The sequence below is a fragment of the Pseudarthrobacter sp. 01T43 genome (assembly GCF_056398665.1).
Genome location: NZ_JBFTPV010000005.1, coordinates 1 through 56,297 on the forward strand (window position 1 = coordinate 1; position 56,297 = coordinate 56,297).

54 protein-coding genes and 2 pseudogenes (1 of these 56 running past the window's edge) are annotated in these 56,297 nt (G+C 63.9%); 26 read left to right on the top strand and 30 right to left on the bottom strand.

Annotated elements, in window-relative coordinates; all coding sequences use genetic code 11:
• On the top strand, positions 1–329 hold a 329-nt coding region (locus AC1DIM_RS07120; RefSeq protein ID WP_477709800.1), incomplete at its 5' end, for a hypothetical protein.
• A 565-nt stretch (positions 330–894) separates the two neighbouring features.
• Here the strand turns inward: AC1DIM_RS07120 and AC1DIM_RS07125 are convergent.
• Positions 895–1,398 (bottom strand): META domain-containing protein, encoded by a 504-nt coding sequence (locus AC1DIM_RS07125; protein ID WP_477709801.1) that lies wholly within the window; start codon positions 1,396–1,398, stop codon positions 895–897.
• A gap of 19 nt (positions 1,399–1,417) precedes the next feature.
• Positions 1,418–2,110 carry a trypsin-like serine peptidase gene (locus tag AC1DIM_RS07130; protein ID WP_477709802.1) on the bottom strand — a complete coding sequence of 231 codons (693 nt, stop codon included), beginning with the start codon at positions 2,108–2,110 and terminating at the stop codon, positions 1,418–1,420.
• 929 nt (positions 2,111–3,039) lie between these two features.
• Here AC1DIM_RS07130 and AC1DIM_RS07135 point away from each other — a divergent pair.
• The 3 genes from AC1DIM_RS07135 (at position 3,040) to AC1DIM_RS07145 (ending at position 5,290) form a co-directional block, all read left to right on the top strand.
• Positions 3,040–3,822, top strand: a complete 783-nt coding sequence (locus AC1DIM_RS07135; protein WP_477709803.1) for a C1 family peptidase — start codon at positions 3,040–3,042, stop codon at positions 3,820–3,822.
• A gap of 102 nt (positions 3,823–3,924) precedes the next feature.
• A complete protein-coding gene (locus AC1DIM_RS07140; protein WP_477709926.1) occupies positions 3,925–4,206 on the top strand; it encodes a protease inhibitor I42 family protein in 282 nt (93 codons plus the stop codon).
• 505 nt (positions 4,207–4,711) lie between these two features.
• Positions 4,712–5,290 carry a hypothetical protein gene (locus AC1DIM_RS07145; protein ID WP_477709804.1) on the top strand — a complete coding sequence of 193 codons (579 nt, stop codon included), beginning with the start codon at positions 4,712–4,714 and terminating at the stop codon, positions 5,288–5,290.
• A 487-nt stretch (positions 5,291–5,777) separates the two neighbouring features.
• Here AC1DIM_RS07145 and AC1DIM_RS07150 read toward each other — a convergent pair whose 3' ends face one another.
• Together AC1DIM_RS07150 and AC1DIM_RS07155 are read right to left on the bottom strand one after the other, a co-directional pair.
• Positions 5,778–6,365, bottom strand: a complete 588-nt coding sequence (locus AC1DIM_RS07150) for a DUF6036 family nucleotidyltransferase (protein WP_477709805.1) — start codon at positions 6,363–6,365, stop codon at positions 5,778–5,780.
• Positions 6,362–6,982, bottom strand: a complete 621-nt coding sequence (locus AC1DIM_RS07155; protein ID WP_477709806.1) for a helix-turn-helix domain-containing protein — start codon at positions 6,980–6,982, stop codon at positions 6,362–6,364. The genes AC1DIM_RS07150 and AC1DIM_RS07155 overlap by 4 nt, the downstream gene beginning before the upstream one ends.
• 315 nt (positions 6,983–7,297) lie before the next feature.
• Here AC1DIM_RS07155 and AC1DIM_RS07160 point away from each other — a divergent pair, with 315 nt between their 5' ends.
• On the top strand, positions 7,298–7,459 hold the full coding sequence (locus AC1DIM_RS07160) for a hypothetical protein (RefSeq protein ID WP_477709807.1): 162 nt from the start codon (positions 7,298–7,300) through the stop codon (positions 7,457–7,459).
• A gap of 20 nt (positions 7,460–7,479) precedes the next feature.
• Here the strand turns inward: AC1DIM_RS07160 and AC1DIM_RS07165 are convergent.
• Positions 7,480–7,758, bottom strand: a pseudogene (locus tag AC1DIM_RS07165) (transposase); the annotation flags it as partial.
• A gap of 720 nt (positions 7,759–8,478) precedes the next feature.
• Between AC1DIM_RS07165 and AC1DIM_RS07170 the strand changes: the two are divergent.
• From AC1DIM_RS07170 to AC1DIM_RS07205, 8 genes and pseudogenes are all read left to right on the top strand, one after another.
• On the top strand, positions 8,479–9,519 hold the full coding sequence (locus AC1DIM_RS07170; protein WP_477709808.1) for an ABC transporter substrate-binding protein: 1,041 nt from the start codon (positions 8,479–8,481) through the stop codon (positions 9,517–9,519).
• Positions 9,516–10,418 (top strand): ABC transporter ATP-binding protein, encoded by a 903-nt coding sequence (locus AC1DIM_RS07175; RefSeq protein ID WP_477709809.1) that lies wholly within the window; start codon positions 9,516–9,518, stop codon positions 10,416–10,418. The genes AC1DIM_RS07170 and AC1DIM_RS07175 overlap by 4 nt, the downstream gene beginning before the upstream one ends.
• On the top strand, positions 10,418–11,329 hold the full coding sequence (locus tag AC1DIM_RS07180; RefSeq protein ID WP_477709810.1) for an ABC transporter permease: 912 nt from the start codon (positions 10,418–10,420) through the stop codon (positions 11,327–11,329). Before AC1DIM_RS07175 ends, AC1DIM_RS07180 begins: the two co-directional genes overlap by 1 nt.
• Positions 11,330–11,404: 75 nt before the next feature.
• Positions 11,405–12,354: pseudogene (locus tag AC1DIM_RS07185) on the top strand (TauD/TfdA dioxygenase family protein).
• A complete protein-coding gene (locus AC1DIM_RS07190) occupies positions 12,351–13,691 on the top strand; it encodes an LLM class flavin-dependent oxidoreductase (protein WP_477709811.1) in 1,341 nt (446 codons plus the stop codon). Before AC1DIM_RS07185 ends, AC1DIM_RS07190 begins: the two are co-directional and overlap by 4 nt.
• A 571-nt stretch (positions 13,692–14,262) precedes the next feature.
• Positions 14,263–15,252 (top strand): S1C family serine protease, encoded by a 990-nt coding sequence (locus AC1DIM_RS07195; protein WP_477709812.1) that lies wholly within the window; start codon positions 14,263–14,265, stop codon positions 15,250–15,252.
• A 231-nt stretch (positions 15,253–15,483) separates the two neighbouring features.
• The gene (locus AC1DIM_RS07200) at positions 15,484–16,959 is read left to right on the top strand and encodes an MFS transporter (RefSeq protein WP_477709813.1); all 1,476 of its coding nucleotides are present in this window, start codon (positions 15,484–15,486) and stop codon (positions 16,957–16,959) included.
• Between the two features lie 123 nt (positions 16,960–17,082).
• The gene (locus AC1DIM_RS07205) at positions 17,083–17,286 is read left to right on the top strand and encodes a hypothetical protein (RefSeq protein ID WP_477709814.1); all 204 of its coding nucleotides are present in this window, start codon (positions 17,083–17,085) and stop codon (positions 17,284–17,286) included.
• 147 nt (positions 17,287–17,433) lie between these two features.
• Here AC1DIM_RS07205 and AC1DIM_RS07210 read toward each other — a convergent pair whose 3' ends face one another.
• Both AC1DIM_RS07210 and AC1DIM_RS07215 read right to left on the bottom strand, forming a co-directional pair.
• The gene (locus AC1DIM_RS07210) at positions 17,434–18,894 is read right to left on the bottom strand and encodes a GntT/GntP/DsdX family permease (RefSeq protein ID WP_477709927.1); all 1,461 of its coding nucleotides are present in this window, start codon (positions 18,892–18,894) and stop codon (positions 17,434–17,436) included.
• Between the two features lie 62 nt (positions 18,895–18,956).
• Positions 18,957–19,520, bottom strand: a complete 564-nt coding sequence (locus AC1DIM_RS07215) for a gluconokinase (protein ID WP_477709815.1) — start codon at positions 19,518–19,520, stop codon at positions 18,957–18,959.
• 176 nt (positions 19,521–19,696) lie between these two features.
• Here AC1DIM_RS07215 and AC1DIM_RS07220 point away from each other — a divergent pair, with 176 nt between their 5' ends.
• The 6 genes from AC1DIM_RS07220 to AC1DIM_RS07245 all read left to right on the top strand — a co-directional run bounded on the left by AC1DIM_RS07220 (position 19,697) and on the right by AC1DIM_RS07245 (position 26,838).
• Positions 19,697–21,580 (top strand): alpha-amylase family glycosyl hydrolase, encoded by a 1,884-nt coding sequence (locus AC1DIM_RS07220; protein ID WP_477709816.1) that lies wholly within the window; start codon positions 19,697–19,699, stop codon positions 21,578–21,580.
• A gap of 126 nt (positions 21,581–21,706) precedes the next feature.
• Positions 21,707–22,312 carry a DUF1326 domain-containing protein gene (locus tag AC1DIM_RS07225; RefSeq protein WP_477709817.1) on the top strand — a complete coding sequence of 202 codons (606 nt, stop codon included), beginning with the start codon at positions 21,707–21,709 and terminating at the stop codon, positions 22,310–22,312.
• Positions 22,313–23,080: a DUF2182 domain-containing protein gene (locus AC1DIM_RS07230; RefSeq protein WP_477709818.1), complete on the top strand. Its 768-nt coding sequence runs from the start codon at positions 22,313–22,315 to the stop codon at positions 23,078–23,080.
• A gap of 66 nt (positions 23,081–23,146) precedes the next feature.
• Complete coding sequence (locus AC1DIM_RS07235) at positions 23,147–23,689, top strand: PadR family transcriptional regulator (protein ID WP_477709928.1); 543 nt, start codon at positions 23,147–23,149, stop codon at positions 23,687–23,689.
• Positions 23,690–23,694: 5 nt separating this feature from the next.
• The gene (locus AC1DIM_RS07240) at positions 23,695–25,401 is read left to right on the top strand and encodes an ABC1 kinase family protein (RefSeq protein WP_477709819.1); all 1,707 of its coding nucleotides are present in this window, start codon (positions 23,695–23,697) and stop codon (positions 25,399–25,401) included.
• A gap of 231 nt (positions 25,402–25,632) precedes the next feature.
• The gene (locus AC1DIM_RS07245) at positions 25,633–26,838 is read left to right on the top strand and encodes an MFS transporter (RefSeq protein ID WP_477709820.1); all 1,206 of its coding nucleotides are present in this window, start codon (positions 25,633–25,635) and stop codon (positions 26,836–26,838) included.
• A 19-nt stretch (positions 26,839–26,857) separates the two neighbouring features.
• On the opposite strand, the gene AC1DIM_RS07250 is transcribed toward AC1DIM_RS07245, so the two are convergent.
• From AC1DIM_RS07250 to ligD, 16 genes are all read right to left on the bottom strand, one after another.
• Positions 26,858–27,727: an anti-sigma factor gene (locus AC1DIM_RS07250; protein WP_477709821.1), complete on the bottom strand. Its 870-nt coding sequence runs from the start codon at positions 27,725–27,727 to the stop codon at positions 26,858–26,860.
• Positions 27,714–28,286, bottom strand: a complete 573-nt coding sequence (locus AC1DIM_RS07255) for an RNA polymerase sigma factor (protein WP_477709822.1) — start codon at positions 28,284–28,286, stop codon at positions 27,714–27,716. Before AC1DIM_RS07255 ends, AC1DIM_RS07250 begins: the two co-directional genes overlap by 14 nt.
• A 171-nt stretch (positions 28,287–28,457) precedes the next feature.
• Positions 28,458–29,168, bottom strand: coding sequence for a DUF4397 domain-containing protein (locus AC1DIM_RS07260; protein WP_477709823.1), 711 nt, complete (start codon positions 29,166–29,168; stop codon positions 28,458–28,460).
• A gap of 250 nt (positions 29,169–29,418) precedes the next feature.
• Positions 29,419–31,020, bottom strand: coding sequence for a S53 family peptidase (locus AC1DIM_RS07265; RefSeq protein WP_477709824.1), 1,602 nt, complete (start codon positions 31,018–31,020; stop codon positions 29,419–29,421).
• 29 nt (positions 31,021–31,049) lie between these two features.
• The gene (locus AC1DIM_RS07270; protein ID WP_477709825.1) at positions 31,050–33,761 is read right to left on the bottom strand and encodes a PEP/pyruvate-binding domain-containing protein; all 2,712 of its coding nucleotides are present in this window, start codon (positions 33,759–33,761) and stop codon (positions 31,050–31,052) included.
• 27 nt (positions 33,762–33,788) lie between these two features.
• Positions 33,789–34,430, bottom strand: coding sequence for an NADPH-dependent F420 reductase (locus AC1DIM_RS07275; protein ID WP_477709826.1), 642 nt, complete (start codon positions 34,428–34,430; stop codon positions 33,789–33,791).
• Positions 34,431–34,597: 167 nt separating this feature from the next.
• Positions 34,598–35,023, bottom strand: coding sequence for a hypothetical protein (locus AC1DIM_RS07280; RefSeq protein ID WP_477709827.1), 426 nt, complete (start codon positions 35,021–35,023; stop codon positions 34,598–34,600).
• Between the two features lie 7 nt (positions 35,024–35,030).
• Complete coding sequence (locus AC1DIM_RS07285; RefSeq protein WP_477709828.1) at positions 35,031–36,272, bottom strand: ABC transporter permease; 1,242 nt, start codon at positions 36,270–36,272, stop codon at positions 35,031–35,033.
• Positions 36,269–36,988 (bottom strand): ABC transporter ATP-binding protein, encoded by a 720-nt coding sequence (locus AC1DIM_RS07290; RefSeq protein ID WP_477709829.1) that lies wholly within the window; start codon positions 36,986–36,988, stop codon positions 36,269–36,271. The genes AC1DIM_RS07285 and AC1DIM_RS07290 overlap by 4 nt, the downstream gene beginning before the upstream one ends.
• A gap of 3 nt (positions 36,989–36,991) precedes the next feature.
• A complete protein-coding gene (locus AC1DIM_RS07295; protein ID WP_477709830.1) occupies positions 36,992–38,518 on the bottom strand; it encodes an efflux RND transporter periplasmic adaptor subunit in 1,527 nt (508 codons plus the stop codon).
• A gap of 94 nt (positions 38,519–38,612) precedes the next feature.
• On the bottom strand, positions 38,613–38,855 hold the full coding sequence (locus AC1DIM_RS07300; RefSeq protein WP_477709831.1) for a hypothetical protein: 243 nt from the start codon (positions 38,853–38,855) through the stop codon (positions 38,613–38,615).
• Between the two features lie 10 nt (positions 38,856–38,865).
• The gene (locus AC1DIM_RS07305; RefSeq protein ID WP_477709832.1) at positions 38,866–40,299 is read right to left on the bottom strand and encodes a flotillin family protein; all 1,434 of its coding nucleotides are present in this window, start codon (positions 40,297–40,299) and stop codon (positions 38,866–38,868) included.
• Between the two features lie 273 nt (positions 40,300–40,572).
• Positions 40,573–41,457, bottom strand: a complete 885-nt coding sequence (locus AC1DIM_RS07310) for an oxygenase MpaB family protein (protein ID WP_477709833.1) — start codon at positions 41,455–41,457, stop codon at positions 40,573–40,575.
• Between the two features lie 31 nt (positions 41,458–41,488).
• Positions 41,489–42,052 (bottom strand): DoxX family membrane protein, encoded by a 564-nt coding sequence (locus AC1DIM_RS07315; RefSeq protein WP_477709834.1) that lies wholly within the window; start codon positions 42,050–42,052, stop codon positions 41,489–41,491.
• A gap of 75 nt (positions 42,053–42,127) precedes the next feature.
• Positions 42,128–42,919, bottom strand: coding sequence for a PIG-L deacetylase family protein (locus AC1DIM_RS07320; RefSeq protein ID WP_477709835.1), 792 nt, complete (start codon positions 42,917–42,919; stop codon positions 42,128–42,130).
• Between the two features lie 50 nt (positions 42,920–42,969).
• Positions 42,970–44,211: a non-homologous end-joining DNA ligase gene (gene ligD / locus AC1DIM_RS07325; protein WP_477709836.1), complete on the bottom strand. Its 1,242-nt coding sequence runs from the start codon at positions 44,209–44,211 to the stop codon at positions 42,970–42,972.
• A 208-nt stretch (positions 44,212–44,419) separates the two neighbouring features.
• Between ligD and AC1DIM_RS07330 the strand changes: the two genes are divergently transcribed.
• On the top strand, positions 44,420–44,863 hold the full coding sequence (locus tag AC1DIM_RS07330; protein ID WP_477709837.1) for an SRPBCC family protein: 444 nt from the start codon (positions 44,420–44,422) through the stop codon (positions 44,861–44,863).
• Positions 44,864–44,893: 30 nt separating this feature from the next.
• Here AC1DIM_RS07330 and AC1DIM_RS07335 read toward each other — a convergent pair whose 3' ends face one another.
• Positions 44,894–45,925: a LacI family DNA-binding transcriptional regulator gene (locus AC1DIM_RS07335; protein ID WP_477709838.1), complete on the bottom strand. Its 1,032-nt coding sequence runs from the start codon at positions 45,923–45,925 to the stop codon at positions 44,894–44,896.
• Between the two features lie 108 nt (positions 45,926–46,033).
• Here AC1DIM_RS07335 and AC1DIM_RS07340 point away from each other — a divergent pair, with 108 nt between their 5' ends.
• A complete protein-coding gene (locus tag AC1DIM_RS07340) occupies positions 46,034–46,651 on the top strand; it encodes a dihydrofolate reductase family protein (RefSeq protein ID WP_477709839.1) in 618 nt (205 codons plus the stop codon).
• Between the two features lie 61 nt (positions 46,652–46,712).
• Here the strand turns inward: AC1DIM_RS07340 and ilvD are convergent, their stop codons facing one another.
• Positions 46,713–48,578, bottom strand: a complete 1,866-nt coding sequence (gene ilvD, locus AC1DIM_RS07345; protein WP_477709840.1) for a dihydroxy-acid dehydratase — start codon at positions 48,576–48,578, stop codon at positions 46,713–46,715.
• A 76-nt stretch (positions 48,579–48,654) separates the two neighbouring features.
• Between ilvD and AC1DIM_RS07350 the strand changes: the two genes are divergently transcribed.
• A complete protein-coding gene (locus AC1DIM_RS07350) occupies positions 48,655–49,446 on the top strand; it encodes a helix-turn-helix transcriptional regulator (protein WP_477709841.1) in 792 nt (263 codons plus the stop codon).
• 188 nt (positions 49,447–49,634) lie between these two features.
• Positions 49,635–50,339 carry an AfsR/SARP family transcriptional regulator gene (locus AC1DIM_RS07355; RefSeq protein ID WP_477709842.1) on the top strand — a complete coding sequence of 235 codons (705 nt, stop codon included), beginning with the start codon at positions 49,635–49,637 and terminating at the stop codon, positions 50,337–50,339.
• A gap of 20 nt (positions 50,340–50,359) precedes the next feature.
• On the opposite strand, the gene AC1DIM_RS07360 is transcribed toward AC1DIM_RS07355, so the two are convergent.
• A complete protein-coding gene (locus AC1DIM_RS07360; RefSeq protein WP_477709843.1) occupies positions 50,360–50,611 on the bottom strand; it encodes a hypothetical protein in 252 nt (83 codons plus the stop codon).
• A 266-nt stretch (positions 50,612–50,877) separates the two neighbouring features.
• Between AC1DIM_RS07360 and AC1DIM_RS07365 the strand changes: the two genes are divergently transcribed.
• Positions 50,878–52,257, top strand: a complete 1,380-nt coding sequence (locus AC1DIM_RS07365; protein ID WP_477709844.1) for an MFS transporter — start codon at positions 50,878–50,880, stop codon at positions 52,255–52,257.
• Positions 52,258–52,353: 96 nt separating this feature from the next.
• Here the strand turns inward: AC1DIM_RS07365 and AC1DIM_RS07370 are convergent, their stop codons facing one another.
• Positions 52,354–52,677: a helix-turn-helix domain-containing protein gene (locus tag AC1DIM_RS07370; protein WP_477709845.1), complete on the bottom strand. Its 324-nt coding sequence runs from the start codon at positions 52,675–52,677 to the stop codon at positions 52,354–52,356.
• A 104-nt stretch (positions 52,678–52,781) separates the two neighbouring features.
• Here AC1DIM_RS07370 and AC1DIM_RS07375 point away from each other — a divergent pair, with 104 nt between their 5' ends.
• Entirely contained in the window at positions 52,782–53,696 is a 915-nt protein-coding gene (locus tag AC1DIM_RS07375) for a LysR substrate-binding domain-containing protein (RefSeq protein ID WP_477709846.1), read from the top strand.
• An 8-nt stretch (positions 53,697–53,704) separates the two neighbouring features.
• Here AC1DIM_RS07375 and arfB read toward each other — a convergent pair whose 3' ends face one another.
• Positions 53,705–54,127, bottom strand: a complete 423-nt coding sequence (gene arfB / locus AC1DIM_RS07380) for an alternative ribosome rescue aminoacyl-tRNA hydrolase ArfB (RefSeq protein ID WP_477709847.1) — start codon at positions 54,125–54,127, stop codon at positions 53,705–53,707.
• Positions 54,128–54,199: 72 nt separating this feature from the next.
• Between arfB and AC1DIM_RS07385 the strand changes: the two genes are divergently transcribed.
• Positions 54,200–54,859, top strand: coding sequence for a cyclodeaminase/cyclohydrolase family protein (locus tag AC1DIM_RS07385; protein ID WP_477709848.1), 660 nt, complete (start codon positions 54,200–54,202; stop codon positions 54,857–54,859).
• Between the two features lie 34 nt (positions 54,860–54,893).
• On the opposite strand, the gene AC1DIM_RS07390 is transcribed toward AC1DIM_RS07385, so the two are convergent.
• Together AC1DIM_RS07390 and AC1DIM_RS07395 are read right to left on the bottom strand one after the other, a co-directional pair.
• The gene (locus tag AC1DIM_RS07390) at positions 54,894–55,595 is read right to left on the bottom strand and encodes an SCO1664 family protein (RefSeq protein ID WP_477709849.1); all 702 of its coding nucleotides are present in this window, start codon (positions 55,593–55,595) and stop codon (positions 54,894–54,896) included.
• A gap of 31 nt (positions 55,596–55,626) precedes the next feature.
• Positions 55,627–56,297: the 3' portion of an MSMEG_4193 family putative phosphomutase gene (locus AC1DIM_RS07395; protein WP_477709850.1), read on the bottom strand. 1 nt of this gene lie beyond the right edge of the window; only the last 671 of its 672 coding nucleotides appear in the window; its start codon straddles the right edge of the window (only 2 of its three bases are visible, at positions 56,296–56,297); it ends in the stop codon at positions 55,627–55,629.

Consider the following 56,297-nt stretch of genomic DNA (forward strand, 5'->3'; position numbering starts at 1 on the left):
ACGCCAATGAGCTAAACCCACACCCCAACATGGCCAACGCCGCCGAATACCCGGTGGGCAGATCTGGTGGCCATGAGTGGGCAGTATTCATGGCCACCAGCGGGCATTTTTGCTGGCCGCCTATGGGCACAAACTATTGGCCATTGACATCTAGTTGCGGCCGCGTGAACGAGGCCTCGAACCCGGCCGCCTTTATCTGGATGTCTTTGTCCCCATTGATCAGTTTCCGAAGCTGCGGTTCGAGCCTGGTGAACACAAAAATCAGGACGGCCGGCCAGATTAAGACGCCAATCAAGCCGCCGATGGCCGATAGGAGACTGCTGGTCTGATCAGCCGACATCATTCCTCCCGAAACCGGTGCGCAGTTTTCTCTTCAAGAATCCAGACCGCACTGTGTTAATCGAATCCGCCTGCCCGTCGGCCATGCGAGCCCGGCCGGGATACTGTGACACTGATCGGCACCTAATGTGAGCGCCAACGGATATCGGCGTCCTTGTCGCTTGGGGTGTGTCCACCAGGGAGGGGGGCAATGTGGGCCACTCGTCGCTCACACAATCCCGCAGCTGGCGCTGGGCCTGGCGCCAATACCTCGCACCTTCATCGGAACCTGGCTGACAATATCCTCGAGGATAAGGCCCCACAGACATCGCCGGATTGCGCCGCTATATCCGGTTCTGAGTGCCACGATAGGTTATGGACGAGATCATCCCATCGAGCCCGTCCAGGTGACCCTGGCACAACACAACCTGCGCTCGACGCTGAGCCAACACACTGAACGCGGTCTTTACACCGGGTCCGGCTGTACACATCCCAGACGGTCGTCCCAACAGACCCACGCCCTGCCCGCGTGGCTGCCCCAACGGCGCTCCTCGGTGATCCTTGTGATCACTGATCTTATGGGGTGGCCCCGTGGGTTCCCGTGATCAGGATGCCCTGCCCGGCTATGGTGAGGGTGTTGCCGGTTACCGTCACTTTTGCATCGGTGTTGATTGCTTTGGTTAGGAGATAGTCCTGTGCGGTTATTGCCGGCGGGCAGCCTCGGAGGGTGGTGTCTGCGCCGGTGATCGTGTAGCCGTCCGGGTTCCCGGTGTAGGTTCCGTGGATGGTGTTGCAGCCGGTGTCGGCTGAGAACGTGCTCGCAGTGAAGGAAATGGTTGGGTGGCTGTCGGACATGATGGGCTGTCCGGAGCCGTTTTCCGCTATTTCCGTTATCTGGAAGGTTTGGCCCTCAAGCTGGTGTGTAGACGGTGATCCACCGCCTCGTGAACATGCACCCAGAAGCATGGCCGTTGCGAGGAGGACCGACGTAAGGATTACAAGTGTCCGTCCATGTCCCTGTTTGCCCGTTACCTTCGGCCGAAGCGGGAGCACGCGGCTGTTGGGGGAGTGAACCCCCATCCAACCTGTGCTCCGACGTTCAGGCGGGCCAGTTGTTTTGCGCCCATATGGCAAGGTCGACCATGGACTTTCCCCCGGCCTCAATGTTGTTGTCCTCGTCCCAGAGTCCGAACGGGGTGCCGCTGATCGATTCGCCACCGCTGGTGGTTCCAATGGCGTACGGAGACGAGCCCCACCACCCGAAGAACGGGCCTCCCGAGTCACCGCCAGTGGCGTCTCCGTGATGCTCAAGCTCCTTTGCGTCTCCGTCGTTGTCGTCGTCAAGCACCGGGATGCCCGGCTGGTAGGAGGGGCGTTCGCCGCCGGCGACCGCTGCAGGATACCCCGCCAAGGTCCAGTATGCGCCCCCTTGCCAGTTCGAGGTATATGTTTTGGTTCCCATCCAGCCCAGCGATGAACCGACGGGGTTGTACAGCCGCAGCACCGCCACGTCATGGGCGGCCACGGTGTCATTTGTGTTCCAGCCCCGGAAGTCCGACACGTAAGACTCAGCCCCTGCGCCGTTCACGGAAGCACCGTTCCAGTATCCGGGCACGAATCTCATGGCCCAGCTGGCGGCGCCCCAGGGGCACACGTGACCGGCCGTCAGGACGTGCCGCGGGCCGATGAGCACACCCGAGCCCCACCAGGTCCAGCTCCCGCCCCCGGCCCAGTTCGTCCAGGTGAAGATGCGGCCAACGCAGCTCCATGGGTAGGAACCGGGATAGTACACAGCCCGGTCGTCCGGTCCATAGACGCCGTAGTAGGGCTCTACTTGGGAGCCGTTTATCCGCCGTAACGGAGGTCGGGCTGTTATCTGTCCCGCCAGGTGAGGTTGGGCGGACTGGGGCGCCCATGGAGGGCGCATGGGTTCAGTGGCTGCCTGTACGGGAACATGGTGCTCAGAGCGGTTGAGCCTCTCGCCACTTTGACCCGGGCGGCCCAGGAGTGTCGTTGCAGGAAGGACCAGTTCCAACGCGTCCTGTTCTCCGTCGGCTGGACTAACCAGCTGACTTATGGCATCAGATCCGCCAGGGATTCCCTGCACGTATAGGCGTTGTTGGGACATGCTGGAGGAAATTTCCGCCGGCACATCCTCGGTCGAGGAAAGATCCGGCATTTTCGCTATATCGTCAGGCAGAAGCGGTGGATTCTCGGACGATGCGGCGCGTGTATCAGTCATGACTATTTTCCCTATTCTGCTTGGACCCGCGCGGACCATGCGGGTGTTTGGTCGGCTTTGAATCTGGCGTAATCCACGCCGGGGAATCGCGCAATGGCGCAGCCGGCCATGAGGGGGTTGGGTCGGATGGTGCCCACGGCTGGAGCGTCGACGGTTGCGGTGACCCATGGCGTGGCACCGGTAGGGGCGATGCGGTGATGCGGACATTTTTGTGGGTGCTCCACGGGCGTCGCCTCATATTGGCCCAGATCTTTGAGCATGTCCTCACTAAACGAGGCCTATCGTTACTCGCGCGTTACAGCAAAGCAGGGGGGAGAGGTGGCCCCTGTTCATTCGAGGGAAACATGGGATCACCGCCCTTCATCGCAACGCTCCGTTTGCTGCTAACAAGAGGACAGTAACGTGCCCGTAACGCCCGCCTACCTATGCTTGCGGCTTGCGGCCAAAGAGGTCAGCAGATCTTCTGGAGGTAAGCAGTTATGGCAAAAGTAGCAGCGCAATCCGAGATCGTGAGAGGTTACGGATGGAAGCCGGACCCGCCCGACCAGCGGGATCGATTGTATGCGGCGCCTCCCCCCGTTCAAGAAATCCTTCCGGCACGAATGGATCTGAAGTCGCTGTGCCCTCCCATTTACGATCAGGGTCATTTGGGTAGCTGCACCGCAAATGGCATTGCGGGCGCCATGGAGTTTGATGCCCTTAAACAGGGCATCGCAGGTTACTCGACGCCTTCGCGATTGTTCATCTACTACAACGAGCGAGAGCTGGAGGGCACCCTTAATACCGATTCCGGCGCTTATATACGCGACGGCGTGAAGAGCGTCACGAAACAAGGCGCCTGCTTCGAAACGGCGTGGCCGTACGACATCAAGAAATTTGCTGTCAAACCTTCTGATGACTGCTACCAGAAGGCACTGGATCATCAAAGCCTCGAGTACTCCAGGGTGGCCAGGGATCTGACCCAAATGAAGGGGTGCCTCGCTGAGGGCTACCCGTTTGTATTCGGCTTCACGGTCTATGAGAGCTTTGAAAGCCCCGCTGTGGATGCTTCGGGAACGGTCCCGATGCCGCTCCACACCGAGAAGGTTCTCGGTGGGCACTGCGTTATCGCCGTCGGATATGACGACGCCACGGCCCGTTTCGAGATCCGCAATTCGTGGAGTACGGGGTGGGGGGATCAGGGATACGGCACGATGCCGTACGCGTATCTGCTCTCGCGTGGTTTGGCCAGCGATTTTTGGACCATTCGGCGGGTCGAATGAACCGTCGATAGGAAACCCTTCCGTCGATCCAGCCTACAAGGGACCGGAGTGGCCATGGGCGACGTAGTGATAAGGAACCCCGTCGACGGGCAGGTGTGTAGCATGACAGCGAGTGACCGGCTCGTTGTCATGCTACCCGTCCACCCATCAACCGGCTTCCGATGGTCTGCGGAGGCACGCGGTGACTTGATCAGCGCCGGCACGTTGGAGGATTCCGAGCGGATCCAGGGTCCCCCAGGTAGCGGAAGTTCACGGGGCTTCGTCTTTCGGCCCCTGCGGAAGGGAACCGCTGAAATCGCCTTCAAGTTACGGCGCCCATGGGAAGGGGACGCGTCAACGATCCAACAGATAGGGATTACCGTCACGATCACGCCGCAACAGTAGGCCGCCCATGCGACCCGCGCTCTAATCGTGCGGGAGGTTACCGGGCAGCCAGACTTTGTTCTCCACGTAAAATCAACCGGACCCGGCCTGAAGTGGAGGGTTTCACACAGCCGCCGCGGCCGTGTCAACGCTGGTCCCCATGCTTTAGGGCAGCCTGATGTAGTGACTGTCTGACCGGGGAGTCGCCTGCCCATTGGATGTGGAGAATGGGCCTCATTGTCGATAATGGAGCGCACCGGCAGCGTCGGGAGCGAACCAAGACGAAGTTGGGGTAACACACTTTCAGGGCGCGACTTCGGTTCGTTCTCGCGATCAACGGAAGGCCGCGCGGAGCCACGCACCCTGTCGACCTGCAACGGAGCCCGTGATATCCACCCGACCCTTACCCTGTCGAAGAGTTTCGTCCGGGTGTGAGGAACGTGAGGGAGCTCGCTCAACCCTCTCTGCACGTGGTCTAGACAGGTGCAAGAAATCATTCGAGTCTGAGCCAAAAAAGGATAGGACCTTGACGTCTTCAGATGAAATCGCCATTCTCGCCACCGTCATATCGTTGTTTTCCGCACTTGCCGTTTGGCTCACGTATAGGCGAGGCATTGTCGCCGAACGGCGTGCGCGAATGCCCGCCCTGGTGTTCAGATACAACGAAGCCAATGAGCTGTGTGCCGTCAATGTCGGCAAGGGGCCGGCGATGAACATCGTCTACGCACAAGGACGTCGTCCCAACGCCCTGGCATCTGAGCCCATAGTCCTCAAAGCTGGACGTCACGAGCCCTGGTTCAGCCCGATTCACCTGAGGCCGATCGAGCCTGGGGGGGTCCGTGGTGATCGTACGAATGGTCAAGAATGCGGGGCTTGGGCTAAAGACGCTTTTGGCAGCCACTATGTCGTCAAGACCGGCCCGCAGGGGATGCGCGTGTTCGAGGGTCGTCGCCACCTTCCGGCCTGGAAACTGGCCGGAATGTGCTACCCGGAGGAGGTGGCCGCGCTGGATCCAGAGGCAACGCGATGGGGAGAGTGCGCGCCTTGGCGGTTCCCGAAGTCGAACCGACCCCAAGGCTCCCCAACGCATCGGTCCTCAATGTAGCGGGTTTCGACCGTAGGCAGCGCTTTGCGAACGGTGGGACCCGAGATCGAACGGATCGCCCCTACGCAGTGTACGTAGTCACGTTTGATGGAAGCCAAGCGAAGCCTTACATCGATGCTTGACTTTTCGATGAACGCGTACGAAGTGGATGATCAGATGCTCGCATCAGTTCGAGGAACCAGGGGAACGATGGATGTTGGCGAGGAGCAGATCTATCGGCCGTCCACGTACTCCTCGTGGCAGGCCCATGAAGCAGATGAAGGCCGCCGTACGGGTGAAGCGTGTTCCTGCCGGCATGCTTCCCCAGCGGAACGGAGTTGCGGCTTCGCACACGCGACGGAAGGCCTGTTTCGGTCGTCTGAGGTGGCACCCGGCGCGTCATCCCCTGGTGCTGTACAACGAAATTTCCTCATGCGCTTGGGTATTCTGCCGTTGCCATGTTCTGCTCGCGAACCGCGATTGATCCAGTGCTAGCTACGCCGATCACCTAGGAGATCCGCTGTCCGTTTGGTCTATTCGCCGGCTTCGGGTTCGAGGGTCGTTGTTGCGTCGAGGGCGTCGTCGACGACAATAAGGTAGTTGTCCCGACCCGCAGCGAGTRGGATGGAGTGGTCGCCGTATTTGGTGTAGGCGAGGTCGACGGCGTCGTTGGCGTTTTGGTGATGTTGAGCCTGCGCAGGAGACGGGCGATATCGAGGGTGTCTTTGTCGCGTTCGGCGGCGATCTTCATGGCCAGGAGCGTTTCGGCGTCTGCGGCTTGGATGGTGAGTCCGTCGAGGTGTTCGAGTTCGACCCAGGTGGCGTTGTCGGGGACGAAGGCTGCGGCGTTGGAGTTGAGCCAGTCGGGCGCGAGGTCGTCGGCAGCGGCCATTTCTGTCACGACGGCGTTGACGGCAGCGTTGTCGGCGTAGCTGGCGTCGATGTCGGCGGTGGGGCGGTTTCCGATTCCTTGCAGGATGAGCGCGGCGCCGCCTACGAGTTTGATGTCGCCGTGGAAGCCGCGGGCCTTGAGGCGTCGGGCGAGTTCCTGGAGGAGGGCGTGGATTTGTCTGGCGTTGAGTTCTCCGCCGGTCATGCTGTGGCCAGGCTGCGTTCGCGGATGAAGACGTTCATGGCGGCGAGTTCCGGCGGTGTTTCAGATATGGTGAGTTGCTTCATGGGTTCGCGGATGCTCCGGTAGGACTCGGCGGGCATCCATGCTGCGTTGAGGGGTTTGATGCGTCTGGTCCAGGGCGGCGCGGGCTGGTGGAGCCGGTGTGCAGTGTAGTTGGTGATGCCGGCCAGGGCTGCGGACCAGTGTGGTTCTTTGAGGCGGGGGCTGCGCTGGAGTAGCGGTCGTCCGGCTTTGAGGGATGCGGAGGCGTAGTCGGCGAGCATCTTGATGGCGAACTCATAGTCGCCTGAGTTGATCAGTTGGGTGAAGGTTTGGGCGTAGTCTCGCCGTGCCGGGTCGTGGTCGCTGCCGCGGGGGATGGCGTCGGTGGCTTCCAGCGACAGGCCGAGGGCTGCCAGGATGGCCAGGGTCTTGCCGAGTTCGGCGCGTTCGTGGCCGGCTTCGAGATCTATGAGGAACTTCCGTGACACGCCGGTGGCCTCCGCGAGGGATTGTTGTGACAGGCCCCGTTCCTGGCGTCGGGTACGGATCATCGCGCCGACTGCCGCGGGCGTGTCGATGCTGGTTCCGGATCTCATGGCGTCCTCCCTTGTTGTCAACTATTATGTCACCGAACGGTGACAAATGCTTTTTTGTGGCCAGGTACTTTGGCCTCTTTAGTTGGTCATGTCCTCCGCCGTCGGACACGCGATGAACGGCGAGAGAGATCGCCGGCGAAGGGAAAGAGGAGGGAAGGTGTACGTGGGTCCCACACTTGAGCTCGAGTGTCACGTCCGGACGAAATCGTCACCAGCATCTCCTGGCGAGGGTGGCGCCAGTCCGGGGTCGTACATCTCAGCCATTTCTGGCGTATTCGGATGGTCGCCGCAAGGCAAGAAAGAGGTGTGCACAATGTGCACACCCTACTCCGCACCCGCATGAGCTTCGACACCGCAACCAAGGACTACGTGACCCGCAGCCGGGCAACAGGGAAATCAAACCGCGAGATCCGCCGGAACCTCAAACGGTACGTCTGCCGCTCCATCTTCCGCCAACTCCAAACCATCATGGCTTGACAGAACCCATAGAAGAGTCATTTTGGGTTGATGTCCCTGGCCAGATAGGCAGCCGCCCGGCGCAGAATCTCGTTCTCCTGCTCCAACAGACGGTTGCGCTTCTTCAGCTCCCGCATCTCGGCCGACTCCGACGCTGCCGGGCCGGCCCCGGATTCTTTACGTTCAGCGATAGCAATCCAGCGCTTTAACGTCGTGACCGACAGCCCGAAATCCTTAGCGATCTGCGCGAGCGGCGCCTCGCCCTTGCGGGCCACATCAATAACATCCTGGCGGAACTCCGCCCCATAAGCCGTGGGCATGGTCAACATCCTTCCACGAGCACAAGCTCGCTAGGTCAAGCAGTCAACAAAACCGGGGGCAGTCCCCTGCCGGAAACACCATCCGCATTTGCGTATGTAGAGTCAAAGATCTTCGGAGCGCCGGCATGTTCGAGCCAGACGAACCGATGAATATCTAAATTGTCTGCGGATCCGGTCCCTCCCGAATCCCTTAACGGTGGCTTAGGCCGGAGTGTCTCTGTCCGAAACAGGGCCGCTGGCAGGCCTCTCCTGGTTAGCTGCACCGAGGTCAGGATGGTAGCCGCACACCGGGAGCGCTGTGACAATCCGGGCATGCACTGGGAAATTTTTCCGGCCCCGCACAAGACCCCAACCCAAGTGTGACGTCGCGGAGCGCGTCCCACCCGGCCCCCGCTTCACATTTTTGGCTGGCGGGGGCGGGCGCGCGTCGGATCCGGAGTTGCCGAGGGCAAGATTTGACGGCGCGTGACCGTGTACCTGTGGGTAGGTTTCGTTGCGTTGCCCTGCATTGCGCTGAATTTCGCTCCTTTCCGCAGCGTTGCCTTGAGCGTCGGGATTGCTCAGTGCGACGCCGTGTGGAGGCCCCGTTACCCCCGGTTTCCCCGCATGAACGCCGGTCTTCTGCGGCACTTTCATTTCTGTTCTCATGGTTGAGACACAGGCCGTTCTGGCCAGCACCTCCCCCCAAATCCACCCCGTACAAGCACAGAAGGTCCCTCCATGAATAACCCGCACATAGCCCGAGGAACCTTTTCCTTCCTTAGTGTGGCCGCGGCCATGACCGCCTCTTTGGTGGTCTCCGGCTGTGGGGGCCCGGCTACCGCCCAGGCAGGATCCGGGGGCGCCGAGGTGACCGAACTGCGCTACGAAGGATCAGCCAACAGTGTCAGCCTGCCCGAGCTCGCCGAGGACCTGGGATACCTGGGTAACGTCAAGCTGAACTGGGTGGGAAACACCATCAGCGGCCCGGCCAGCATCCAGTCCGCCGCCACCGGCGCCACCGATTTTGGCGGAGCCTTTGCCGGCGCCGTCGTCAAGCTCATCGAGGCAGGCGCCCCGGTCACCGCCGTCGTCAACTATTACGGGGAGGACGAGAAGACCTTCAACGGCTTCTACGTCAAGGACGACAGTCCGATCCGCACCCCACGTGATCTCATCGGCAAAAAAGTGGCCGTCAACACCTTGGGCGCCCACTCGGACGCGGTGTTGAACAGTTACCTGAAGAAAAACGGGCTGAGCCAGGACGACATCAAGCAGGTCCAGCTGGTCGTCGTTCCACCGAACGACACCGAGGAAGCGATTCGCCGCGGGCAGGTCGACGTCGGCGTCCTGGGCGGGGTGCTGCAGGACAACGCGGTCGCCAAGGGCGGCCTGCGTTCCCTGTTCAACGACTTCGAGCTGTTCGGAACATTCGCTGGAGGCCAGTACGTCCTGCGCAGAGACTTCATCCAGCAGAACCCGGAGACCACGAAAATCTTCACCACCGGCGTCGCCAAGGCCATCGAATGGGAACGCAACACCCCCCGCGAAGAGGTCATCGCCCGTTTCACAAGCATCATCGACAAGCGCCAGCGCAATGAAAGCACTGCGACCCTGAAGTACTGGAAGAGCGTCGGTGTACCCGCCAAGGGAGCCATCACAGACCAGGATTTCAGCCGCTGGTCCGATTGGCTGAAGGATACCGGCATCGTGACCGGGGACGTCACGCCGTCCAAGTACTACACCAACGAATACAACGGATTACTCAAGGCTTCGTCATGACAACCGGCTCTGCACCCAAGATCAGCCTCCAGAACGTGGGGAAATCCTTCACCGTCAGGCCCACCAGGGACGCCCCGCTCGGCTCCACCTTGACTGCGCTGGACGGGATCAGCCTCGATGTCGCCGCCGGGGAATTTATCACCCTGGTTGGTCCCAGCGGTTCGGGCAAGACCACCCTCCTTGACGTCCTGGCCGGACTCACCCGGCCCGACACCGGAAAGGTTCTGGTCGATGGCAAGGAGGTGACCGGACCGGGCAGGGACCGGGCCGTCGTCTTCCAGCAGTACGCACTCTTCCCCTGGCGCACGGCCGCGGCCAACGTCTCCTTCGGGCTGGAAGGCCCGGGAAAGGACGGCAAACGGTTCAGCCGCAGGGAACGCACGGAAAAAGCACGCACCTACCTGGAACTCGTGGGCCTGGCCGGTTTCGAAGACCGCTACCCGCACGAACTCTCCGGCGGTATGAAGCAGCGCGTGGCGATCGCCAGAAGCCTCGCCTATGAGCCGGACGTCCTGCTGATGGACGAGCCTTTCGCAGCCTTGGATGCCCAGACGCGTGAACAGTTGCAGGAGGAACTGCTGCGGATCTGGCGGACCACCGGGAAAACCATCATCTTCATCACCCACGGCATTGAAGAAGCCGTGTACCTGGGCCAGCGGGTCGCCGTACTCAGCTCGCGCCCGGGCCGGCTCAAGGAAATCGTTCCCATCGAACTCGGTGACCGGACAGGTGAGGGTGACGTTCGGGCCAACCCGGCATTCGTGGAGCACAGGCACAAAGTCTGGGCGCTCCTTCACGACGAAGTCCTCAAAGCCCAGCACGCCGGTCATGCAAAGATCCTCCCGGACGGCACCGCCCCCGATGCAGCGCCCAAGCCCATCCCCGGAAAGGCAGCCTGATGAGCGCACCCACCCTGACAACAGAAAACCACCCCACCACGCCGGCTCCCGCCACCCCGGACAAGGCCGGCGACTCAGCTTTGCAGAGACCCAACGCTCCCGCCACGGGTGTTTCCTGGGTGCAGCGCGGGGTACTGAATACCGGCAGGGCCCTGTGGAGGGCCGGTGCGGTCCTGCTGTTCCTCCTTCTCTGGGAACTCGGACCTCTCTACCTCGCTCCCGACTCCACCAGGGTGTTCCTGCCGCCGCTGCACGATGTCCTGGGCGCACTCGGCGCGCTGATCGCCAAAGGCCAACTGCAGAACCACCTCGCGGCGAGCCTCAGCCGGTCCGCGAGCGGATTCGGCATCGCGGTGGTATCGGCCGTCGTGCTGGGCCTCCTGGTTGCCTGGTACGGAGCCCTTGACCGTTTCCTGAACCCCCTCCTGGAAGTCTTCCGGAACACAGCCGCGCTGGCCCTTCTTCCGGTCTTTACCCTCCTGCTGGGAATCGGCGAAACCTCCAAGATCAGCATCGTGGCATACGCCGCGTTCTTCCCGGTGCTGCTCAACACCATTGCCGGGGTACGGACCGTGGATCCACTGCTGATCCGGGCGGCCCGCTCGCTCGGCCTGTCGAACTTCACGCTGTTCCAGAAAGTCATCCTGCCATCGGCGGTACCCACCATCTTCACCGGCATCCGCATGGCGGGCACCTCATCGATCCTGGTACTCATCGCCGCCGAGATGGTCGGGGCAAAGGCCGGCCTCGGCTACCTCATCGTCAACTCGCAAATGAGCTTCCTTATCCCTGACATGTACGCCGGCATCCTGACTGTGTCGCTGCTCGGCCTGCTGGTCAACTACCTGCTCGTCCGCGTCGAACGCCACTTCTCCCGCTGGCGCACCGCCGTCGGCGCCGGGAACGGCTAGCAACTGTCAGCAAGCATCTTCCCCTGAACTGCAACTTACTGAACTGCAACTTACTGATCTGCAAAGGAAAACACCATGTCCGTCATTACTGAAACAAGGCTCCAATTCACCAAACTGGGATCCCGCATCGGCGCTGAAATCCGCGGGCCGGATCTTAGCGCGGATCTCAGCGACGCCACCATCGCCCAGGTCCGTGAGGCGCTGAACGTGCACAAGGCCCTCGTGTTCCGGGACGCAAACGGGCTCGACGACGACACGCAGGCCGCTTCGCCAAGCGCTTCGGCCCGCTCACCAACGCCCATCCCACGGTGGCGTCGGTGGACGGCAAACCGGCGGTTCTGCCGGTGGACAGCGAAAACGGCAGCGCCAACAACTGGCACACCGATGTCACGTTTGTGGTCAACCCGCCCCAGGCCTCCACCCTGCGCAGCATCACCCTCCCCACCTACGGCGGGGAAACCCTCATTGCTTCATCAGCCGGCGCGTACCAGGACCTACCGGAGGAGCTGCGCAATTTCGCGGACACGCTCTGGGCGATCCACACCAACGACTACGACTATTCGGTGCCCAAGAACTTGGAACACGCCAACGCCGAGGAACGCCGCAGGGAGTTCACCCGCATCCACTTCGAAACGGCCCACCCGGTGGTCCGCGTGCATCCGCTCACCGGTGAAAGGGGCCTGTTTATCGGCGGGTTCGCCCAACGGCTGAGGATCGTCGGGCTGTCCAACACCGAATCCAAAGACATCCTCCGGCTACTCCAGGCGTACATCACCCGCCCCGAAAATGTGGCCCGGGTGAACTGGGAACCGAACCAGCTGGTCCTATTCGACAACCGCATCACCCAGCACTACGCGCCCGACAACTTCGACCGCCAGCCCCGCAAACTGAACCGGGTGACCATCGCCGGCGACATCCCCGTGGGGGTGGATGGCCGCAGCAGCACGTCCATCAAGGGGGATTCGTCCTCCTACTCCGAAACGGTTGTCCTTGACGGGCCCGCTTCTGCAGGGGTTCAGCGATGACCGGGCCGAGGCAGCTCCACCTCAACGCCTTCCTGATGAGCACCGGCCACCATGAAGCATCGTGGCGGCTTCCGGAGAGCGACAGCCATGCCGGTACCGATGTGGCCCATTTCCAGCGGCTGGCGCAGACAGCAGAGCGCGGGAAACTGGATTCGATCTTCTTCGCCGACTCCCCAGTCCTGCACGGAGACGTCACCCAACGGCCCTACGGGGGCCTGGAACCCACCGTGCTGCTGGCCGCGATAGCGGCCGTCACAGAGCGGATCGGGCTCATCGCCACGGCATCGACGACGTACAACGAACCGTATAACCTCGCCCGGCGCTTCGCTTCGGTGGACCAGATCAGCGGCGGCAGGGCAGGCTGGAACGTTGTAACCACCGCAGGGGATGCCGCGGCAAAGAACTTCTCCCTTGCCGGCCAGCCTGCCCACTCCCAGCGCTACGAGCGCGCCGCGGAGTTCCTCGATGTGGCCAAAAAGCTCTGGAACAGCTGGGAGGATAATGCGATCGTCGCGGACAAGGCTGCCGGCATCTGGGCGGACAATACCCAGGTGCACCAGGCCAACCACGACGGTAAGCATTTCCAGGTCGAGGGCGCCCTGGACGTCCCGCGGTCCGCCCAGGGACACCCTGTGATCGTGCAGGCCGGCTCGTCAGAGAACGGCAAGGACTTCGCCGCACGGTATGCAGAAGCGGTCTTCACCGCGCATCAAACCCTGGGCGATGCCCAGGCTTTCTATGCTGATCTGAAGCAACGCACGGCCGCTGCCGGCCGTGATCCGGAAACGATCAAGATCCTGCCGGGCATCGTTCCGGTCATCGCCTCAACCCAGGAGGAGGCGCGCCGGCTCGAGCAGGAACTCGATGACCTCATCCTGCCCGAGCACGCCCGCAACCAGCTTGCCGGGGTATTGCGTGTCCATGCGGAATCCCTGAAGCTGGACGCCCAGCTGACGGCCGACCTCCCCTCGGAGGTCCACATTGAAGGGGCCAAGAGCAGGTACACACTGATCGTGAACCTCGCGCGACGGGAACGCCTTACCGTGCGGCAGCTCATTGGTCGACTCGGCGGGGGGCGCGGGCACCGAACGTTCGCCGGGACGCCGGAGCAGGTTGCTGACGCCATCCAGGGCTGGTTCGAGGCCGGCGCGGCGGATGGTTTCAACATCATGCCGCCCGTACTGCCCTCCGGGCTGGAGATCTTCGTGGACCACGTCGTTCCCATCCTGCAGGAACGGGGACTCTTCCGGCGCGAGTACTCGGGACGAACCCTTCGGGAGCACTTCGGACTGGCCAAACCCGCCAATTCGTTCAGCGCCGTGCCGCTATCGGTCTAGAACGGACTGGACGAAAGGACAGCGTCCAATGACGAGTCGCGCGGCATCACACACATTCGAAATTTGGCGCACCGATCCGGAAAGTCTGATTTTTCCGGTGCTACTATGTCATCGCTGGGGTATCTAAGTAACGAAAAACGGCCGGTGCTTGAATCACGGAGGAATCTCCTATTTTGCCTCCATGGCTCGAAGTTGTATTTTCATCGCGCCGCTTTCACGACTTGAGCATGGCCTTGCGGGGCAGCAGACAGGAGTGGTTCACAACCATGTACTGAGGCTGTTGTCCCGTTCCTTCAGCACCGGGAGGCAATTGATGAGCACTAAGCGAAGCCCCATGATTTGTGCGATTGCGGCGGTTGTGAGCTTATGTATTTGGACAACGGGCTGCACAAATGGGTCTGGTCCTTCGCCTGATTCCTCAGCCAGTTTGTCTGCACCGCCCACAACACAAACGTCTGTGCCACGCGAGAGCACACCTGCCCCCGGCCAGAGTCCATCCCAGAGCCCGAGTCCAAGCAGGGAGGCCGGTCCTAGCAGTTGGCCGGAGGTTGTGGCCCAGGCGCAGTCGGGTGTGGGGCAGTTCAGCGTCACGACGTGTGAGAGCAGTTTCACGGGCACGGGGTTCCTCGTTGGTCCTGATCTGGTCGTCACCGCTGCGCACATGGTAAGGGACGCGTCCGCGATAAGCATTTCGTTTGGTCGGACAACGGTAAATGCAACAACTCTCGGCACGAACGAACTCGCTGATTTGGCGCTCGTAAAAACCGCGACCCCGGTTCAAGGTCATCAGTTTCAATTCAGAACATCTGAACCGCCAATTGGATCTGACGTCGCTGCTCTCGGATTTCCCTTAGGCCGGCCTTTTACGTTGACCAGGGGGACAGTAAGCGCTCTGAACGCGGAACAGAAAATTGGTAACCGAGTTCTTGGCAACCTGATTCAAACCGATGCCGCTATCAACCATGGAAACAGCGGGGGACCCCTGATTACCCAGGATGGTCAGGTTTCAGGCGTTATTGTCACCATCGAATTCGACGAAAATGTCCGGGCCGAAGGCATCGCCTATGCGGTGACTGCGCCGCGGGCTGCTGCCGCCGTTCAGGAATGGCAGAAACGATCGGTGCCGGTACCGCTCAAAGACTGCGGCAACGCCCCGGCACCGGGCTCAGGATCCTTCCCGCTAACCGTCTCGGCCAGCCACGATCAAGCCCGCAACATCGGGCAGAGCCTCTTGCTCCATGGTCAAGGCATCAACCAAGGGGCCTACGCCGCAGCCTTCAAACAATTCACTCCCGAACTTCAGGCAACTTTCGGTGACGCAAGTGCATGGAGCGCTGACCTTGGATCCTCATACTGGCAAAAGGTCGAAATCGTAGACGTCACCGGCAGCGGCGATGCCCTCTCCGCTGATGTGAACCTTCAAACACGCCAGGATGCAGCGCACGGCAGAAACGGCCAAACGTGTTCAAACTGGAAGCTCCGGTATGCAATGCATTGGGACGGCAGCGCCTGGCTCATAGCAGGCACGTCATTGCCCTTCGGTGAACCCACTGCCTGCTGATGATGAGTAGCCTTGCGCGGTTGCCGACGCTGTCGGCGAGGTAGTGGGTCACTGGCGCCGCGGGGTCTTCCCCGGCCTATTGCCCGCAACGGTGGGTAGGGGTTTGCCGCCACCTTTGCCGTTGAATTCCTGGCGGGTCCGGGACTATTTCCTTGATTCAAGCAGTTATGCATCTGCAGCTGGAGTGGGTCTGCGCGCAGCGCTCGTGGATGACGACGGGAATGAGATCACGTGACGACAACGCCTGCAGAGGGAGTCGGCTTCCGCTCGAAGCGCGGTCCCATCCTGATTTCCTTGATGCTCTCGACGGGCTTGGTGGCGATAGACTCGACGGTTGTCGCAACAGCGGTGCCGTCGATCGTGCATGACATTGGTGGGTTCACGTCGTTTCCCTGGCTCTTTTCTGCCTACCTGTTGGCGCAGGCCGTGTCCGTGCCCGTCTACGCGAAGCTCTCCGACGTCGTCGGCCGTAAACCGATCATCCTGATCGGTATCGGGCTATTCCTACTCGGTTCGATCTTCTGCGGACTGGCATGGAGCATGCCTGCCCTCATCGCATTCCGAGTGCTGCAGGGCCTGGGCGCGGGAGCGGTCCAGCCGATGGCGATCACTATCGCTGGCGATATCTATTCGCTGACTGAGCGGGCGAAGGTGCAAGGCTACCTTGCGAGCGTTTGGGCGGCGTCCTCCGTGGTCGGCCCGACGCTCGGTGGCGTGTTTTCAGCGCTGGGCATTTGGCGTGGAATCTTCCTCGTGAACATCCCGCTGTGCCTGATGGCAGGGTGGATGCTGAGCCGAACGTTCCACGAGAACGTCGAGCGCGCCAGGCACCGGGTGGACTATCTGGGGGCGGGCCTGCTGACCGGCTCGCTGACGCTGATCATTCTTGGGGCCCTCGAAGGCGGCCAGGCGTGGGGCTGGACCTCCGCCATCAGCGTTGCGGTGTTCGTCGGCGGAGCACTCTTGTTCGCCGTGTTCATCCTTGTCGAGCGCAGGGCCGCCGAGCCGGTCCTGCCGCCATGGGTTGTCTCTCGGCGGCTGCTGGCGACGACGGCATTGATCTCCTTTGGCGTTGGAGCGGTCATGCTTGGCCTCACCTCCTACGTTCCCACGTTCCTCGAAGGAGCCCTTTCGACCTCGCCGATCCTGGCCGGGCTCGCGCTGGCAGCATTGACGATCGGCTGGCCGATCAGTGCTTCCCAATCGGGCCGGATTTATCTCCGGATGGGGTTCCGCAAGACCGCGATGATCGGCATCACTATTACGGTCATGGGTACGGCAGTACTTGCCCTCACTGCCTCCGCGCCCAGCGTTCTCCTGGTGGCGGGGAGTTGCTTCATCGTAGGGCTCGGACTCGGGCTGGTTGCCACCCCGAGTCTCATCGCGGCCCAGTCCAGCGTCGATTGGAATGAACGCGGAGTTGTCACCGGTACCAACCTTTTCGCACGGTCGATCGGTAGTTCCATCGGTGTCGCGGTTTTTGGGGCGGTTTCGAATGCGATCTACGCAGGCACTCCGGACGGCAGCACGGATCCGCACACAGTCGTCTTGGCCTCCGGGGCTGTCTTCCTAGCCGTACTGGCCGCCGCCGTATTCACCGTCGTCGCCGTAATCGCGATGCCCGCCACAGACAACAAGACCACCGTCCGCTCGGCCATTGACCCTGCGCTGGCCGCCGAGCCTAAGTCGGCATCTTCACCGGATTAGGACCGCCCCACCCCACAAACCCAGCTCGTGTTTCGAGGGGATCCTTGAAGAACTGAACGCCCTGCGGGGTTCTGGGCATTCGTCTCAGGAGTAGGGTTTGCCATAGTCGACGAAGGAGTCAACGTGAGCTACAAATATCGAACCGTCCGGGTTCGCGGTACCGAGCTTGTTGGAACGGTTGCCCGGAAGCACGGAAGCGCGCCTGAGATCTACGAGACAGCCAAAGACCCGAGTACTTCAGTGGTTCCGGTGTTCTTCCAAGCCACAGGCGAGATTCGTTTTTTCGACAGGTCGGTGCTGGAAGACGTCGTGGCACCTGCGGGTTAGCCTGCGGAGGTGGTCAACCTGGTGATCCGCATCCCGGCCACGACGGTCATGGGTGAGCAAGCATATCCGCATTGGCGTTGAAAGAGGCCGCGGAAAAACCGGCGTCACCAAGGCCAACGACGAAGCCCACGCCCTGCGGTGTTTCGATTAGACCACCACAGATAACAGCAATGCGAGTCCGAATCCAACGACGGAAATTAGCGTTTCCATGACGGACCAAGTCTTGATCGTTTGGCCAACTGTCAGCCCGAAGTATTCCTTGACCAGCCAAAATCCTGCATCGTTGACATGGGAAAAGAACAGCGACCCGGCACCGATGGCGAGCACAACCAGCGCTAACTGGGCCGGCGCCAGACCGGTTGCCACAGGTGCGATGATGCCCGCTGCCGTTACGGTAGCCACCGTCGCCGAGCCTGTGGCCAGACGAATCAGCACGGCGATAATCCACCCCAGCACCAGCGCCGACAGACTGGCAGCTACGGCGATCTTGGCAATGGCGGTTCCGGTGCCGCCGTCGACCAGAACCTGCTTGAAACCCCCACCTGCGCCGACGATGAGCATAACCCCGACAATCGGCAGCAGGCTCTGGCCGATCTTCTTGGTCAGAATCGACGCCGAGAAGCCCACTCGTGTCCCGAAAGTGACCATGGCCAGCAGCACCGCCACGAGCAGCGCGAAGACCGGATCGCCGATGAAGTCCAGCAACGGCCGTAGCGTGTCGCCTTTGTCCATCCAGATGTCGGCCCCGGCTTTAATCAGCATGAGCACCAGCGGGGAAAGCAGAGTGACCAGGGTCCACGTGAAGGACGGGCTGCGTGTGGCTTCCGGATCCTGTGCCTTACCCAAGGGCGCGTCACCCAAAGGCGCGTCGGCGCGCGGACTCGCCCCTTGTGCACCCGAGTCCTGAGCCTGAGTGGCTTGTGCGTTCCCGCCGGATCCGACAGTCACGGCCAGGCCGGCGCCAGCGGCGCCAATGGGCACCATCCGTGCGGCGAGACGGCCAAACAAGGGACCGGCGATAATGACGGTTGGAACCGCAATAAGGAGGCCGAAGGCAAGCGTCACACCGACATTGGCGTGCAGGATGCCGATCGCCGCCAGGGGGCCCGGGTGTGGCGGGATGAATCCGTGGAGCACCGACAGGCCTGCCAGGGCCGGAATGCCCAGCAGCATTGCAGGACCCTTGGAACGATGTACGGCGAGCATAACAACGGGTATGAGCAGCACGAGCCCGATCTCGAAAAACATGGGGATGCCAATGATGCCGGCGATGAGTGCCATCTTCCAGGGCAGCGTTGCCGGCCGGCCATGGAGCAGCGTGTCCACGATCTTGTCCGCACCGCCGGAATCGGCCAACAGCTTACCCAACATCGCTCCGAGGGCGATGAGGACTCCGACGTAGCCCAGCACACCGCCGACGCCGCTTTCGTAGGAGGCGGTCACCTTGTCCAAAGCAATACCGGAGGCGATGCCGACGAAGAGAGCACCGATAGTAAGAGCCAGAAAAGCATGCATCTTCGCCCAGACGATCAGCAGGACCACAATGGCTATGCCGATGGCTGCAACGACAAGTACTTGGGTGTCATGGCCGTTCCATGGTTGATTCATGAGGTCTGTGGTGCTGTCGGTGGCGACCCCGGTAAAAGGCCCATTAAGGCTGGCGATTCCGTTCATGGTGCTCCTCCTGTTCCGCTCAGCCGCAGGCCGAACTGGTCCATGATTCGTTGGGCAATAACGCCGGGATCCGGGCCGATATCGACCCGGATCCCGGGCTCATCCGGGGATAGTTCCTCAAGGTCTGCGAACTGACTCGCCAGAAGGCTCGCGGGCATAAAATGACCGTGGCGTTCGGCCAGTCGCGAGCTAATGGTCTCCGGGGACCCAGAGAGAAAAATAAAGACGACGCCGGAACGCCGTCGGTTGATAATGTTCCGGTAAGACCGCTTGAGCGCCGAACAGGTGATGACCCCGTTCTCTCCGTGATCCAGCCGCCGGTCGACCCACCCGGCAACTTTCTCCAGCCAGGGATATCTGTCCTCATCCGTCAGCGGATGTCCTGCGGCCATCTTGTCGATATTTGCTTGGGGGTGCAGGGCATCGCCTTCCTCGAAGGCCCAGCCCAGCCGACCCGCAAGCAGGGCGGCAATGGTTGATTTGCCGGACCCGGAGACGCCCATGACGACCAGTACCGCCGGTTCGGTCAGAGCAGGTGTCACCAGGTCCAGCGGGTCCATGGTGCCATCTTGGCAGCACACGCGTCTCAGTGCCATAGTAAATCGCAGCTGATTCGATGGGGCGGGTTGCGCGGTTTGGCTCGGGCCTGACTGATTCGTCCCGAGCTGTTTCAAACGCCGGCCCGGCGAGGTTGCCTGGACCGACTTTTCAATCCCGCAATTCTGATGGTGAGGCAATGATGCTTTCAGTCAAAGACATCCAGTGGGCACAAATCCTGAAACAAAACCACTACCACCCGTCACCCCGGGACTGGTCGGACCAGGTCATCTACTTCCTCTTGACCGACCGGTTCTCCAACGAAAAAGAGGACGGCTACAAAGATGTAGCCGGCAACGTCGTCCAAGGGACCACCCAAATATTCACTCCGGCTGACGCCGGCAACGCCGTCCGGACTCAGGCTGACATCCAGGCGTGGGAGTCGGCCGGCACCCAATGGCTCGGCGGAACCCTCCAAGGAATCACCTCCAAGGTCGGCTACCTGAAACGGCTTGGGGTAACCACACTGTGGATCAGCCCGGTGTTGCGGCAGCGGCCGGGAGTGGACGATTACCATGGCTACGGGATACAGAACTTCCTTCACGTCGACCCGCACTTTGGCACGCGCCAGGACTTTAAGGGTCTCGTCACCGCCGCACACGACGCCGGTCTTTACGTCATCCTGGACGTGATCCTGAACCATTCCGCCGACGTCTTCCAATACAACACAGCCGATCCGTCCGGCACGTTTTTCGAGCCGTCATGGAGCGGTGCCGCCTATCCGGTGCGGGGGTGGCGCGATTCCACCGGGGCCGCCACGTTGCCCTTCCCCGGCAGGATCAACCCTCCCGACACGGAGAGCGCCGTCTGGCCGCAGGAGCTTCAGGATGACGGTGTTTTCACCTGCAAGGGGAAGATCAAGAACTGGGACGCCGTGCCGGAGAGTACGGAAGGGGACTTCGAAGGACTGAAAGACATCCATCAGGGGAGCGGGGAAGTGTCCGAGTACGCTCCATCCGAGGCGATGCGTGTCCTCACGGAAGCCTACGAATACTGGATTGCGTACGCCGATCTGGACGGATTTCGCGTCGATACTGTAAAGCACATGGATCATGGGGCAACACGATTCTTCACGTCGGAAATCCATGAATTCGCCCAGACCATCGGAAAGGACTCCTTCTTCCTGGTTGGAGAGATCACCGGCGACCGCAGCTACGCCATTAGCACGCGGGACGAAACGGGGCTGGATGCGGCCCTGGGTCTCGCCGATGTCCAAGGTCTCCTGGCGGATACGGCGAAAGGCTGGACGAGTCCTCGCGGGTACTTCGATCTGTTCCGGAACTCGGCTCAGGTGGACAAGGCGACCCATACGTGGTTTCGCAGCCATGTGGTGACCAATTTCGACGATCATGACCTGGTCCGCATGGGCGCGAACCACAAGGCGCGCTTCGCGGCCGACGATGTGGGGCGTGCGCTGGAGCTCGCCGTTCTGGCCATGAATGCGACGACACTGGGTATCCCGTGTATCTATTACGGCAGCGAGCAGCTTTTCAACGGAAGCTTCCCGACGTCGGTCAACACGAACACCAGTGACAACTTCAAGGCCGACCGCTACATCCGGGAGACCATGTTCGGGAGCGGCTTCGGCTCGTTCCAGAGCCGGGACAGGCACTTCTTCGATGAATTGGCGGAGACGTACAAGCAGCTTGCCGCTATTCTGGACGTCCGAAAGAACGAGCTCGCACTGCGGCGTGGCCGGCAGTTCCTGAGGCCTATCTCCGAGGACGGGGTCGCGTTCTGGTATCCGGACCGGATCGGCCAGGGTCGGATGACGTCCATCATCGCCTGGAGCCGGATTCTGGCGACTCGCGAGGTGGTCTGTGCCATCAACACAGACCTGGCAGCGCCACGGACTGCTTGGGTCACCATCGATTCGCGCCTGCACGGGGTCGGCAACAAATTCCAGTACACCTACTCAACCGATGCTGCCCAGGTGGGGTTGGAGGTGGCGGCCGAGGGGCGGAACGGACTGGCGATCAGTGTCACCGTCCCGCCGGCGGGCTTCGTCATCATGACGCCATGAGGCGTGAACCCGAAGCGCACGGCCGCTCAGGAGAGCCTTTTGCATAGGTCGCCGCCGACCGTTGACACTGCTCAGGGCCGCGAGGAGACTTTATTTTGGGGGGTGCCTCGTCGAAAGGAGCCTCAAATGCCGTGGCATGTCGAGGGTACCTATTTTGAGAATTGCAACTGCGACATGATCTGCCCGTGTTCGACGTCAGGGCTGACCGCTCCGGCGGATAACGAACGCTGCAACGTGGCCTTGGCCTTCCACGTGGAAACCGGCGAAGTGAACGGTGTCGACGTCGGCGGCCTGACAGTCTGCGTCGTCGCCGATACCCCCGCCGTGATGGGTGACGGGGGCTGGAAGGTTGGAGTGCTGATGGATGCCGCTGCCTCGGCTGAGCAGGCCGAAGCGCTCGGTGGAGTCTTCGGCGGCCAGCTCGGCGGACCGATGGCGGGCCTCGCCCCCTTGATCGGCGAAATGGCGGGTATGGAATCCCTGGAAATGGCCTACGCCGACGACGGGCACAACCATCAGGTCCGCATTGGGAGCGCCGTGGACATGGTGGTCGAGGACTTCGTGTCCCGCCTGGATCCCACAGGACAAGGAGTCAAAGTCAGCGGGGTCGGATTCCCGGCCGACACTCTGGCAGCGGGCACATCCAGCACCGCCCGCGTCGATGTGTTTGGGATGACCTGGGATAACGTCGGGAAGAACTCCTTCTCAGCCCCCTTTGCCTGGTCCGCTTAAGTGCCGGGCAGGAGTGGTCTGACAGTCAGCCACCATGCCGCAGAGTTGGCGTTGATCGGGTGCGCCGCACTCGCCTGGTATTTCACGTTCGCAGGCTTCGCCAACATGTCCCCGGACGCGGGAACCATGGGACTGGAGATCTGGGGTTTCCTGGGGGTGTGGACACTGATGATGGCGGCCATGATGCTGCCGGCGTTGGCGCCGCTCACGTCCATGTACCTCAGGTCCATCCGTGCCGTCCGCAGCCGCCGAATCCAGGCCATCCGGACAACTGGCCTGGTGGGCGGCTATCTTCTAACGTGGATCTTCTTCGGAGTCGGCGCATACGCGGCGGCGGCTCTTTCTGCGCAGCTGGCTGAGGACGCGGCCGATATCGCGCCCTGGGTGGGTGCTGGAGTGCTCGCGGCGGCCGGCGCCTACCAGCTAACCCCGCTCAAGGATTTCTGCCTCAGGCACTGCCGGTCGCCCGTAGCATTCCTGTTGCACGTATCCGGGTTTAAGGGCCGCCTGCGGGATGTCCGCGTCGGCATGTACCACGGGGCGTATTGCGTGGGCTGCTGTTGGGGGCTGATGGTGGTGCTGATTGTTGTTGGCGTGATGAACCTGGCGTGGATGGCGGCGCTCACGGTCGTTATCTTCCTGGAGAAGACGTGGAAGTACGGGCATGCGCTCAGTCGGATCACGGGCATCTCACTGATCGTCTTCGCACTCTTCGTCCCGGCTCACCCGGAGCTTCTGCCCGGGCTCCACATGGCCTCGCCGATTTAGGGCAACGTAACGGCCACCTTCGGATCTATCGTTGAATATCGTTCGTGATTCGAAGAGGAGAGCATGATGCGTAATTCGTACCCGGCCGGCGGATTTGGCGGCCCCAACATTGATAGCATGTGGCAGGCCGTTGAGGAGCTGCGTTCAAGGTTTGAGAAGCGCCCCGACACCCGCGCGAGTCGGGGCGAAGTGCGGCCGGCGGTACTGGCCCTGCTCGCGGAACGGCCGATGCACGGCTACGAGATCATCGGTGAGATCGAGCAGCGCAGCGGTGGCAGCTGGAAGCCCAGCGCCGGCTCGGTCTACCCAACCCTTCAGTTGCTGGCCGATGAAGGGGTCATCAGCTCCGCGGAATCAAACGGCCGCAAGACTTATTCGCTGACCGAAGCAGGCCGGGAAGAGGCTGCGGGTGTCGATGCCTCAGCGCTCTGGGAGTCAGCTGGTCCGGCCGCAGGCACCGGGTTTGCGGCCCTGCCCAAGGCCGGCGTCGAGCTCGCACAGGCTGCGGCGCAGGTGGGCCGCAGCGGCACGCCGAAGCAGGTGCAGGAGGCTGTGGCCGTGCTCGACGAGGCCCGTCGTCGGCTGTACTCGATCCTCGCCCAGGACTGACGCGGGTGGCGTCGGTTCGCCGGGCAGATCCGGCCCCCGGCGCCGGGAACACCCGCGCCCGTTACCGTCGCATCCTGCGCTTCGCAGCGTGGCATCTCGCGGTGACGTGGTGGTTCGAACTGTTCCTCCCGCGCGTCGGGCTGGTCAGGATTGCCGAACGCACCAGGACCGAGAGGATGCGGCACTTCGCGCAGCGCTTCCACGCACTCGCGGTGGACCTGGGCGGTCTGATGATTAAAGTTGGTCAGTTCCTGTCGTCCAGGCTCGACGTGCTCCCGCCGGAGATCACTTCTGAATTGGAAGGGCTGCAGGACGAGGCACCTCCCGTCCCGTTCCCCGCGATCCGTGCCTTGGCCGAGGCGGAGCTGGGTGCGCCGCTGGACCGGGTGTTCGCCTCAGTCGAGGAGACGCCAATCGCCGCCGCATCCCTCGGGCAGGCGCACCGGGCCCGGCTTCTTCACACCGATGCCGCCGACACCGGTCTCCTTAACGTGGTGATAAAGGTGCAGCGGCCGGGCATCGATGCGATTGTCGACGTCGATCTGGCCGCGCTACGCAAAGTTGGCGGCTGGCTCAGTCACGTGCGCCTCGTGTCCCATCGTGCTGACATGCCCGCACTGGTCGAGGAATTTGCCCAGACCAGTCGCCAGGAAATCGACTACCTCCATGAAGCGTCGAATTTAGAGCGCTTTGCCACTGATTTCGACCACGACGACCGGGTGATCGTGCCTGGCGTCGTCTGGGAGCGGAGCACCCGCCGCGTGCTCACCCTTGAAGATGTAACAGCGATCAAAATCACGGACTTGGCAGCCCTGCTTGCGGCGGGCATTGATCCGGCGAAGGTCGCCCCGGTCTTCGCTGCGGTGATGTTCGACCAGCTGTTCGTGAACGGCTTTTTCCACGCCGATCCGCACCCCGGCAATATGTTTGTCACCCCGCGTGCCGATTCATTCGCCGAGCGCCCCTGGAAGCTGACATTCATCGATTTCGGCATGATGGGCGAGGTTCCGCCCAGTACCCGCAGCGGTCTGCGGAAGCTGCTGATCGCGGCTGCCTCGCGTGACGGCAAAGGCTTGGTGGCCGCAATCAGCGATATTGGCGTACTGGTGCCGTCTGCTGACACGGCCGAGCTTGAGCGGGCGATGACGCACCTGTTCGCCAGGTTCGGCGGGATGGGCTTCGCCGAGCTCCGCGAGGTGGACCCGCGGGAGTTCCGCGACTTTGCGGTGGAGTTCGGCGACCTCGTGCGCTCGTTGCCGTTCCAGGTGCCGGAGAACTTCCTGCTCATCATCCGCGCGATGTCACTGACGTCGGGAGTGTGCAGCTCGTTGGACGCGCGATTCAATCTATGGGACTCGGTTGAACCCTACGCGGCACAGCTGCTCCGCGACGAGCGCCGCAACATCGTGCAGGATGTGGCACAACAAGCGCTCGACGCTGCCGGCGTCGCCCTCCGTCTGCCGAAACGGTTGGATGGTCTTGTCACCCGAATCGAGGACGGATCACTATCGGTAGCCAACCCGCGCCTGGAACGTCAGGTCGCCCGGCTAAACCGCACAGTGGAGCGATCGGCATCGGCACTGGTGTTCGGCGCCCTTCTCATCTCAGGTTCCGTGGTCCGAGCGGACGACGCGCTGCTCGGCAGCATTCTGATGATCGCGTCTGTCGTTCCGCTGCTGCATGGGCTGTGGATCGGGCGCCGCGGCCTCTAGACGAGCTGGCGACGGCGGGGGAGCTGTGGCGCCGGAATCGCCTACATTGTCGGGAGGGTGAACGCGATCGGAGTGAGCGTCGCTGCCATACCGATTATCAAGCGATGACGTTTACGAGGTAAGTTGTCGGCAAATTGAAATGCCTGGTCAGAGGCTACTGTGAGCTGACCGGGCGGATTCGGATGGGCGCGACAGACGCTCCTAACCTCCCAGAGGATGGAAGAACGAACCATGCCCGCTGCAACCCGAAATGCTTCGGACCGCTCTGTCAGGTTCGGCTTCGCCTTCATCGGCCTCCTTCTCCTTGCGGTAAACCTTCGGGTGTCGTTTGTCAGCGTGGGGCCGGTACTTGCGAACATCAGCGGCGACCTCGGGTTGTCCGGCGCTGCGGCAGGGTTCCTCACGGGTCTCCCGCTCATTGCCTTTGCAGTGTTCTCACCCGTGGCGCCCGCCTTCGCTTCCCGTCTGGGTCTCGACCGGGCCCTGTGGATGTCCCTGCTGTTCCTCGCCTCGGGCATCGTGCTGCGTTCCTTACCGGTGCCCGGCTTCATCTGGGTCGGCACCGGACTGATCGGCCTCGCTATCGCGTTTCTCAATGTCCTGGTGCCGTCCCTCGTCAAGCGGGACTTCCCGATGCGGGTCAGCCAGGTTACCGGAAGCTACACCGCCACACAGGCCGCCTTCGCCGCGATCGGGGCCGCCGTCGTCGTTCCCGTGGCACAAACGTCCCCGGCGGGATGGCGGCTTGCCCTCGGAATCTGGGTGGGACTGGCTCTCATCGCCATGGCGGTGCTCCTGCCGTGGCTGCGCCGGCACACGTCAGGCACTGCGCATGCCGTCAGGGCGGAGGTCTCTTACCGGTCGCCCTGGGCCTCAGCCTTGGGCTGGCAGGTGACGATGTTCATGGGACTGCAATCGATCGCCTTCTACGTCCTCATGGCGTGGCTTCCCACCATCGAACAAAGCCGCGGGGTCCCCGCCACTACCGCAGGTATCCACCTGTCCGTCTTCCTGCTCATCAGCGTGTTCGCCAGCCTCGCCGCAGGGGGAATCCTTCACCGGGGCTCTGACCAACGGCTCGTGTCCTTCGCGAGCGGCGCCCTCACGTGCGTGACGTTTCTCGGGCTCGCACTTGCGCCGGACTTCACATTGCTGTGGGTCCTTCTCGGGGCAATCGGATGCGGTAGCCTCATCGTCATCGCCCTGTCGCTGTTCAGCCTCCGAACCGTGAATTACCCGCAGGCAGCGTCATTGTCCGGCATGGCACAGTCTGTTGGCTACGGTCTGGCAGCGGTGGGCCCGGTGATGTTCGGTGGTCTTCGCGACGCGAGCGGAAGCTGGACCCTTCCGCTCCTCGGCACCGCGGCCCTCATGGCAGTGCTTGCCGTGACGGGCGTTCTTGCCGGACGGGACCGGGTAATCAGCGGTTCGACCTGACATGACCCGGATGGCCCTGTCAGTTTTCCGGGTTCAGTGTTCCCCGGGCTATGCTGTCGGCTGAGTGAGCCGGATCCCCGTTGTAGGGCTGGTTGGAAATGTCGACGACGGGATATTGGGACAGGTCGACGCCGTCTGGGATGGTGAATATACCGGATTCATTGTCGAGGACGCCTAGGCTGACCATTCTGGTGAGGTCGGTGGAGCCGACCCATACTCCCCTGAATCCATTGATGCGGTCATTGGAGAGCCGGATCATCAGTTGCCGGGTTCCATCTGGGAGTCGCTTGACCTGTGCTTCTCCGCCGCCGGTGTGCGTGGGCAGCGGAGTCAGGGACGCTTGGGCGAGGACGACCTCTGAGGAAGCCGTTTGGGTGGATGAGGGGGAGGGAGCGCCCGTGGGTCCAAGTACTCCGGCGGCGGTCCATCCGGCAGCGGAACCGACAACCATACCGGCCGCAGCGACGGCAATCCAAGGCCAGGGACGGGCCCGCCGGGTGCTGTGGCCGGCCTGTTCCGGCGACTTCGCGGCCGCTGTTTGCCTGCCGCGCTTCTGGGGTGCTTCATCCCCGTCCGGCCTGATCCGTGGCGTCACCAGCGGGGTGGCGGGATAGGCGGTACGCAGGCTGAGAGGGCCTGACGCGAGGGGATCTGTCGCCAGCGCCGATGAGAGCCCGAGGGCGTTATGGATGGCGGTCCAGTTCTGGCTTCCGGGTTCTTCAAGTTCGATGCCTGCGAGGTCGAGGGTGGCTACGCGCACGGCGTGTTGAAAGCCTCGGAGGGTTTCGCTGCACGTCACGCAGCCGGCCACGTGGACTGCTTCAGGTGCCGTACCCACCGGCTCTCCGAGTGCCATCAGGCTGAGAAGATCGGGATCAAGATGTTCCATGTTCCACCTCCAAGCGGGTGCGCAACCGGGTGAGGCTGCGCCGGATGTGGCTTTTGACGGTGCCCAGCGGGAGGTTCAGGCGGGATGAAATCTGGTCGTGTGTCAGGTCCTCGTAGAATGCCAGCCGCATTATTGCCTGCTGTGGATCCCCTAAATGTTGCAATTCCTCGTCCAGGGTTAGGCGCTCCGCTACCTCATCGACTAGTCCCGTATCCCGTCCGCCGGTGGGGTCCGTGACCAGATGTATGGCCGCTTGCTCGAGATGGCGCTGGCGGGACCGCGCGGACAACGCGTCAGAGATGGCGTTACGCGTGATCCCAATCAGCCACGCTGGCACCCGTGCAGCCTCGGGACGATATGTGGTCCTTGATTTCCAAGCCCGAATGAACACCTCCTGGGTCACGTCGTCGGCCGCGGTGCGCTCTCCCAAGGATCTCAGTGCCAGCGTGTAAACCAAGGGGCTCAACCGCCGGTACGCTTCCGCGAGGACACGCTCATCGCCGCTGGCAAACGCGTGATCGAGGACGGGGTCCCAATCATTCGCGGTGCCCGCTTCCATAGGTTCTCCTTTGGGCGGCAACGGCCGCTGATGAACCACATTATGCCGCTGCCTTGCGGACTCCGCCATGGTCCGGCGGCACCTGCTTTCCGATTGCACCCGCGCGTGCCGGTGGGGCCGCGGTCGACACGGCCCCACCGGGTGATGGAATGGCTGCGGAGCTGGAGAGGGCTAGCCCTCCTGGCCGCACGATGAGGAATCCACTACCTGGACGGCTATACCAAGATTATTCTTGGCGAGGCTTCCCCAGGCGTAGACGATGGTGTTCTTGCCCGCGGTGATCTTGACGTCCGCGGGGCCGATCACCGGGACAGTGGTACCCGCGGCTGCGACCGAGGCTGACACAGTTCCGGCCTTGAGGATGAGTGTCTCCTGATCCGGGTTGGTGAGTCCCTCAATGACGGCGGTCCCGCCAGCCAGCACATCGACGGCGGGAGCCGCAGCGACGTGCCGGACGGTCAGCTTGCCCTGCCCCTCCGGGCTGGGCGCGGTGTCATTGGTGAAGAGAGTGGCAGTGGGGGTGCCGTCAGCGGCCAGGTGCGCAACCGCTGTATAGTCCTGGCCTTCTTCCAGGTTTACGGTGACGGGTCCGATCACCGCGTTGTCGGCGCTCGTGGCGTCGGCTCCGGTGATGGCGATCTGGTGGTCCCCATCAGGGACATTCAACGGGCCCGCTAAAGTACCCGGCTTGAAGTTGTCCAAGGTGAGCTTGCCGTCGACCCAGACATCCACGGTCAGTCCAGGCACGCCGTGGAGGACGGACAGTTTGGCTGTGCCCTCGTCGTCTCGACTATGCCCATTGCCGGCCTGGGCCGGGGCGGCGAGGGCGAGTGCTGCCAGCAGCGTCATTGCTCCGGCGGCGGCAAAGATTTTCTTGCGCATTTCCAACTCCTCTGAGAGGCCCACTGTGGGGCGGTGGTTGTGCTTACACCCTTACTACCGACCCGAGGCTGTACTTGGATGCACCCCTAGAGAATATTCCGACGGAAACCGCCCGAGTGGCCGCACTGAGAAGCTGAAGTTGTGTGGATCCGCCGTGAGCGGCCTCCCTTCTAAATTTCGTCCTCGATGCTGATGTCCGGCTTCTTGGAGCGGGCAATGTGGCTTCGGCTGCCGGTGACTCGGGACAAGATCAGAGGCCGGATGTGATCGCTGCGAGCAGGGCTGTCCCGTCCGGGCTGCCGAGGCCGGTGCAGGGGTCCCATCCGGTCGCGGCCTGGTAGGTTCCGTTGTTTCCCGTGGTGACATCGTGGAAGCCGGACTTCAGGGTGTAAAGCAGGGGCTGGATCTGACCGAACCGGCGATTGGTCGTCTGGGCAAAGAGGGCGATCAGCGCCGCCCAGAGGGGTGCGACGGCGCTGGTGCCGCCGATGACCATGTCCTTGCCGTCAACCCTGACCTTGTACCCCGTCTGCGGGTCGGCCACGCCGCTGACGTCGGGGACGCCGCGCCCATGGCCGCCATGCACAGGGGCGGGGGCCGGAGTCGGCTTGTGGCGGCGCGAGTGGGCGGCCAGCCCGTTTTGCCAGGCGGGGACCGGGAAGGTGCGGCTGTAACCGCCTCCCGTTGCCGAATGCGGTCCGTCATTCCAAACTGTTTCGGACCTGATTCTTCCGGTCACTGGGTCGGCATCGAGGCGGGTGCCGCCGCAGGCCAGGGCGTGCGGGCTGGAGGCCGGAAAGTCGGCGTGGTCTTTGCCGTCGGTTGCACCGTCGGCGCTGCCATTGTCTCCCGCGGCTGCTGTGACGGTCACGCCCATGGCCGAGGCGTCGGCGAGGGCCTGGTCAAACGCAGTCCGTGCCTGGGGGGTCCAGGCGTCCTCGCTTTGGCCCCAGCTGATGCTGATCGCCGCCGGCGCCGCGGCGGCGTGGGAAGCGTTGATGATCGCATCAAGGAAACCGGCGTCCGTGTTCGGGGCGAAGTAAACGAGAATGTTCGCCCTCGGTGCCAGGGCGCCGACTACTTCGATGTCGAGCAGCACTTCCCCGTCCGCCCCGGTGGGGTCCTGTCCGGGCTGGTTTGACGCACCGTCAACTCCGACGGCGGTCACTGTCGGTCCGGTGATTCCGAGGCTTCCAAAGTAAGAGTCCAGGTCCGACTGGGCGAAGCCGCCGCCCAACTCGATGATGGCCACGCTCTGTCCCGCGCCGTCAGCGCCGGCGGGAAAGTTGTAAATCCTTGCCAGTTCCGGCGGTGTGTAACTGGTGGCCGCTGCGGCCAGCGGAATCGCGTGGAACTGGGCGCGGGCCTGGGGGCGGTCGTCAAGGCCAAGAACGGCCGTGACGATTCCCGCCAGCGCTGCCGGGACCTGCAGGCCTCCGGTCCGGTGCCGGTGGGTGACGTCGTGACCGTGGAGCCCGCTGCTCGTCACTTCCTCCAGGCTGGTGCCGAAGATCCGGCTCAGCTGTTCCACTGTCCCGGCGAGCCGGACGCGCCGCGCGGCAGGGTCCGCCTCGAGGACCTCCACTCCGAGCCGTGTGAACGTCTCGGTAGCGAGGCTCAGATCCGACGGTGAGGCGCCGTGGCGGGCGGCCAGCTCGTCGCGGGATATCGGTGCGGCCGGCGATTCCGGCAGGGGTTGGTCACGACGGAGAATTACGGTCACCTCGATCCTGCGGGCAGGGTCGACGGGCCCGTGCGTGGCTTGGATCCTTTCCGCGGCCGGGCGTTCCGAGCCGGGGAGAGGGGCGCTGTCCGTAGTGGTGTGAGGCGTGGTGCTGTTCTGCTCAGACATAAAATCACTCCGTTCCTCAGGGGACCACCTCACCACGAAATGGTCCCGGCGGCCCCGTCAACCGTGATGCTCTGGCCATTGCGAAGCCGGATGGTGGCATCGGCAACACCCACCACTGCGGGGATGCCGTATTCGCGCGCTACCACGGCTCCGTGCGATATTACGCCGCCCATCTCCATGACCAAAGCACCTGCCGTCATAAAAAGCGGTGTCCAGCCGGGATCAGTGGAGGGGGCCACCAGAATTTCCCCGGGTTCCAGGTGGGCGCCCACCGGATCCATAATCACCCTCACCTTCCCCGTCGCGGTGCCCGCAGAGGCCGGCGTCCCCGACAGGTGGTCGCCCGCAGCCGCTTGGGGTATCGCCGCGGCCTCGACGTCGGTGCCGTCAGAGAGCAGCAGGCGCGGAACGCGCCGGCGCCGGAGTTCGACGTCGTACAGCCGACGGCGGGTGGCTACGATTCCCTTGAGGTCCGCACCGCGAAGGCCCACGCGCAGTTCGTCGAAGTCCAGGAAGAACACGTCCCCGGCGGCGTCGACGGTTCCTTTCTCTACCAGTTCGGCGCCCACCTCCCGGAGTTGCCGGTGCATCTCGGCGAGCACCATCACAATGTAGAACTTGGGCAATTCCCGCAGGCCGGCCAGCTGCCGTGTCCGGTGCAGGCAGAACGACACCAGGAGCCCCCGCAACCGGCTCGTTGTCGCGGCACGCTTCACCAACTCACTGATCCGGGCCTCCGCGTGGTCAGCGGCCCTGGCGAACTGGCGGTCCGGCGCCCGTTCGGGATCTTCCACGCGGAGAAAGTTCGAGATCATGCCGAGGATATGGTCCGGTTCGTCCAACCACCTCGGCATCCCCAGGTCGATTTCCGCCACGGCCCGGTGGCCGTACTTTGAAAGGAACGTCTGCAGCCCGGCCTGGGCGGTGGCAGGCAGAATGCCCTCCCTGTAGCGGGAAGCCAGCTCGTCAGGCTTCAGTTCCATGAACGCGCGGCGGGACTCCGGATCCCCTCCCAAGGACACGGTCAGGTGCCACAACTCCAGGTCCATGATGGTGGTCACGTTGTGGGGAAGCCCGCGGAGGACAGCCTCAAGTTCACGCGGCTTGGCGATTCCGCGCAGCAACCTGCGGGCCGCTGCCAGCATCAGGTACCCCACGGACGGAGCCGCCACCGTGGCCTGGATCAGCCCGTTGATGGAGGTGGCCAGGATGTCCTCAGAGTGCTGCAGACGCCTGGCCGCGGTGGCCGGGAGGGGGAGCACCAGCGTGGCTGCGAGACGGTCCTGATACCGGCGCGCCCTCCGCAGTTCCCGGTCCGGCCACAGGAGGGCCCGGACCATGGCGGGGATCAGCTCTGCGAACTGGCCCAGGCTCTGGTTGATTTCAGCTCCACTGGAATGTGTCCGGGCAGCGTCGGACTGGCCCTTGCGGCGGGATTCTTTCCGGGGACGACGGACAACACTGAACCGCGGATCCTCCAACAGCGCAGGGAAGACCGCAGCTGACCTTCCGTCCGCGAGCGGCAGGACCCTCGCCAGTGCCTTGCGGCCGGATTTGTTGCGGATGAGCGGCGTCAGCTCCACGTACATCCGCAATCCGGGGTTCACGTAATTCCACGGTCCTTTGCTGCCCCTCATCAGGCCGAGGACGGAGAGCCCCATCGGCGTAATGGGGCGGGTGAGGCCCTGGAGCAGCGTGCCGCACAGGTAAACGCGAGTATCCCCGCCGGGGGCTGCGTCAGCCGCGCCGTCAGCGCCGGTCTGCCCGCCGGTCTGCCCGCCGAGCGGGTCGTCGTCCGGTAGCGGATACAGCGTGGTGATGGGCCGCGACTGGGTCAGCCAGGCCTTGCCGCCACCGTCGATCACCCACTCCACGTCCTGGGGCGCGCCCAAAAGCCGCTGGGCGGCGTCACCCAGGGATGTCAGTTCGCGAAGCTGCGACCCGGTCAGGCTGGGCGGCCGGCCGTGGGCCGGTGTCTGCTGCAGGATCCGGCCCGATGCCGTCTCCACCACGAAGTGGTCGGGGTTCACGGCGCCGGAAACCACTGCCTGTCCCGGCCCGGGACTGGCATCAATGACTGTCTCGGTCCGTGTGCCGGTCACCGGATTGGCGGTGAACAGCACACCCGCCGAGCCAGCGTGAACCATTTGTTGAACGACGACGGCGAGGCTCACCTCGCGGTGCCGGATCCCGTTCGTTGTGCGGTAGGCCACCGCCCGGTCCGTCCACAGGGAGGCCCAGCAGCGACGGACGGCCTCAACGACGGCGTCGGCTCCGACCACGTCCATGAAGGAGTCCTGCTGCCCTGCGAAGCTGGCAAACGGCAGGTCTTCGGCGGTGGCGGAAGAGCGCACCGCCACCGGCCCGCTGCCCAGCGCAGCATAGGCACCGCGGATGGCGGCCTCGACGTCGGGCGGCACCTGCGCTGCTGCCATCAGCCCGCGGCCACGCCCCGAGAGCCCATTCCGGTCTAAAGCCTGCAGTCCGCGAGCGCCGTCCGGGTTTTCCGCCCCGTCCAGCCGGGCGGCGATGACGTCCATGTCCGTTGGTGCGGCGCTGCGATAACCGTCTGTGGTCAGGCAGAAACCCGGTGGAACCGGGAAGTCCGCGGCGGCGAGGCGGCCGAGGTTGAGGGCCTTGCCGCCCACCGTGGACAGCGACGCGGACGCCAACTGGTTGAGATCAACGACGAGGCTCGCAGGGGCGTCGCCCCGCTCCGGAACGAGACTCCCAGAGTCCATGTCCTGCGCCTTGCCGTCAAACCTTGCCTACGGGAATATCCGGAGTGCAGTGTCCCAATTAAAATGTTGATGCGCAGGGCTGACCTGCAGACCCATGACAACCAGCATGATGGCTTCAAGTTCGCGCGAACGCCGGAGCGGGCCGACGTCGATAGGCCTGAGTCCTGCGGCGGCCGCCACAGCACTGACCTTCTCTTTGGCCTGTTCCGAGTCGCYGGCAATAAAAACGTCCAGATGCTGTCCGCCGACTTGCCCGTCCTCCAAGGTGGAGGAAAACGTAGTATTGAACGCTTTGACCACATCCGCACGTCCCTCCAGAAGGCGCGCTGTTTCTTCTGCTGCGGACGTGCCCGGCTCCGTGGTGAGCCGGTCGAAATTCGAGACGTCGACGGGGTTGCTGATATCCACAACGACCCGGCCATCCAGGAGGTCACCGCTTTCCAGGATGGCGTTATGTACTTCCTTGTGTGGCATTGCCAGGAAGACTATCGCTCCTGTGATGCCGGCCCCGATGACGCCACCGGTCGCGCCCGGTCCGAGGCTCTCGACCAGCGCCCGCGTTTTGGGGCCGTCACGCCCAAGAATCTGTACCGGATTGTTGCCCCTCAGCATCGCCGTGGCGAGTGCGCGGGCCATGTTTCCGCTGCCGAGAATGCTGATGTTGGTCATGATCATCCCTTGAAGAAAAATGCTGTGTCGTTGTGTCCATCCAGTAGACCTTGACAGGCCGTCGCTGCAACAGGGACGAAAGCCCCGGACACCGGTAGCCCGCCGGCTTTTACGCTTGGGCCCTGGGCGCCGTCCGTCGCCGATACCCGCCGACCACTGAGTCAGCCTCAGGGAACCTGGCCTGCAGTCGGGGCAGCGGTGTTGGTGTTGCCGTTGCGGCGTCCCTGGCCCGGCGTTTGGGTGCCTGCTCCATCGTTTCCAGCGCCGGCTCCCGTCCGGGCGTTGGTTCCCTGGAAGTTGCTGCTGTTAGTGCGCGCCGTCCGGTTGCCCAGGTCGATTTGCTTCTGAAGGACTGAGCCGCCGAAGAACCCGGACACCACCAGCAGGACACACACCAGCACCTTCGTTGAGCGGGCCGGCTTGTACCGTTTTTTCGGAATAAAAGGCTCATCGTCCGGTAGGGAAATCTCAGGTGCGTCGAACGGTGCCGGGTCTTCCTCATCAGGGCTCCCGAGGAAAACCGGGGCAGGCAATGCCTGAGTCACAGGAGCGTCGTCGGCGTCGTGGTGGCTGCTGGTCCTGAAAATGTTCATGGGTTGCCTATTCGTAGCGAAGTGCATCGATGGGCCGCAACTTTGCGGCTTTGTTGGCCGGGTAGACCCCGAATACCAGCCCAATGACGGCTGACACAGCCAGTGAGAGCCAGACTGTCCATGCCTGTACCTCCGGTTGGACACCCAGCACCGGGAACGCGCTGCCCGCGAAGCCCACCGCAATCCCGGCAATCCCACCGAGCACTGAAATCACCAGCGACTCGATCAGGAACTGGGCCACGATGCTGCCACGGGAGGCGCCGATGGCCTTGCGGATGCCGATCTCGCGTGTGCGTTCGGTGACGGTGACCAGCATGATGTTCATGACGCCGATCCCGCCGACCAAGAGGCTGATGGCCGCCACGGCACCGAGCAGGATGGTCAGGGTCTGTGTGGTGTTGGTGGCCGTGGTGAGGATCTGCGCCTGATTCCGGACCTGGTAGTCCCGGTTGCTGGAATCGACGTGATGGCGCGCGTCCAGGATCATCTGGACTTCATTCTGCGCCTGGTTCATCACCTCTGCCGAGGAAGCCTGCACTGTCATCGACGCCAGGGTTGGTGCATAACCGGTGAATTTGTTCTGCGCGGCAGAGAACGGAACCGCCACAACGTCGTCCGGATCGTTCAGGCCGGAGGAACCCTTGACCGCCAGCACGCCGGAGACCGTGAAGTTCTGGCCGTTCAGCTGAATCGTCTGCCCGACGGCGGAACCGGTGGCGGAACCGAACAGGTCGCTGGCCACCGTGTTGCCGATGACGGCAACGGGGTTGGCGGCCTGTTGGTCGGCGTCGGTGAACAGGGAACCGGACGCCGCGGCGCTGTTGCTGATATCAAAATACGACGGCGTGGTCCCCACAAAGCTGGCCACGGCGTGAGTGGCGCCGGTGTACGTTGCGGTGACACCCTGGGCTTGGACTATCGGCGCGGTGCGGGCCACGTCGGGAGCCAGAACCGGGTCCGTGAGTGCACGCTCGTCCTCGAGGGTGAGGTTGGTACTGCGGGTGCGGCTCGCTCCGGCCTGTCCGCCCGTGGTGCGACCTCCCGCGCTGGTGGAGCGGCTCACGGTGAGGACGTTTGTGCCGAGCTTACCGATCTGGGCTTTGATGTTGTTGCTGGTGCCGGCCCCCACAGCGAGCAGGAAAATCACGGCGGCGATGCCGATGAGGATTCCCAATGTGGTGAGCACGGAACGCATCTTGTTGGCGGCGACCCCGGTCAGGGCGAACCGCACGGACTCGAGGAGGTTCACGGCGCTACCGCCAGGGCTCTGCCGGGGACGGGCTGCTGGCGTACGTCCGAGACGATCCGGCCGTCCTGCATGCGCAGCACACGGCCGGCTCGCTCAGCGACGTCCATCTCGTGGGTGATCATCACGATGGTCCGTCCGGTCGCATGAAGGCTCCCGAAGAGGTCAAGGATTTCAGCCGAAGACCGCGAGTCCAGCGCGCCGGTGGGCTCGTCCGCCAGCAGGAGTACGGGGTTGGTCACCAGGGCCCGGGCGATGGCGACCCGCTGCTGCTGACCGCCCGAAAGCTGAGCGGGCTTGTGTGCTGCACGGCTGGACAGTCCGACGGTGTCGAGCATGGCCAGTGCCCGGAGGCGCCGGTCATGGCGTGCCACGTTGGCGTAGGCGAGCGGCATGGCCACGTTGTCAACTGCCTTGGTGCGGGAGATGAGGTTGAAGTTCTGGAACACAAAACCGATCTTGCGGTTGCGGATCTGCGCCAACTGGTATTCGTCTAAGTCTCTGGTGTTGATTCCGTCCAGCAGGTAGCTTCCGGCAGTGGGGGCGTCCAGGCAGCCGATGATGTTCATCATGGTTGATTTTCCGGACCCGGATGCTCCGATGATGGCCACGAAGTCGCCGCGCTCAATCGCAATGTCCACGCCGTCCAGGGCACGCACTTCCGCCTCGCCTTTGCCGTAGACCTTGCTGGCGCCGGAAAGTTCGATCACTGCCGCCATGGCTTACTGTCCGCCGTTCCGGGTGCCGCCGCCGCGGGTGCCCGCGCCGCCGAGACCGCCGGCGCCGATTCCGCCGCCAGTAGTGGTGCCGCCGGTGTCCAAGGTACTGGAGATGGCCGGGAGCTCAATCTGGTCGCCGTCGGAGACGCCGGTCAGGATCTGGGTGCGCCCGTTGGCGCTGACCCCGGTGGTGACAGTCACCGGCGTCGGCGTGCCGTTCTTCACAACATTCACCGTCTGCCTGTTGCCGGTGGTGGTGATGGCAAGGCCCGGGACCACCAGGGCGTTGTCAGCTGTTGCCGTGGTGACCGAAATGTTGGCGCTCTGGCCAAGGCGGAGTGTGGCCGGCGGATTTGCGATGGAGACAGTCACCGGATAGGTGACCACACCATTGGTGGTGCTGGATGTTTGCGCTATGGATACCACCTTTCCCGTGACAGGTGCGGCAGCCGGGTCCTGCGGCAGCGCGGGAAAGATGAATTCGGCCGTCTGGTCGGGTTTCATGCTGGCAACATCGGACTCGGAGAATCCGGCAACGACCTGCAAATGGGCTGTATCACTGATGGTCACCAAGCCGCTCCCGGAGGCAGCCGCACCCGAAGAAGCGGTCGATGCCGTCCCGGAGGCGGAGTTGCCACCGCTGCCGGCGCTGGCAGCAGATCCGGACGAACCCGCAGACGAGCTACCGGTGAGGGCGCCGACGGTGGCGCTGACCGCCGTGACGGTACCTGCCACCGGTGAGGTCAGGTTGCACGCAGCGACGTTCGTCCTGGCGGTTTCAACCGCGAGTTGGGCGCTGGTGACATTGGTACCCCCTGCGGAGCCCGCCGTGTTCCGGGCATTGCCGAGAGCCGTGGTCGCCGAGGCGACCTGCTGCTTGTCCTTAAGCTGGGTGGAAGCCGCCTGGTTCTGCGCCTGGCTGAGCGCGGCCTGGTCCTTGGTCAGTTGATTCTGGGCCGCCGTCACCGGGTCTGCCCAGTTGGACGGCTTCGGATTGGGGACGGGCAACGCCTGCGCGGCGGACACTGCGGCATTGTCCGCGTCGACAGCCTTCTGGGCTGCCCCAGCCGCTGCGGACTGTTGGGACGCATCCAGGCTGGCGGACTGCTGGGCATTGACCAGGCTCTGGTTGGCGGAGGAAACTTGCCCGGCAGCCGAGACCTGCTGTTGGTTTGCCTGGGCCGTCACGGAATCGAGTTGGGCTTGGGCCGCGTTCAGGGCGTTTTGGGCGTTGGTCGGATCGATGGAGACGATCAATTGGCCAGCGGTCACCTGCTGACCCAGTGTCGCTCCGACGGAGAGGATCACACCGCTGCAGTTCTGCGCATTCACCACGGTGGTGGACTGCGGCGCGACGCTGCCCGAAGCTGTTGCCACGGAGGAGATGGCCGCCTTGCCCACCGTTACCGTCCGCACAGCGGTGGCCGGGGTGTTGGAACCCGCGGCTGTGGCGGCCAGGTAGGCGCCCGAGCCGAGCGCCAAAATGACGGCGCCCAGGCCTAGGTTGACAACAACAGTTTTTGAGTTCATGCCTGGACCATAAGAGTCGGACCTGAATGAACCCCATGAATTTGATGGGAGTGCGCCTGATTGGACTAAATGTTAAGCGGGCAAACCAGTGGCCTCATTCTCCGTGCCGCAACACGTCCGGAAGTTCGTCCACATAGACCGTTTGCGGCGGCTCGAAATAGATCACCAGCACCTCTTCACCCACCGCGAAGCCGCTCGTCTTGTCGAACGGGTGGGCATGGAAGGCCATGGTGCCCCCGAGGTAGGGCAGCATCACTTCGCCGATGGTGCCGGGCCCGATGCGTCCGGTCACCCGACCGATCTTGCCTGTCAGGCTCCGGTCAACCTCCCTGTGCATCCCGTGGTCCCTAGGCTTCGGGCGCCTTGGGCGGGCGCTTGGCTTCCGGGCCTTTCTTGAGCGCTGAGGCGAGGGCGGGCAGGTAGTCGCCCGCCTGCGCGAGGATTCCGCCGAGCATCTTGTTGATGCCTTCGCCGCCGTTCAGGACGGTCATCTGGCCCACGTGTGAGAACGGCTCGGCCGCTGCGGCGATGATGGCGGGCATGTTCTCGGCGAGCTGCTGCGAAATCACCGCGTCCTGGTTGGTCCCCAAAGCTTCAGCCCGCGCCTTGATGCCGTCTGCCTCAGCCAGCGCCTTGGCTTTGATCGCGGAGGCTGCAGCATCACCCTTGGCCTTGGTGGCCGCGGCTTCGGCCTCACCGGTGACCTTGGTGGCGCCGGCAGCGGCGGCCGCGGCAGTGGCGTTCGCCTGTGCCTGCAGTTCCGTCCGGCGGGCGTTGGCCTGGGCCTCAAGTTCGGTGCGGCGTGCCAGTGCTTCGGCGGCGCTGATGTCCGCCGCCTTCTGGCCTTCAGCGTCGGTTCGTTTGGCGTAGGCTTTGGCGTCTGCGGGTTTCCGGACGGTGGTCTGGAGCTTCTGCTCTTCCCGGTCCGCCTCGAGCTTGGCCACTTCGGTTTCCTGGACCACCACCTGCTGCCGTGCCGTGGCGTCGGCCAGCGGGCCTGCCTGGGCGGCGTTGGCCTTGGCTCGTTCGGCATTGGCCTGCGCTACAGACTGCCTGATGGCTGAAACGCTCTGCGCGTCCGCAATCAGCGCCGCCGCTTCCGCCTCCTTCTCGGCCGCTTCACGGTTGCGGGTGGCCTCGGCGATGCGGGCTTCCATCTTCACCTGGGCAATGTGTGGCTTTGCGATGTTCTGGATGTACCCCGTGGGATCCTGCAGGTCCTTGATCTGCAGCGAGTCCACCACAAGCCCCAGTTTTTCCATTTCCACCCCGCTGGCGCTGCGGACCTGCGAACCGAGCTTGTCCCGCTCGCGGATGATCTCCTCCATGGTCATGCTGCCGATGATGGAGCGCAGGTGCCCCTCAAAGACGTTGTACACCTGGCTTTCCATCTTGGGCTGCTGACCCAGGAAGCGCCTGGCCGCATTGGCAATAAAGGGCGGAGCGTCGCCAATCTTGTAAATGACCACACCCTCCACGATCACCTGGATGCCCTGCGAGGTGACACAGGACACCTTGAGTTCAGTTTCATTTAGCGTGAGCGACAAGGTCCGCACCGTCTGGAGGCCGGGAAGGACCAGTGCGCCCTTGCCTGTGACAATTTTGAAATCCATTCCGGCCCGGGTTTCCAGGGTTCCCCGGGTCAGCCCGGAGATGATGAGGGCTTCATTGGGCTCAGCCACTTTCCACATCAGTTTCGTTGCCACCCAAACAAAACCAATGGCAACAAGCACCCCCAGGATGGTGGCAATAAGCGGGAAGAATGCTGAGAAGTCCGGCATGACCAGGTCCTTTCAAGGGTCACAGGCATCGCGCTAAAGCCCTGAAGTGCAGCTGTCCATTCCCGATCGGTCAAAATACGGATGATTCCGGCCTGTCGGGCCAGCTGTTGTAGTCAGTCTGATTGGGCTCCGCTCAGGAGTCCAGAGGCTGGCCGATATTTGCCTGCGGCAACGGAAATGATGCACGACGGCGGCACCTGGCTCGCGTCGTTGGGTGCGGTTCAGGCCCCCTCGGCCGAACTTCACGGCCGTGCGAAAAAGCCGCTCCCTAAATCAGGACGCGTTGCGGTCCTGGGGTCCCATGACGTTAGTTGGACCAATATCGGCCAACTCGTAGCCCTGGGCATAGATCGGCGGGGCGGCCTCTCCGGGAAGGAAACTGGGAAGCGTACTAAGGGGAGTGCGGCGCCGGATCGCGTTGCGCACGCCCATGCCGGCATTGAGCGCGAGGCGTGACCACCAGGTGCGTCGGGGGAGCCCGAGCGCCGCGGCGAGAGGTGCGTCGTCGAGCATTGTTGCGATCATGCGTTCCGTGACCGGATGGAGGAGCTTTGGCTGCATGCTTTGAAATACCTGAATGGTGGCGCCCATCAGCGTCTTGCCGGCCGTGCTTGGGGCCACCCGGCGGCGTTCGTAGTCGTCGAAGAACTTTCCGGCCGCCTCGAACGTGACGGGAATGTCCGAGATATGGATTCTCGCGCCCAGCTCGCGGAAGAAGCGGGTTGCGGCGTCTCTTTCGGTCTGGGTTGGTTTGCGCCAGCCGTAGCGGTCGGCGCACCGGATCGGAACCACCAAGAGGGTCATGAGCACATAAAGGAAATCCTCCTGGCTGCCTGGAACATGCCGGTGGACGCGGTTGAGCAGGGCCGTCATGTGTCGGCCGCGTTCCGAGTCCAAGCCGTTGGCGATGAGTTCGTAGATCACGAGGCCGGTGTCGATGGACCGCTTCATGGGCCGGGCGGGTATTTCCCCGTTCCGCACAAGTGTGGCTGAACCGGATGGAATGGCGAAGTTCCGGTAGTAGGCAAGAAAGAAGCCGAACTTGATGTCCTCTGCAAGGTCGAACAGAGCCATCTGACGGAACGTCTGCTCAAAATCTTCGGGGCCGCGGGACAGCTGCCTGTCCAGGCTCTGGGCCAGCGATGAATGGAGCCGCATCAGGAGGGACCTCCAACGGAGAGAAACTTGCTCAGCCGTCGTGCGCCGCGGCGCCGGCGTCCGGTGCAGCGGCGTCGGCGGCCAAGGCCTGATGCCGCCGATATATTTGGACGGCGGTGACTGCGGGTACGGTGGCCAGAGCCACCGCCCGCATCCATGGCCGGTCCAGTACATGGCCTGTGAGCGCGTCCAGGGAGAAGGCGCCGGGGCCGCCCAAGGCAAACGCTGCTGCCGCCACGGCCAGCACCGCCGGGTACTCAAGACCGCCTTCGGTGGCGAAGAACCCGCCAGGAGCATGGACGCTGGCCGCGACGGCCATGGTGGTGGCAGCGGCGGCGCCGGCGGCCGGGGTCGCCAGCCCTAGGGCAAGGGCGAGGCCGGCTCCTGCTTCTCCAACGCCTGCGAGTACGGCGCTTGATTTTGCGGGGCGGAAGCCCATGGCGTGCATGCCCTTGCTGGTGCCTTCGAGGCCTCCGCCGCCGAACCACCCGAAGAGCTTTTGGGATCCGTGGGCCATGAGCACCCCACCCAGAGCGACTCGGAAGATGGTCTGCGCCGCGGTTGCAGCAGCGGAGCTGGTCGTTTCATGGCTCATGGTGTGCTCCTCAGGTGATGTTGCCGCCGCGCTGGGCGGCGGCTCTGACGTGAAAATTCTACGTCGGGGACCCGATCAAAGTCCTTCAAAGATGTCCGTCAGCAACGGACTGCCGGCAGGCCGGCCCGGCCACGCCATGACCGTCGATTCCCGGGACGCCATCCTGGTCCAGCGGCGCTCATCCATGCCGGGATCCACCAGGGCCTCCCGCTGGGACTTGTGCTCCAACAGACCCGCAACAATCCGGTGCGCCACCGCGCCGGTGTCCACTTCGATGTCTATCCACTCATCAGGGACCGGTCGCAGGTGGTACTCGAGAGTCGGGTCCCACGGCGTCAGCCCAGCCTGTTGCCGCCTGAGGTTCCACCGTTCGAAGGTGGAGGCGCGCATGGCACCGTGCACCAGCCGGCGGAAGCCTGGGCCCGGCGTCTGCCGTGCCCTGTGGAATGCTTCATCGGTGGCCCTGCCGACGGCGATATGGTCCCGGTGCCCCGTGATTCCGTCGGGCCCGAAGGTCGCCACAACCTGGGGCCGTTCCGCAAGCAGTATCTCCAGGATCCTGCCGACCAGTTCCTCGAAATCCGCCTCCGCCACCTGCCCGTCGGCGTAGTCCAGCCATTCGTGCCGGTCGGGTACTCTGCCGTGCGCCCGCCACGCGTTGGCGCTCTCACGGCGACGCCAGGCACCCAACTCAGGGGGCGTCGTCGGGACCCCCGCGGCGATCTGTCCGGCTGCGCCGTCGGTGGCGAGCACCAGGCAGAACCTGAACCCCGGGTCATTCTCGTGCAGGGCAATCGAGCCCGCGCAACCGTACGCATCGTCATCCGGATGGGCGACCACCACCGCCAGGGAGTGCGGCTCATTCATGGGAGAAACGCTAGACCCTACAGGGGGAGAAGCACAGCAGCGCGGATCCGTCAGGAACCCGGCCGCCCAGGCCACTCCTTGCCCGCCCACGGATCGTAGTCGGCAAGAAGCTCCTCCTGCGGACGCTGCGCCTCGGGGATGTGCTGGAGGTTCACCCGCACCCGGTACCAGAGCGAGCTCGATCCGCGCATCCCGTCCACGAGCACGTCGGCGGGATGCAGCGCCGGGACGAGGTCAGCATGCCGGGCCTTCCACTCCTCAAGCGCCGCGAGTGCTTCGGGCTTGGTCCTGGTGCGGGCCACCTCGATGAGCGGCATCACCGATTGCCGGCGACCGGAGCCGTCGCCGGCGCGCGGCGCTTTCTCGGCGGGGCCAAGTTCTTTGGCCAGCGCGAGGAGCCCGTCGAGGGAGCCAACGGCGTCGTCGATCCCCGCGTGCGGGTCGCCCATGTCGGCGAAGCGCCCCGGCACCGTCCGCACGGTGAACTGTTCCGGGCGGGCGGAACGGACCTCGTCCCAGGTGAGCGGCGTGGACACCCGGGCATCGGGTAGGGGTCGCACTGAATATGCGGATGCCACAGTGCGGTCCTTGGCGTTCTGGTTGAAGTCGACAAACACACTCTCGCCGCGCTCCTCCTTCCACCACCGCGCGGTGGCGAGGCCGGGAGCCCTGTTCTCGACCTCTCGGGCGAGGGTCTCGGCGGCGAGCCGCACGTCGCGGTACGACCACTTCGGCGCGATCCGCACCAGGACGTGGAGCCCCCGCGACCCGCTCGTCTTGGGCCACCCAACGAGTCCGACGTCGTCGAGCACCTCCCGCGCGACGTAGGCGACGTCCACGATCTGACTCCAGTCGACTCCCGGCATCGGATCGAGGTCGACCCGGAGCTCGTCGGGGTGCTCGAGGTCCTCGGCGCGTACCGGGTGCGGGTTGAGGTCCAGGCAGCCAAGATTCACCACCCATGCGAGCCCGGCCGCATCCCGGAGGACGGCTTCCTCAGCTGACGTGCCGGACGCGTAGTGCAGTGTCGCGGTGTCGATAAAGTCTGGGTGGTTTTCGGGAACCCGCTTTTGGAAGAACGGCTCGCCGTCGATGCCATTCGGAAAGCGTTTGAGCACCATGGGGCGGCCGCCGGCGCCGCGCAGAGCACCATCCGCGACGGCGAGGTAGTAGCGAACCAGATCAAGCTTCGTGAGCCCCGGCCCGGGGAACACCACCTTGTCCGGACTCGAGATGCGAACCTCGGCACCGGCAATGGAGAGGATCTCGGCCGGGGTCTTGGAGGGGTTCATGACGCCACGCTAGCAACGATCGGAAGTCCCAACCAGACCCGTTGCCGCGGCAACCAAAACAAGGCAACGCACGACGGCGGCGCGCGGCGCCGCGTGCAGGCCCCGGTCAGTGCGGGGGGACCTTCGGCCCTCCCGCCGAAGGGGGTCTGGATTCATGGTGGGAGGAGCCCGAAGGGTGTTCGGAGCCATATGAGAAGGGAACCTCACGGTGAAGCCGATTACCGGTGAAATCTTCGTCGATGCCCCGGTGGAAGACGTGTTCGACTTCGTTGCCGATGAAAGCAACGAGCCACGGTACAACCCGAACATGCTCCGGGCCGAGAAACTCACCCCGGGACCCGTTGGGGTCGGAACGCGATTCGCCGTGATCATGCGCGGGCGCAGCCGCACGGCGTTGACCATCGAATGCACGGGCTTCAATCGCCCGCAGACGCTGAGCTCGCTCAGCCGGACTGCCGGGATGGAGATCGAAGGCGAGCTGACCTTCGTCCCCGAAGGAAACGGCACCAGCCTGCGCTGGCTCTGGACACTTCGCCCGCAGGGTGCACTGCGCGCCCTCACTCCCTTGATCCGGGCGCTGGGAAACCGTCAGGAACAGGCCAACTGGTCAGCGCTGAAAAGCTATCTGGAGGCCGCCCCGAGGAGGGCATGAGCTGCTGGGCTGTTTGGCCCGGTGACGTGGTCACGTGGCAAGCAGCCGGCCGCTGGATCCGCGCACGATCAGGTGCGTCGGCAGGGCCGCAGGTCCCCAAGGCTCGGCCGGCGGTGGGCCGGCCTCGGCGTGTGGAATGGCCGCCAGAATCAAGGAGAGCGCCGAAGCGCCGGCTTCACGGAAGGGTGAGGCAATAGTTGTCAGCGCCGGAGTGGTGAAGTCGGACCCAAAAATGTTGTCGAACCCGATCACGCTGAATTCGTCCGGTATCTTCACTTTCGCTGCCTGCAGCTCCCGCATCAGCCCGATCGCCAGGACATCGTTGTAGCAGAGGGCGGCGGTGGCTCCGGAAGAAATCACGTCCCTCGCCGCACGCCGGCCACCTTCCGTGGTGGGTGCCGTGGTGGGAACAAGCAGAGGCTCGCGCCCTGTCCATTCACAGGCGGACTGCAAACACTCCCAGCGGCGGGCCGAGATCCAGGAGGTCTCGGGTCCGCTCAGGAAAGCGATCCCTTGGTGGCGGCCGGAGGCAAGGTGGCGAACCGCTTCGGAGATGCCTGGTTCGACGTCGGGGACTACGGAATCCACGCCGTCAACACTGCGGTTAATGACAGCGACAGGCTTCGTGGCGTTGAGTGCCCGGATCTCCGGATCGGACATGCGCGGGCTGGCCAGAATGATGCCGTCGGTGGAGGGCTGGATACGCCGGGCGGCCACGGATTCTGTTGACGCCGATTCGGCCGACTCGGCCAGCACCAGGGTCAACCCCTGTGCGGCAGCGGCAGACTGGGCACCGCGGATCATGTCGAAGTAGCTGGGGTTGGTGATGTCCGCGACGATGAGCCCGATGGTGCCGGTGCGGCCACTCAGCAGTGCACGTGCGAGCGGGTTGGCCCTGAAGTTGAGCTCCGCGGCCGCCTCCTCCACGAGTTTCCTCGTTTTGGCGCTGACCCGCTCCGGTCTTCCGAGAGCCCGGGACACGGTGGAGGGATTGACGCCGGCGATTTTTGCGATGTCGTAAATCGTGACCGTGGGGCCAGCATTGCTCGAGCTCTTCGCCATGGCCTCATTCTCCCAAAGAGAACCCTTGAACGTCCGAATGCTCCGGGGTTAGCATGTCCGGCACGCGCCCAGCGGAAACTGACCTTGATCAGATCGGGGAGGACGGCCATGAGCGAGACAACTGCGGAGGCGTCATCGGCAAAGCTGATGGTGGACCTCATCATCTCCCTCGACGGCTATGCCTCCGCCGAGGGGTGGCCCGGCTGGTGGGGCCTGGAAGGGCCCGAGTACCTGGCGTGGCTCGACCAGGAAGGGGAGAAAAGCTATACGTTCCTTCTCGGGGCGAACACTTACCGGCTGATGTCCGGCATGTCCGATGAGGCCGCGGTGGAGGGGTCCGGGTACTCCGAGCATGAGGGGGCCAGCCTGACCGGCCTTGCCGCAGTGCCCAAGATTGTTTTCTCCTCCACTCTTCAGGCACCGTTGACGTGGCCGAATTCCGAACTGGTCACGGGCAACGCGGTGGAGGCCGTGACGGAAATGAAAAGGACCGGCACCGGCTCGCTGAGCACCCTTGGCAGCCTCAGTCTGGCCCGATCGTTGCTGACGGCCGGCCTGGTGGATCGGTTCCGGTTGGTGGTTTTCCCCGTGATCACCGGCCGCACCGGCCGGGAGCGGATCTACGACGGCTATCCGGACGTCGCGCTCGAGATGGTGGACAGCAGGACCTTCGACGGCCGGCTCCAGCTGCTTGAGTACGTCCCCACAGTTCTCACCGGGCGATGATTCCCACAAAGCAGGGAGGCGGCGGACACCGTCGGGTAATCCGCCGCCTACGCACGCGCCCCTATCCCGCGGCGACAGGCAAGGGCTCCAGAGGCACGTGACGCACTGCGCCCTTGTCCGCGGACAGGGCGAAAGCCGCATATGCACGCAACGCGGGGGAGACGGCACGCTCACGGTCGCGGGGCCGGTACCCGGTGGTCGCCTCCAGCAGGTCGCGGCGGCGGTCAAGTTCGTCGTCGGGAACTTCCACGCTGATGGAACGGGAAGGGATGTCGATGGAGATGGTGTCGCCGTTCTCGATGAGCGCGATGGCCCCGCCCGCGGCAGCTTCGGGGGAGACATGGCCGATCGAGAGTCCTGAGGTTCCGCCGGAGAAGCGGCCGTCGGTAATCAGGGCGCACTTCGCGCCAAGACCCAGGCCCTTGAGGAACGACGTCGGGTAGAGCATCTCCTGCATGCCCGGTCCGCCGCGCGGGCCCTCGTAGCGGATGACGACGACGTCGCCTGCGACGATCCGTTTGCTGAGGATGGCTTCGACGGCGTCGTCCTGGGATTCGAACACAACTGCCGGGCCGGAGAATTTGAAGATCGATTCGTCCACGCCGGCGGTCTTCACCACACAGCCATCCACCGAAATGTTGCCCCGGAGCACGGCCAGCCCGCCCTCCACGGTATGGGCGTTTTCGATCGAGCGGACACAGCCATTTGCGTTGTCAGTGTCCAGGGTGTCCCAGCGCTCGGACTGGGAGAAGGCCGTCGCGGAGCGGACGCAACCCGGCGCCGCGTGGAACAGTTCGACGGCGGTGTCGGTGGCCTTACCGCCGCGGATGTCCCAGTCGTCCAGCCAGGAGCGCAGGTCCGGTCCGTGCACGGAGCGCACATCGTGACGGAGCATCCCGCCGCGGTCCAGCTCGCCAAGGATGGCCGGGATGCCGCCGGCGCGGTGTACGTCCTCGACGAGGTAGTCGCCGTTGGGGGCAACCTTGGTCAGACACGGTGTCTTGCGCGAGATCGCGTCGATGTCCTCAAGCGTGAAGTCGAGTTCGGCCTCCTGGGCGGCGGCGAGCAAGTGCAGGATGGTGTTGGACGAGCCGCCCATGGCGATGTCCATGGTCATGGCGTTTTCGAATGCTGCGCGTCCGGCGATGGCCCGCGGCAGCACCGACTCGTCGTCGCCGTCGTAGTAGGCGTTGGTGATGTCCACGATTGCCTTGCCGGCGTCCTGGTACAGGTCCTTGCGAGCGGTGTGCGTGGCAAGAGTGGTGCCGTTCCCCGGCAGCGAGAGGCCCAGGGCTTCGGTGAGGCAGTTCATCGAGTTGGCCGTGAACATGCCCGAGCAGGAACCACAGGTGGGGCAGGATGTTTCCTCGATGCGCAGCAGATCCTCGTCGGAGACGGAGTCGTTGACGGCGTCGGCGATGGCGGAGATCAGGTTCAGGCGCTTGCGGACAGTGCCGTCCACCAGGACCGCGGTGCCGCCTTCCATGGGGCCTCCGCTGACGAAGACCGTGGGGATGTTGAGCCGCAGCGCTGCCATCAGCATGCCGGGGGTGATCTTGTCGCAGTTCGAGATGCAGATCAGGGCGTCGGCGCAATGCGCGTTGACCATGTACTCCACGGAGTCGGCGATCAGGTCGCGCGAGGGCAGCGAGTAGAGCATTCCGCCGTGGCCCATGGCGATGCCGTCGTCGACGGCGATGGTGTTGAACTCGCGCGGGATGCCACCGGCCTCAATGATGGCGTCCGAGACGATGCGCCCGACCGGCTGGAGGTGTGTATGCCCGGGGACGAATTCGGTGAAGCTGTTTGCGACGGCGATGATCGGCTTGCCGAAGTCGGATCCGTTGACGCCGGCGGCCCGGAGCAAGGCGCGTGCGCCCACCATGTTGCGGCCGTGGGTGACTGTTCGTGAGCGTAGAGGAGGCATGTAAGCAGTCAACCAGTGGGGGAGCGGCGGCGGAAGACGGTGCTGGTACTAGTAGTGGGAGTGCTAGATTCTTGGGATGAGTGATGAACGACGGCGGGAGCTGGGGCAGTTCCTGCGTGACCGGCGCGGAAACCTGGTTCGCGCGGAGCTGGGTCTGCCGCCCATCGGACGCAGCCGCACCCAGGGGCTGCGTCGTGAGGAGGTTGCCTCCTTCGCCACCGTCAGTGTCACGTGGTACACGTGGCTCGAACAGGGCCGGGAGATCAATGCCTCGCGCCAGGTCCTTGAGGCCATCGCGCGGGTGCTTCAACTGACGGCCGCCGAGAACGCGTACCTTTTGGCTTTGGGGGGCTACACTCCCGTTCCGGTCGCGGACGTCGCCTCGATAGAGGAAGCGCCCGCACACGTGCAGCGGCTGCTGGACTCTTTGGACTTCCCGGCCTTCGCCGTGGCTCCGGACTGGGGGATCGCCGGTTGGAATCGTGCGTACGCCGGCCTGTACTCGCGAATAGCGGCCGTCGGCCCGGCTGACAGGAACCTGCTCTGGCTGATTTTCACGGACCCGCACCTGCGCGAGATGCTCCCCGACTGGGAAGAGACGTCGCGGCATTTCGTTGCTGAATTCCGCGCCGAAGCAGGGGCGCGTCTTGGATCGGCGGCCCACACGGCGCTGATCTCCCGCCTGGCCGGGGCCAGCCCCGAGTTCGCCCAGCTCTGGGCGGACCGCGGCGTGGAGCGCTTCGCGTCCCGGCAGCGGGTGTTCCTGCATCCCGAGGCAGGCAGATTGGTCTATGAGCAGCACCGGCTGGTGCCATCGGACGCTCCCGAACTGCACCTGGTTATGTACGCTCCTGTCCCGGGCACCTGAACTGGTTCAGCCACTGCGAGGCGAAACGCGCGGAACTCGTCGAAGTCGGATGTGTCAGTGGTCATTGGGGCACTCTGGTTGCGCGCCGTTGGTGACGCGTCATGGGTCATAAATCTGACAGAAGACGAAGGCCGTTGACAGCCCGCTCCGGACTGCGGAAAGTGGTTCCTAAATCTTCGGGGGTACCCATGGGCAACGGCGACTATGGTTTTGAGTTGAGGCTGATCCGGGCGTGGCAACTACGCCGGGACACCGACGTCGTACATGTCGCACTCCGGCAACAACGGCTCATCACAGCGCTGGCCATTAATGGCCCCCGAACCAGAAGCTACCTGGTTGGTCTGCTCTGGCCGGAGAGCCCCGAGTCCAGGGCGCTCGAAAGCCTTCGGGTTGCCCTGCATCTCATTTCCCGGCAGGTCCCGGGCCTGCTGGTCAACCACGGACGGATGCTGTCCCTTAGCGAACGTGTGGATGTGGATCTCCACCGGCTCCGCGACCAAATCCGGGAGTTGGGCCGGACCGGCCTCAACGGAAACGTTTCGTCGTGTCTCCAGCAGTTGCGGGACTCCGAGCTGCTCCCCGGCTGGTACGACGATTGGGTGCTCTTTGAACAGAGCAGATTGCAGCAGGACCGGCTCCATGCGTACCACATCATCTCCCGCTCGTCGCTGGCCCGGCGTGATTATGAGTCCGCCCTCGAAGCCGCGGAGGCGGCCTTGGAAGTCGAACCCCTCTACGAGAGCGCGGTTGGTCTCCTCATCGAGGCTGAACGGGCGCGCGGCAACAATGCTGCCGCGGTTCGCGCCTTCAACAAATACGAAACGAAACTGAAGGCGGACATGGGCCTGGTGCCCTCAATGGCCATACGGCGCCTTGTCTCGGACATGTCGTGAGAGCCAACCGCCAGACGAATTCAAAGATCGCGCGGGAGCGCCGATCGTGCGTCAAGCCACTGGCCGACCAACCTCAGGACTTCATCCGGATCAGCAGTGGAAATAGTGCGCGGATCTTCGTCCGGTGCCGCGCTGTAGGTTAGCCTGGCGCGGAAGCCCGGCGCCTGATCCGGCTCGTTCCACGTGCGGATGACCAAGGCGGCCATAGCCGGCATCGCCGGGCCTGACTCGCTTTCGGCGGAGGCTCCTGACGGCGGATCGTCCTGTGTCATCGCATTTCACCCTACTCTCATTCGGCGGGCTCCCAGTGAGTGGAAGTTCATGGAGGCTTCCTCGATCCTGCAGCAAAAGAATCAGCAATCGGCCTAGCTAGGCGAAAGGTTTGCTCAAGATCGCCGCAGCCAGGCACGTCCGTTCTCGGCGGCAGGGCTGTTTCACATTGGAACACTGTGCCCTGCGCCACACCCCTCACCCTGAATACAGAGGCAGTGGCCTGCATCACAGTCTGACCAATGAGCCTGTTTCAAGGGAGAAACACATGACAAGCAGTACAACATCATCGCCGGCGATGACGCCGCGCCGTGCGGCCACCGCCGCACTCCTGGGCAGCGCGCTCGAGTACTACGACTTCTTCGTCTACGGCGCCGCAGCAGCCCTTGTCTTCAACGGACTGTTCTTTCCGTCGGGTGACCCCACCGTTGCCCTGATCGCTTCGTTCGCCACTTTTGCGGTGGGCTACGTGGCCCGGCCTGTCGGCGCAGTGGTGATGGGACACTTCGGTGACCGCCTCGGCCGCAAGCGGGTCATGCTCGCAACGGTGGTCATGATGGGCATCGCCTCCTTCGCCATCGGCTGCCTGCCGACCTTTGACCAGGTGGGCCTCCTCGCCCCGGCACTGCTGGTGGTCCTGCGCGTGGTGCAGGGCTTCTCTGCGGGCGCCGAATCCGTCGGGGCCTCAACGCTGACCGTTGAGCATTCCCCTGTCGGGAAGCGCGGATTCTTCACCAGCTTCGTGATGGTAGGGTACGCCGTGGGCTGCTCGCTGGCCACCATCGTCTTCCTGCCGGTGGCGCTCCTGCCGGCCGAGCACCTCTACGGCTGGGGCTGGCGGGTGCCCTTCTGGCTCAGCGCCGTTGTTGTGGTCATTACTTACTACGTCCGCAGCCACCTGGACGAAACCCCGGTATTCGCCGAAGCCAAGGAAGAAAGCGCCGTCCGGAAGCTGCCCCTGAGCGACGTTTTCACGTACCACTGGCGCAGCGTGATCTGTGTGGCAGGAGCGTCCCTGCTGGCTGCGATGCAGACGCTGTTCGCCGTGTTCAGCCTGTCCTACGCAACCTCGCTGGGTATTGACCGAAGCATTATGCTCGCGGTCATCTCCGGCGCAATCGCGTTCTCCATCATCACCATTCCCGCCGCCGGATACATTTCCGACATCATCGGCCGGAAACGGACCGTGCTGATCTCCGCTGTCGGTTGTTCGCTCACGCTCTTCGGGTACCTCTGGGCGATCTCGACGGCGGATGTGCTGATGATTGCGGTCTTCGCCTTCCTCAACATGAGCCTGTTCTTCAGCTGCTACAACGGTGTGTGGACATCCTTCTTCGCCGAGCAGTTCCCGGCACCTGTCCGCTTCACCGGCATGGCCGTGAGCAACCAGCTTGGGAACCTCCTCGCCGGCTTCGCCCCCATGGTGGCCGCGATGCTCCTGGTCCCCGGCCCCTCCGGCGGGCTGCCCGTGGCCATCTTTGGCGCAGTTGCCTCCGCCATCGCCGCGGTTGCGGTGCTGGGAATGCGTGAGACGTCCAAAACCCCCACCGAACTGCTTGGCGGTCCACGGGCGGCGGCCTCCACCAGGCGGCCTCGCTCAGCCGACGTTGCCGACTCCAAGCCCACTCCTGAATCGATCATGAAATAGGCGTACCAGGCCTGCACCACGAAACGACCCCCGACGCAGTGTCGGGGGTCATTTTCGTGGTGCATTCCCGGGGCGGAGCCGACCCCAACCCGCAGGTTAACCGCCGGGCGCGATCATTCGTTCGTCGTCGTCAATCTTCAGGGCACGCATCTTGCGGTACATCGTGGTCCGGCCGATGCCGAGGATCTCTGCCGCACGCGACTTGTTTCCCGCGGCTTCCGCCAGGGCTGACACAATGGCATCGCGCTCGGACTGTTCGTAGCGGCTCAGCGATGACCAGGACGTCCTGCGCATGGGAGAAGGCAGGTCTTTGGTCTGAATCAGGCCGCTTCCGGCCGAACCGTGCAGATCACGGAGGAGCCGTGCAAGTTCGGCCACATTGCCAGGCCAGCGCCATGCCACGGTGCTCGGCAGGTTCATGGGTCCTCTTCCAGTGGGCTCCATTTCACTATCCCACCGGCTATTACGCCGCGTCCAATACCTATTAGGGTCCGGATTATTGCAATCTGTGAAAGTACGTAGCTATGGAGATCCAGCAACTGCGAGGGTTTCTGGCCGTAGCAGAGGAGCTGCATTTCGGCCGTGCGGCGGAACGGCCCCACCTTGCACAGCCGCCGGTGAGCCGAACTGTGCGGCAGTTGGAGCGGGACCTCGATGCTGACCTGTTTATCCGCAGCACCCGCAGCGTTCAGTTGACCGCGGCGGGAGCGGCCCTCATGACGCCGGCCCGCGAGATCCTTGCCGCCGTGGACAGTGCCAAGTCCAGCGTTCTTGCTGCCGACCGCGGGGAAGCGGGAACCGTCAAGCTCGCCTATGCCGGTGCCTCCACCCACGTGCTGGTGGGAGTCCTTGCCCGGGAAGTCAGGAGGACCCACCCGGGCATAGAATTCCGGCTGAACAGCCAGGACTTCGCCCTGCCCGCCCTGGCCCGGGTGCTCCGTGGCGAGGTGGACATCAGCCTTGGCCGGTGGGATTTTGTGCCGGCAGGCGTCAAGTCCCGCATCATTGTGCAGGAACACCTGGTCATGGCCGTGCCGGCATCCCACCGGCTCGCCTCGCAGGAGGAAGTGCACCTGGCGGAACTTGCCGGCGAGCCGTTCGTGGCGCTGCCCCCGCATGAGGGCTCTGTCCTCGGCGACCGGCTGCGCAGGCTCAGCCTGGGAGCCGGCTTCGATCCCGACATCGTCCAACGGGCCCCGGATTCATGGACAGCCATGGCCCTGGTGGGAGCGGAAGTGGGGTGCTCCCTGACTGTTTCCACCGTGGCCGAGAACGTGACCGACCCCCATGTGCACTTCCTGCGCGTGCTCGACGAGACCCTGCCGGTCTACCTACGGATGGCCTGGCGGGAAGCCTCGGACAACCCGGCGCTCGGCCTGGTCCTCGCGCTTGCAGAACAGGTCTGGGAAGGACCGGCAGAAGCAGCCCCGGCGGGATGAAACCTGCGCTACTCGGCCGTGGGACGCCGTCGCTGCTGTTTCGTTGCTGACCGCTGTTGCTTGGCGGCGAGGTGCCGGTGTTTGGAGCCCCGGGTGGGTTTGGTGGGCCGGCGCCGGGGAGCCTCCGGGGCAAGGGCAGCCCCCACGATGTCCGCCAGTTTAGCCAACGCGATCTCGCGGTTGCGCAGCTGGGAACGCTGCTCAGAAGCAGTCACCGTGACCACACCGGCGATCGGGCGTGGTCCGAGGCGCGTCAGCAGCATCAGCCGCTGGCTTTCGGACAGCACCGCCGAATCACCAATGTTCCATGAAAGCTCCACCCGGCTGTCCGTGGTGTTGACGTGCTGGCCGCCCGGACCCGAAGAGCGCGAGAACCGCCAGCCCAGCTCCGTCGCGGGAATGGTGAGCGCAGGCGACACCTCCAGATCCATGCCACCAGCCTTGCACAAAATGTCACAGTCCCTCACCCGGGCTTGAGATCACTGAGCATGCAAACTGGTGGTATGGATGATGCTGAAGCAGTGACTACTCAACGCTCGACGGTGGAGGCTTGGACGCGGGCGTTGGCGGAGCCGACCGGTTCGCCTGGCGGTGGCGCGGGGACGGGAGTCATGCTCGCCATCGCCGCGTCACTGGCCTCGATGGTTGCCGGCTACACCGAACCTGACCCGCACAAGCGGACGGAGCTCGACGCTATCCAGGAGCGGGTACGTTCGCTCCGCGAGGCCGCGCTCCGCCTTGCCGACGATGATGCCTCGGCATCCAAAGCTTTCGGCGCCGCGTTCCGTCTGGAGCGTGGACCGGAGCGCGAGGACGCCATCCACCGGGCATCCGTCCATGCAGCCAAAGCATCCGCCGTGCTCGGCGATCAGGCCATTGCTGCCACAGGGGATTTGGGCTGGCTGGCGGCCAACGGCAACCCGGCGCTCATAGCGGACGTCGTTGTCGCGTTCGGTGCCCTCAGGGCAGCGGTGACGGGGGCGCGTACCAACGTGAGTTTCGATCTCGCCGCGCTCACGTCCGCGGGCGGGACGCTCGAACAGGTCCGTGAACAGCATCCAGCGCTGTGGGAAACAGTCGAGCGGCTCACCGCCGCACTTGAGCGGATCGACACACTGACCGCCGGGATTGATCACCGCGCCGCACCGACCGACGCCGGGTGAACTCTGGCTTCCGTAGCGCCCGGTGCAGCGCGCCTCACACCAGCGGCCACGGATACCGCATGCCGGTATGGTCCACCGGCAGCACGCCGTCGTGCAGTACCCGCCGGACGCGGCGCTGGAGTGCTGCAACCTCGGCGTCGTCGAGGAGTTCGGCCACCTCGGGGGGTACGGCCTCGGCGAGCGGGATGATGTCCTCGAGCAGGGCGCCGGGGATCGGTTCTCCGGCGAAGTCCCAGATGACGGTCCGCAGCTTGAAGGGCGCGGCGAAGCACAGCCCGTGGTCGATGCCCCAGATCCGCCCGTCGTCGCCGCGGAGCACGTGCCCGCTCTTCCGGTCGGTGTTGTTGGTGATGTAGTCGAACAGGGCGATCCGGGACAGGAAACGGTGGGTCTCGGGTGCGTCGGCGTACAGGGTGAAGTAGTGCTCCCGGAAGTCGCATTCGACGAACCACTGCAGCGACCCGATGCCGAGAGGGGCGTCCTCGCGGATTACCGTCGTCGGCACCAGCCCCCACCTCAGGTACTCACTGAGCAGGTAGGCCGCACGTTCCCGGCGAAACAGCCCTGGCAGGAAATCGGACAACGGGCGTTCGCCGGCTTCGGGCTTGTAGACCGCTTGTGCGGAGTCGGCCCCGTTGGAGACCCGGACGAGGAACGTCTCGTTGCTGCTGCGGAGGATGCGTCCGAGCAGCTTCACCCGGCCTTCGCTCAGTAAGGTCAGCTCCCTGCCGGGCACCAGCCGCCCCCTTTGCCCGTGGGTCCCACCTTCACGGCGCCCTCAGTCCACTCAGCGGTTCTGCGGTGGAATTCACCATCAGCACCGCCGGTGCCCGGCCCTCCAAGTAGGAGATGGCCGACACGGAACCGGGGCTGATGAGAATCCGCTGGAACAGGTCCAGGTGCGTGCCCAGGGCGTGGGCGAGGGCTGCCTTGATGGGGTCGGCGTGGGAATAACATACGACGACGCCCCCTAGGTGGGTAGTGCACAGCGCCTCGAGCGTTTCCACCATGCGTGCCTGCATCTGTACGAAGCTCTCACCGTTCGGGAAGCGGAACGCCGAGGGGCTGTGCTGGACGGTCTGCCATTCCGGCAACCCCACGAGTTCCGCGAGCGCGGCGCCCGTCCAGTCGCCGAAGTCGCACTCGATCAGGCCTGCATGTTCGTGCATGTCCAGCCCGCTGCGGGCGGCCGTCGGTTCGGCCGTCTCGCGGGCGCGTTCCAGCGGGGAGGAATAGAGGCCGTCAATGGGCAGGCCGGCGAGGCGTTCCGCCACGCGTTCGGCCTGGTCGCGGCCCCGGTCGGACAGGTGCAGGCCGGGGGCCCGGCCCGGCAGCACCATGCCGGTGGTTGGCGTCTCGCCGTGCCGCACCAGGAGCAGGAGCGTGCCTGGTGGTTCCGGCGCCGCTACCGATTGTCCCGGGGGAGTCGATGTGATCA

What these genes read in the sequence shown, in the direction of transcription:
- AC1DIM_RS07125 (WP_477709801.1), bottom strand. Translation starts at nt 1,398, where the DNA reads ATGGGGGTTCACTCCCCCAACAGCCGCGTGCTCCCGCTTCGGCCGAAG.
- AC1DIM_RS07135 (WP_477709803.1), top strand. Translation starts at nt 3,040, where the DNA reads ATGGCAAAAGTAGCAGCGCAATCCGAGATCGTGAGAGGTTACGGATGG.
- AC1DIM_RS07140 (WP_477709926.1), top strand. Translation starts at nt 3,925, where the DNA reads ATGACAGCGAGTGACCGGCTCGTTGTCATGCTACCCGTCCACCCATCA.
- AC1DIM_RS07155 (WP_477709806.1), bottom strand. Translation starts at nt 6,982, where the DNA reads ATGAGATCCGGAACCAGCATCGACACGCCCGCGGCAGTCGGCGCGATG.
- AC1DIM_RS07170 (WP_477709808.1), top strand. Translation starts at nt 8,479, where the DNA reads ATGAATAACCCGCACATAGCCCGAGGAACCTTTTCCTTCCTTAGTGTG.
- AC1DIM_RS07175 (WP_477709809.1), top strand. Translation starts at nt 9,516, where the DNA reads ATGACAACCGGCTCTGCACCCAAGATCAGCCTCCAGAACGTGGGGAAA.
- AC1DIM_RS07180 (WP_477709810.1), top strand. Translation starts at nt 10,418, where the DNA reads ATGAGCGCACCCACCCTGACAACAGAAAACCACCCCACCACGCCGGCT.
- AC1DIM_RS07190 (WP_477709811.1), top strand. Translation starts at nt 12,351, where the DNA reads ATGACCGGGCCGAGGCAGCTCCACCTCAACGCCTTCCTGATGAGCACC.
- AC1DIM_RS07210 (WP_477709927.1), bottom strand. Translation starts at nt 18,894, where the DNA reads ATGAATCAACCATGGAACGGCCATGACACCCAAGTACTTGTCGTTGCA.
- AC1DIM_RS07215 (WP_477709815.1), bottom strand. Translation starts at nt 19,520, where the DNA reads ATGGACCCGCTGGACCTGGTGACACCTGCTCTGACCGAACCGGCGGTA.
- AC1DIM_RS07220 (WP_477709816.1), top strand. Translation starts at nt 19,697, where the DNA reads ATGATGCTTTCAGTCAAAGACATCCAGTGGGCACAAATCCTGAAACAA.
- AC1DIM_RS07225 (WP_477709817.1), top strand. Translation starts at nt 21,707, where the DNA reads ATGCCGTGGCATGTCGAGGGTACCTATTTTGAGAATTGCAACTGCGAC.
- AC1DIM_RS07235 (WP_477709928.1), top strand. Translation starts at nt 23,147, where the DNA reads ATGCGTAATTCGTACCCGGCCGGCGGATTTGGCGGCCCCAACATTGAT.
- AC1DIM_RS07245 (WP_477709820.1), top strand. Translation starts at nt 25,633, where the DNA reads ATGCCCGCTGCAACCCGAAATGCTTCGGACCGCTCTGTCAGGTTCGGC.
- AC1DIM_RS07250 (WP_477709821.1), bottom strand. Translation starts at nt 27,727, where the DNA reads ATGGAACATCTTGATCCCGATCTTCTCAGCCTGATGGCACTCGGAGAG.
- AC1DIM_RS07255 (WP_477709822.1), bottom strand. Translation starts at nt 28,286, where the DNA reads ATGGAAGCGGGCACCGCGAATGATTGGGACCCCGTCCTCGATCACGCG.
- AC1DIM_RS07260 (WP_477709823.1), bottom strand. Translation starts at nt 29,168, where the DNA reads ATGCGCAAGAAAATCTTTGCCGCCGCCGGAGCAATGACGCTGCTGGCA.
- AC1DIM_RS07265 (WP_477709824.1), bottom strand. Translation starts at nt 31,020, where the DNA reads ATGTCTGAGCAGAACAGCACCACGCCTCACACCACTACGGACAGCGCC.
- AC1DIM_RS07270 (WP_477709825.1), bottom strand. Translation starts at nt 33,761, where the DNA reads ATGGACTCTGGGAGTCTCGTTCCGGAGCGGGGCGACGCCCCTGCGAGC.
- AC1DIM_RS07280 (WP_477709827.1), bottom strand. Translation starts at nt 35,023, where the DNA reads ATGAACATTTTCAGGACCAGCAGCCACCACGACGCCGACGACGCTCCT.
- AC1DIM_RS07290 (WP_477709829.1), bottom strand. Translation starts at nt 36,988, where the DNA reads ATGGCGGCAGTGATCGAACTTTCCGGCGCCAGCAAGGTCTACGGCAAA.
- AC1DIM_RS07295 (WP_477709830.1), bottom strand. Translation starts at nt 38,518, where the DNA reads ATGAACTCAAAAACTGTTGTTGTCAACCTAGGCCTGGGCGCCGTCATT.
- AC1DIM_RS07300 (WP_477709831.1), bottom strand. Translation starts at nt 38,855, where the DNA reads ATGCACAGGGAGGTTGACCGGAGCCTGACAGGCAAGATCGGTCGGGTG.
- AC1DIM_RS07305 (WP_477709832.1), bottom strand. Translation starts at nt 40,299, where the DNA reads ATGCCGGACTTCTCAGCATTCTTCCCGCTTATTGCCACCATCCTGGGG.
- AC1DIM_RS07310 (WP_477709833.1), bottom strand. Translation starts at nt 41,457, where the DNA reads ATGCGGCTCCATTCATCGCTGGCCCAGAGCCTGGACAGGCAGCTGTCC.
- AC1DIM_RS07315 (WP_477709834.1), bottom strand. Translation starts at nt 42,052, where the DNA reads ATGAGCCATGAAACGACCAGCTCCGCTGCTGCAACCGCGGCGCAGACC.
- AC1DIM_RS07320 (WP_477709835.1), bottom strand. Translation starts at nt 42,919, where the DNA reads ATGAATGAGCCGCACTCCCTGGCGGTGGTGGTCGCCCATCCGGATGAC.
- ligD (WP_477709836.1), bottom strand. Translation starts at nt 44,211, where the DNA reads ATGAACCCCTCCAAGACCCCGGCCGAGATCCTCTCCATTGCCGGTGCC.
- AC1DIM_RS07335 (WP_477709838.1), bottom strand. Translation starts at nt 45,925, where the DNA reads ATGGCGAAGAGCTCGAGCAATGCTGGCCCCACGGTCACGATTTACGAC.
- AC1DIM_RS07340 (WP_477709839.1), top strand. Translation starts at nt 46,034, where the DNA reads ATGAGCGAGACAACTGCGGAGGCGTCATCGGCAAAGCTGATGGTGGAC.
- ilvD (WP_477709840.1), bottom strand. Translation starts at nt 48,578, where the DNA reads ATGCCTCCTCTACGCTCACGAACAGTCACCCACGGCCGCAACATGGTG.
- AC1DIM_RS07350 (WP_477709841.1), top strand. Translation starts at nt 48,655, where the DNA reads ATGAGTGATGAACGACGGCGGGAGCTGGGGCAGTTCCTGCGTGACCGG.
- AC1DIM_RS07355 (WP_477709842.1), top strand. Translation starts at nt 49,635, where the DNA reads ATGGGCAACGGCGACTATGGTTTTGAGTTGAGGCTGATCCGGGCGTGG.
- AC1DIM_RS07360 (WP_477709843.1), bottom strand. Translation starts at nt 50,611, where the DNA reads ATGACACAGGACGATCCGCCGTCAGGAGCCTCCGCCGAAAGCGAGTCA.
- AC1DIM_RS07365 (WP_477709844.1), top strand. Translation starts at nt 50,878, where the DNA reads ATGACAAGCAGTACAACATCATCGCCGGCGATGACGCCGCGCCGTGCG.
- AC1DIM_RS07370 (WP_477709845.1), bottom strand. Translation starts at nt 52,677, where the DNA reads ATGAACCTGCCGAGCACCGTGGCATGGCGCTGGCCTGGCAATGTGGCC.
- AC1DIM_RS07375 (WP_477709846.1), top strand. Translation starts at nt 52,782, where the DNA reads ATGGAGATCCAGCAACTGCGAGGGTTTCTGGCCGTAGCAGAGGAGCTG.
- arfB (WP_477709847.1), bottom strand. Translation starts at nt 54,127, where the DNA reads ATGGATCTGGAGGTGTCGCCTGCGCTCACCATTCCCGCGACGGAGCTG.
- AC1DIM_RS07385 (WP_477709848.1), top strand. Translation starts at nt 54,200, where the DNA reads ATGGATGATGCTGAAGCAGTGACTACTCAACGCTCGACGGTGGAGGCT.